Below are 45,183 nucleotides of genomic sequence, written 5' to 3'. Positions count from 1 at the left end.
CCGCGGCGCTGCTCCCGGCGCTCCGCGCCGGGAGACGGGGCGAGTCGCTCCGCTCCCCGCCAGGGAGCCGCTGCGCGGCTCGCAGTGGGTCCATTCCCGTTGCCGTCGATCGAGTCGCTTCGCTCCTCCGAGTTTCCGAGATTAGGTTCTCACCTGCGCTTTTACTCGTCCCGTTCGATCCGGTCCCCCACACCCCAACGAAGCTGGGGAGGCGGGAGGGTGCACCCGACCCGCCGCCCACTCGCCTTCCCGCACTGCTCCATGTCATACCCACAGCATACCACCCCACCCCCACACACCCCAAAAAATCGAAAATCCCGAAACACTCAAACATGTTGATCAGTAACAGATTCCGAACCTTACAACCTGACATCTGTGCACAACACACGTAAATACTGATTCATCAATCTATTACCGAAACATGTTGTCAATCAACATCTTTCAAAAACGGCTCAAAACCGGACGAAACAGACACCCGCGCGCCCCGCCGACACCCCGGCGCCGGCACCCCCCTAACAGGCCGCCGGCGCCCCCACATCACAAACCGGGGACATGTCATCACACCAGGTCACAACAACATTACGGCCGCGAGTGCCGAGGTCGCGTCGATCCCACCCATAACCACCTGCACACGCCCAGAATGGGCAGCAGGGAATTCAGCAGCGGATCGCGTCGCTCGCGGCGACGCCCAGGGAGGGAGCGCGTCATGGTGTTCGAAAGATTCTCCGATCAAGCCCGACAAGTGGTCGTCCTCGCCGCCGCCGCCGCCCGCACCCACCACCAGAACTCCGTCGGCACCGAACACCTGCTCATTGGGATCTTCGACGCCGGCGGCCCCGGAGCGGCAGCGCTGACCGCATGGGGCGTCACCGCCCCGGCACTCGAGAGCAAGCTCGCGGGTGACACCGCACCGGCGGGATCCGCCCCGGCCGCGGGGCACATCCCATTCACCCCGAAGACGAAGAAGGCCCTCGAAGCCAGCCTGCGCCAGACGGCCCTGCTCGGGCATGAGGAGATCGGCACCGACCATCTGCTCCTGGCTCTGCTCGACGACCCCGCCTCCACCGGCGCTCACATCCTCACCGACCGCGCACCCCTGCCCATCAGCGAAATGCGTGAGCACCACCAACCGCGAACTGGCCCAGCAACCCACCCCAGGCCCCGCCCACCGCATCCCCATCCGGCTCAGCGACGACGAATACACCCGCGCCCACGCCACCGCCCGCACCGCCGGCCAGAACCTCGAAACCTCCGGTCCACGACCGCATCACCGACGCCCTCGACACCGAACAACCCGAATAGCAGGTTCAGTCGGGGGTGAAGAACAGCTCCATCGACATGAAGAACCACACCACCAACGGCACGAACGCGCACACCAACGGGCGGGGCGAAGTCCACGCTCGGATCGGCCGCGGCGATGGGGCCCGTGACGATGGGGCCCGTGACGGCGACGACCTACGGGGTCATCTGTTCCCCGGTGACGAGGAAAATCACCCTGCGTCCGACCGTGACGGCGACGACCTACGGGGTCATCTGTTCCCCGGTGACGAGGAAAATCACCCTGCGTCCGACCGTGACGGCGACGACCTACGGGGTCATCTGTTCCCCGGTGACGAGGAAAATCACCCTGCGTCCGACCGTGACGGCATGGTCACCGAAGCGTTCGTAGAAGCGGCCGAGCAAGGTCACATCGACCGCGACCGGGACGCTGCCGGCCCAGGCCGGATCCTCGATCAGAGTGAGCAGCCGGCGGTGCAGGTCGTCGAGCTCGTCGTCGCGTCTACCGATCTCGGCGGCCAGTTCGGGATCGTGCGTGCGCAGGACCCGTTCGGCGAGGCCGGCCAACTCGGCCGCCACCCGCCCCATCTGGGAGAGCCCCCGGCTGCAGACCCGGGTAAGGGCAAAGCCTAGGTCGGCGCCTCCGGGGACACCCGTCGACGCGGTTATGGACACCTTCGACGAACTGTTCCTCCTCAACCTACCGGCTAGGGCAGGGCTCGGGCTTGCGGCTGTGATAGCAGGCGCGCATGGAGAACTCCGTGCGCCTGTAGCCGAACTGGCGTGCAGGACTCCGAATCGCGAAGTCACGCCCGCCGGTCGACCAGGTACATTCCCCCATTCAGCCAGGTGCGTCGCCGGGGACGCACGGCAACACTGAGAGCCGCACCCATCGGCGGACGGTCGGGTGGCGGTTCGAAATTCCAGCTCAAAACGAGGACAACACACGTGAGCATGCCTCAAGTAACTGATCCGGTCACGATCAATCCAGTCGGCGGGCAAACCGTTATACCGGATGCGGTCAGTCCTGCCGCTGGATTCGTGCCGTCGTCGTCGATGGTGATCTTCGGTATCACTGGCGACCTGTCCCGTAAGAAGCTGCTCCCGGCAATCTATGACCTGGCCAACCGGGGGCTCCTTCCGCCTAGCTTTTCGCTGGTCGGCTTCGGCCGGCACGAACCTGACCGCGTCATCGAGACCATCCAGGCGGCGATGATTGCAGGCGCGCGCACTTCCTTCCGGATCGACACGTGGAACCAGTTGGCACGAAACTTCCGCTATGTCCGAGGTAGTTTTGACGACCGATCGGCTTTTGAGATCCTGAAACAGGAACTGGCACAATTGGATATGCTTCACTCCGCCGTCGGCCACTCGTTTTATATGTCGATCTCCCCGGCCCATTTTTCCCTGGTGTGCGCGCAGCTGAACGCCGTGGGCCTCAGCCAGCACCACCGCGGATGGCGGCGCATTGTGCTGGAGAAGCCGTTCGGAAACGATCTGGCCAGCTCACGGGCATTGGGCGCCACCGTCGACGAGGTTTTCGGTGCGGGGTCGGTGTTCCGGGTCGACCACTATCTCGGCAAGGAGACGGTCCAGAACATCCTGGCGCTGCGGTTCGCGAACGGATTGTTTGAGCCGCTGTGGAACCACCGCCACATCGACAACGTACAGATCACCATGGCCGAGGACATCGGTGTCGAAGGCCGGGCCGGCTACTACGACGGGGTCGGTGCGGCTCGGGACGTCATCCAGAATCATCTGCTGCAGTTGTTGGCCTTGATTGCCATGGAGGAGCCCGTTGGTGTCGATGCGGCGAGTCTGTCGGCGGAGAAGGTGAAGGTGCTCTCTGCCACGTCAGCTGTGGGTCCGTGGACCGAGACCACCGCGCGTGGGCAGTACGCGGCCACCATCCGAGGTGAGACATACCTACCGGGGTTACTCGAGGAGGACGGATTCAATCCTTGCTCGACTACCGAGACGTATGCGGCCATCACCGCACAGATCGCGAATCGGCGCTGGGCCGGGGTTCCGTTCTATCTCCGGGCGGGTAAGCGCCTGACCAAGAGGACCACGGAAGTTGCGGTGACCTTCGCTGCGCCGCACCATTTGACCGGTTCCGCCGAGGCCGGCCCGCCACCCCAGAATGTGCTGGTGGTGCGGGTGCAGCCCGACGACGGAATCTCGTTGCGGATCGGTGCGAAGACACCCGGGGATGGGATGCGAATCCAGGATGTGGATCTGAGCATGTCTTTTGCCGACTCGTTCGGCGGATCCTCCCCCGAGGCCTATGAGCGATTGATCCTCGATGTCCTTCGCGGTGACGCCTCGTTGTTCCCGTCGCAGGCCGAGGTGGATGCGTCGTGGGCGATTATCGATCCGGTCATCACGTTCTGGGCCGAGCACGGGCGCCCCGACGAATACCGATCCGGCAGTGCCGGGCCGAGTTCGGCCGAGTCCATTGTCGGCCGTACGGGAAGGGTGTGGCGGCCGTTGTGAATTCGAGGGTGCGTTGTTTCCGGAATGCCCGGATCCTCACTGCCGCGGGTTGAGCGCAGGCACTTGCGCATGCGCGTTGCGCACCAGGGACTGATTGCCTGACGCCGTCGCCAGGGCGAGCGAACCCCTACTTGGCGGGCCGCCCCTCAGGCCGGTCGGGGTGTCTCGTGTGCCATGATCCCGGCTTGGATGCCGATCGCTCCCGCCTCGCCTCGGTTGGCGACGTCGAGTTTCTTCAGCACGCTCGCGACGTGGAATTTGATGGTGCTTTCGCTAATGCCTAGTTCGGTGGCGATGGCCTTGTTCCGTTTGCCGACCGCGAGGTGGGCGAGGACTTCGAGTTCGCGCGGATTCAATGTCGACAGGAGTTGCTCGCCGGGCCGCGCTGCGGGGGGATCGAGTGGAATCGTCAGGGACACCCGGCTGCCCCAGCCGTCGATTGACTCGACATCGATGTGGCCGCGCAGGGTGTGTAAGCGTCCGGACAGTTGCCGAGTCAACGCGTTGCGGTCGATGGTGCCGGGCCCCTGGTCACGGACCTCGATCAGCACGTTGTCACCGTCGCAGTCCCACGCGATCCGCAAACGACTCAGCACCGGTTGGGCGCCGAAGGCCAGCACGATGGCGCGAACCATCGCGCGCGCCGCGTGCGCCACCTCACCCGGAAGCGGACGGCCGTCGGCCGGCGGGTCGACATAGTCGACGTCGACCTCCCGATGCCGCAGCATGGGGCGTAGTTCGCCCTGCAACCTGGCGAATGCCGTGGTGACCGCCTCCTCTGACAGGGCCCGATCGGCGGCACCCGCCGATCGCAGCGCGATCAGTGCGGCCGATGCCGTCTCGCTCGCGGTGATGCGCGACCGCCGATCGTCGAGGTCGTTCGATCGGAGGGTTCCGAGGATCGACGACAGGGTCGCCTCGTGCACCTCCGTCAGTTCGGCGATGGTGCGGGCGCGTTCACTCGACGCCGCCCGTGACTCGGCGAGATAGTCAGGGCTGGCCTGTGCCACCTGTTGCTGGATGGAGGTCGCGACGATCCCGAACATCGCCGCGACCCCATCGGGCTCGGGTGGGCCGGCCTGAGATGGCCGCGGGACCAGGACGAGCAGCGTGTCGCCGGAGTCGCGGACCGCCCAGACCCGGCGGCGTCCACCTCCCAGTGAACGGATTCCGGCGACGACACCGCCGGGTTCGATGGATTGTTTGATCTCGTCGAGTTCGTCGATGGTCACTCGGTCGACTATCTCGCGGTTTCCGGCGACTTTGCGGGGGCGTCCGGTGCACTCCCGGGTGAAGATCACCAGCGCGTCGTGCGGCCACCATCGGCCCAGGAACCGGGAGAAGCGGGTCGCGATGTCCGGGAGCGGTCCCGTGATCACCTTCCGCATCTCCACCCAGGGGTCGACCTGCAACCGAGCCGAGTCCTCCACGCTTACCACCCATTCACAGTATGGCCGGGTACGAGGCAACGGCACTGGCCAAGCGGCCGGCCCGAACCGGCCGACCGGCCGGGTGCCGCGGCGCACCGGAGTCGGCAGCCTTGGATCAGACCGGAACGGCTATCACCGAGGAGGACCATGACCGTCACCGTCGAGCAGACACGCACACGGTTCAGTGACGGGCGCCGCATCGTGCTCGACGAGAACGAGCGCCTACTCAATTCCGTTGCCGCCGAACAGTGGGACCGCGCCGGATCCTTGATCACGTCCGCACGCGCGGTGTTCGTCATCGGCAACGGGCGCAGCGGCCTGGCCGTCCAGATGGCCGCGATGCGACTGATGCACCTCGGCCTGCGCGTCCATGTGGCCGGGGAGGTCACCGCCCCTGCCATCGGCGACGGCGATCTGCTGATTGCCGTCTCCGGGTCGGGCACCACCGCCTCGGTCGTCGGCGCAGCCGATACCGCGAACAAGGTGGGTGCCTCGGTGCTCGCTGTGACCACCGCGCCGGACTCGCCGCTCGCCCGGCGCGCCGACGAGGTCCTGATCCTGCCCGCGGCCGACAAGCAGGACCACAGCGCAGCCATCACCGCCCAGTACGCGGGCAGCCTGTTCGAACAGTCCGTGCTCCTCGCCTTCGACGCACTGTTCCAGGCGCTGTGGCACAACGTCGATCAGACCGCCGAGCGGCTGTGGGAACGCCACGCCAACATCGGTTGAGCGTCCCCCAATCCCAAACCCCCAAAAAGAAGATAACCAGGAGAAACACATGACGAAGCTGCAGGTTGCCGTCGATCTACTCACCACCGCCGACGCGCTGGCCCTGACCAACAAGGTGGCCCCGTACGTCGACATCATCGAACTCGGCACCCCGCTGATCAAGAGCGCCGGCCTCAGCGCCATCAGCGCGATCAAGGCGGCGCACCCGGACAAGGAGGTCTTCGCCGACCTCAAGACCGCCGACGCCGGCTTCCTCGAGGCCGACCTGGCCTTCTCCGCCGGCGCGGACCTGGTCACCGTCCTCGGCGCCGCCGGTGACGCCACCATCAAGGGTGCCGTCGAGGCAGGCAAGAAGCACGGCAAGAAGGTCGTCGCCGACCTGATCGGCGTGCAGAACCGTGTCGAGCGGGCCCGCGAGATCGCCAAGCTCGGTGTCGCGTTCGTCGAGATCCACGCCGGCCTCGACGAGCAGGCCCAGCCCGGCTACTCCATTCAGACCCTCCTCGACGACGGCAAGATCGCCGGTGTCCCGTTCTCCGTCGCCGGTGGCGTCAAGGTCGACACCATCGCCGCCGTCCGTGACGCGGGTGCGGACGTCGCCGTCGCCGGTGGCGCCATCTACAGCGCCGAGGACCCCGCCGTGGCCGCGAAGGCACTCAAGGACGCACTCACCAAGTAGCACGCGATCGCCGACGGTGAAGGCCCTGAACAAAACCAGTTCAGGGCCTTCGCCCATTCGCATGCCCGCAGTTTGTTACGTGATGTGTTGCTGGGCGGTCTATACCCTTTCGCACGCGGAAAGGGCCCGCGTTCACGTTGACGCATCCACCCAACACTTCTTCTATCGAGATGGAGCAGCAAGACAATGCAATTGGGATTTGTTGGCCTCGGCCGAATGGGATCGAACATGCAGGCACGGCTGCGTCAGCGCGGCCATGACGCGATCGGCTTCGACCCGAACTCCAACACAAGCGACGTTCCGTCCTTGGAGACGTTGGTGTCGTCGTTGTCGGCACCACGGGTGGTGTGGGTGATGGTGCCCGCGGGCGACGCAACCCGCAACGTCATCGGGCAACTCTCCCGCATTCTCGAACCGGGCGACCTTGTTGTTGACGGCGGCAACTCACGCTTCTCGGACGACCGGGTCAATGCCGATGTACTCGCGGAACGAGGAATCGGCTATATCGATTGCGGAGTCTCGGGTGGAGTGTGGGGGCGCGAGCGGGGCTACGCGCTCATGGCGGGCGGGGACGCTCGCGACATCGAGCGCCTGATGCCGGTCTTCGATGCACTGCGTCCCCTCGGCGATCGCCGGGACTCGTTCGTTCACGCAGGCCCCACCGGAGCTGGTCACTACGCGAAGATGGTGCACAACGGAATCGAGTACGGGTTGATGCAGGCCTACGCCGAGGGGTACGAACTCCTCGCCGCCGAAGATTCAATCGTCGACGTGCCTGCGGTCATGCGTGCCTGGTCCGAGGGCACCGTTGTCCGTTCCTGGCTCCTTGACCTGCTCGTCGAGGCCTTGACCGACGATCCCGCACTCGCGACCATCTCCGGATATACCGAGGATTCCGGCGAGGGACGCTGGACGGTCGAGGAAGCGATTGCCCACGCCGTTCCGGTCCCGGTCATCTCGGCGGCATTGTTCGCCCGCTTCGCCTCCCGGCAGGACGACTCCCCCGCGATGAAGGCCGTCTCTGCGCTGCGCAAACAGTTCGGCGGCCACGCGGTGCGTCTGGCCGAACCCGCTGCGATCGGCTAGAACATGACCGCACAGCACTCAGACATAACAGCCACCTCGGCCTGGCAGAAACTGCACGCCCATCGCGATGAAACCTCGGCCCTGACGATCCGTGAGCTATTCGCCGCAGACACCGAACGCGGTCGCGAACTCACCCTCACAGCAGGTGAGCTGTACATCGACTACAGCAAACAACGCGTCTCACGCCACACCCTGGCACTGCTGGTCGAACTCGCTCGCGCCGCGGGTGTGGAGGAGCGACGCGACGCAATGTTCCGCGGAGAACGGATCAATACCTCCGAGGACCGCGCCGTCCTGCATACCGCCCTCCGTCTACCCGCCCATGCCAGCCTGCGCGTTGATGGCCATGACGTGGTCGCCGATGTTCACCGCGTTCTCGCTCGCATGGGCGTTTTCTCCGACCGGCTCCGCAGCGGTGAGTGGCGGGGAGCCACCGGCCGCCCGATCATGACAGTGGTCAACATCGGGATCGGCGGCTCGGACCTCGGACCGCACATGGTGTATCGCGCGTTGCGGCACTACGCGGACTCGGGTATCTCGGTCCGGTTCATCTCGAACGTCGATCCGTCCGACCTGGTGGCTACCCTTGCCGACCTCGATCCATCCACCACCTTGTTCATCGTCGCGTCGAAAACCTTCTCCACCCTCGAAACCCTCACCAACGCCGCCAACGCCAGGCGGTGGGTGACGTCCGCGTTGGGTGAGCAGGCGGTCGCTCGCCACTTCGTCGCCGTCTCCACCAATGCTGAACGGGTCGCGGCGTTCGGGATCGACACCGAGAACATGTTCGGGTTCTGGGACTGGGTCGGTGGCAGGTACTCGGTGGGTTCCGCGGTCGGTCTCGCCGTCATGGTCGCGATAGGCAAGGACTCCTTCGAGGAGTTCTTGGACGGTTTCCACACCATCGATAGGCATTTCGCTGATACACCGCTCGAGGACAATGCGCCGGCCATTCTCGCGCTGCTGGGTGTGTGGTATTCGAACTTCTTCGGCGCCGAGACACGAGCGATTCTGCCGTACTCGAACGATCTCGGTCGGTTCCCCGCTTACCTGCAGCAACTCGCCATGGAATCGAATGGCAAGTCGGTGCGGGCCGACGGTAGCCCCATCGGAACCACGACCGGCGCAGTGTTCTGGGGCGAGCCGGGAAGCAACGGTCAGCACGCCTTCTACCAACTGCTGCATCAGGGAACACGGCTAGTGCCGGCGGATTTCATCGGCTTCGCCGAACCCACCCACGACCTTCCGGCGGCGGACGGCGCAGGCAGCATGCACAACATCTTGATGAGCAACCTGTTCGCGCAATCGCGCGTTCTCGCCTTCGGGAAGACCCCCGAGGAGCTCACACGGGAAGACACCGCCCCCGATCTGATCGCCCACAAGACGATGCCCGGTAACCAGCCCTCAACCACAATATTGGCCCCACGCCTGACCCCATCGGTGCTCGGGCAGCTGATCGCCCTGTATGAACATCAAGTGTTCGTTGAAGGAATCATCTACGGGATCGGCTCGTTCGATCAGTGGGGAGTTGAACTCGGAAAGACTCAGGCCCTCGAGTTGGAGCCGGCCCTCTCATCCGGAAATGGTTCACTGCCTTCGGATCTCGACTCCTCGACTGCCTCGATGATCCGTTGGTACCACGGGGTGCGGGCGCACGGCACCGCCACCGTGGGGCGCCCCTGAGTGGACCTCGCCGCTACATGCTGGAGGTGGGCCGACGGTCTACCTCCCGTCGCCGGGTGCCGCTGATCACGGCAGAGCAGTGATCAGCTTCTCCACATCCACCCACGGGCCGGTGAAGAAGGGCACCTCCTCGCGGACGTGCAGGCGGGCCTCGGTGGCACGCAGGTCGCGCATGAGGTCGACGATGCGGTACAGCTCGGGCGCCTCGAACGCGAGAATCCACTCGTAGTCGCCGAGCGCGAACGAGGGCACGGTGTTGGCGCGGACGTCCTTGTACGTGCGGGCCGCCATACCGTGGTCGGCGAGCATCTTGCGACGCTCCTCGTCGGGCAGCAGGTACCACTCGTAGGAGCGGACGAACGGGTACACGCAGATGTAGTTGCCCGGGTCCTCACCGGCCAGGAACGCCGGAATGTGGCTCTTGTTGAATTCGGCGGGCCGGTGGCACGCCACGTTGCTCCACACGGGCTTGCTCGCGCGGCCCAGTGCGGTGGTGCGGCGGAAGTCGGCGTAGGTCGCCTGGAGGGCTTCGATGCTCGCCGAGTGCGTCCAGATCATGAAGTCGGCGTCGGCTCGCAGGCCGGCCACGTCGTAGAGCCCGCGCACCACGACACCGTTGTCGGCCTGACCTTCGAAGAAGATCCGCGCTTCCTTGATCACAGCTTCCCGGTCGTCCCCGAGTACACCGGGTTCCACCTGGAACACCGAGAACATGAGGTAGCGGATTTCAGAGTTCAATGCGTCGAAGTCGAGGCGTGCCATGGGTTTATCGTGCCCTTCCGTAGATCTGCCGGATGGGTAGCGCACTCCGGTTGTCGGGTACTTCGGTGATGTCGAGGCGGGTGAGTTTTGCGACCGCCCGGTCGCGGTTGTCCGCGACGAAAATGTGGAGGAATTATGCTGTCGGCATGGATATTTGAAGAATCGACAATTTCGCGAGGCAGTGATCCTGGAGATGCTGTTTCGTGGGCAGGTCGAGACCGGAGGCGAACCGCTTCTCCACCATCCCCAGCACGCGTTCGTAGAAGGTCACTGGCGGTATGCCGAACTCGGTGAAGATGCAGTAGTCACCACCACCGTAGGCGCTCCACTGGAGGGCGAAGTCGAGCAATGCTTGATCATAGGAATCCATGTGTTCTCCGTGGTGTCGGGAGTTATGCAGTCTCACTGAACGTCCTCGGCAACCGGCTGAGGTGGTCCTACTCAGTCACCTGGCGAGACCATCAGATGACTGGCCGGTGATGTCGTTCGGTTCCGCGGTGAGGTCGTCCCGGTTGCGGGGTCGCAAATCGTCTGGCCACCCGACGGGTGCCGCATCAAAGGACTGCTGACCGACGGATTCGGACGGAACCCGGCTCCGGGGCCGGATCGCCGCTGCATGTGGCGCGAGGCTCCTGCGACGAAGGTCAACTGGCCACAGAGAGCATGGCGATCATCCGCAGCGCGGTCGCCGGGTGGGTCAGTAGACCTTTCACTACGAGGCGTCCCGTCACGATGTTGCTGAGCACCGTTAGTCCGCGTCGGGTGAAAAATCCGACGGGAAGTAAGCCGCCGGCATTCATCTTCAGTTGGGAGACATCAAGGATCTGGCCCACCGTGGCCCACACCACGACGGCAGGTTTGTTCACGATGTCGTTGCAGATCACCGCGTGGTCGGAACGGAAGATGATAGTGGCCGACGCGTCGGTGTCCGTGCTGAACACGGCGACGGGACGGGTGATGTGGCGGGCGATGTCGATGCGGTCGGGGTGGATCTGAATGTTCTGCTCGAGCAAAGTGGCGAGAATGTTCGCGACGCCGTTGGCGTCGTCGTCGTACAAGGTGATCTCGTACGAGCCGGATTCGACGGTTGTCATGGATTCACTTTCGTGTGCGGGGACGTAGAAGACCGGGCGGGACTTGCGGACAGTAAGTCCCGCGCGAGTTGACCGGTATCTGGTCAGACGGCCCATTCGGTGGGCACTTGCCCCCAGGTCAGCAGGAAGTTGTTGAGCGCGCCGGCGTTCTCGATGGCTGAGGACATCGGCCCCTTGGTGAACTTGATCTGCCCCGCCATGAGCAGCGTGCCGCCTTCGGCTTGCCCGGCCGCCGCCTGCTGCCAGGTCTCGAGGCTGCCAGTGACCTTGATCCACAGGTCGTGGTCGTCGTACTTGCGGGGAGTCCAGGACACGACAGTGCCCCTATCCCATGCGAGGTGGCAGACCAGGTCATCGCGGCCGGTGACACCGAACTCCATCCGGTTGGTGAAGGTGGCCGGGTCCTTGAAGCCTTGGTAAACGGCGGGATTCGCGTTGACGGCCACGTGGGCAGCGTCGCACCACTCTTGTGAGAAGAACTTCAGTGCGTCGGTCATGGATTCGATCTCCGTTGTTTCGTTGTGGCCGGCACGGATCTGCGCCAACCATCCGTTGGTGGGTGCGCAGTCCGTATCCCCCGACGCGGACAGGGTCGCTCTGGTTCATCGCGGGCTGCGCCCGCGAGTTGTCGATCATGCACTCTGCGGACGGGGATAGTTCTGCGCGGCAATAGTGCTGTGTCTTTCGACCAGCGTGCGGTGCTGGTGTTCGGGTGCTCGACCGTCAGACCCGTTCCAGGGTTCGTTCCCTTGGTGCGGGACGGGGACGTGATCCTGCACCCGCGGTCACCCCGAGGGCGCCGAGAGCAATGAGTGCCACTCCGGGAACGAGGAACCACCAGATCAGCATGGTGGTGTCCTGGCCGCCGGTCGGAATACTGGCCGCTTGCTGGAAGTTGTCGACGTTGCCCTCGATACCGGCAACGAGTGCCTGAAAGCGTGGAAGGATCTCGCTCAACTGCGCCATGCCCGTGGCAACATCCGGGAAGTTCTCGGTCATGAAGGCTTGGAATTGTGCGGGATCCATCTTCAGCGCCCCGGCCAGGGCCGGCACGGTGTCGGCTTCCAGCTGTGTGGACATCTTCTCGATGACGGTGAAGTCTGACCGAACCTCAGCGGCGCCCTGGTCGGTGAAGACGGGACCGAAAGCAGCGGTGAGGTCGTCGACTGCTTTCGCCTTCGCCGGCACAGACAACGCGAGCGGCGCAATGATGAACACCAGACCTACCACGATACTGACCAGGAGGGCGGCCCTGGAGACGCCGCGCTCCGGCTTCTCGCGCCCGAGTACCAACGCGCCGGCGGCAAGCACTAACAGCACTGCACCGGGGATCAAGAACAGGTAAGGCACCACGGTACTGGGCAGGAAATTCGTGGGAACTTGATCGGCGCTGCGGAAGTTGGAGGCCTGGGCTTCCAGTCCACCTACGAGCCCCTCAAACTTCGGCAAAATAGTGTTGAGCTGGCCGATACCGCTGGCAACATCGGGAAAGTTTTGACCCATGAAGTCCTGGAACTGTTCTGGGCTCATCCCCAACGCGCTCGGCAACGCCCGCAACGTCTGCCCTTGGAGCTGATCCGACATCGCTTGCACGGTGTCCATGTCAGCCCGCGTTTGGGTCAACGCCGCCGGCTCGAAGCTCGAACGCAGGTTGCCCGTGAGATTCTCCACGCCCTGAGTCTTGCTCAACATTCCGGTGACGAGGGGAAAGATAACTAGCACTGCACCGATCGTTGCCACGACGGCGAGTATGGCGGTTCTTCTAGCCGGCATTGCTTATACTCCTTGGTCGATTCTGCGAGCACGTAACAGCGTTCACGTGCTCGGGGGCCGTGTGCGGGTGTAAGGACCGACCGTGTCGGTTGGCGTGTTACCGGATTGCTGCACCCGTCCGCCGCTGACCGGGTAGTTGACGACCACGAACTCGCGGAAGCCTCCGCTGAGAGTGGCGGTACCTGCCGGTCGAGCGGCGCAACGGACTGCCTCTGCGTTTCCCGACGGTCACGTTCGAAACGCGAATCTAAGCGAAAGAGGTTCTCCGCCAACAATATATGGCGGAGAAACCCCCGTGTTGTGAATGCGGCCGAGCGGCTACGTCACGTTCGGTTCGAAGTGAAGGATCTGCACTCCCCCGGTGGCGAAGTTGGGTACATCGGCCTGGGCAGCTGCACCCTCGGGGGACGCGAGGGCCGCGCCCATGTCCTCTGCTGAGTCGAAATCCGCCTCGAAGATCGCGACGAACGGTGAGGCGCCGTCGGCTGCGGCGATGTCTACCGTGTGGCGGATCGCGCGAACGCCCGGCAATTTCCGGGCAAGAGGAAGGTGATTGTCCTCGTAGTACGTCCGAAAGGCTTCCGGGTCTGTCGGTTGGCCGTAGAGAACCATCAGTGTGTACATGGCTTCTTCCTCATGGTCGGTGATGAAAGTACGAAGGGACATGGAGGATTGTGTTGTGCTGGGATATATCGAGGCAGGCACGCATCGAGGAACAAGTCGTCGCTGCGTTCCCCCATGGCGGCTAGGTCGGCGAACCACTGCTTCTGCGGCTAGCCCGAGTTCTCGTCGCTGGGGACATATTTGGTTGTGACGCCCAAATAGTTGTGACGCCCGAATCGAGGCACGATCGCTGCGTTTCCCGACCGCTCGCGGATGCAGATCCGAGATTGGCGCGGATTCACTGTGTCGTCCTCTAGTTGCCAACTTGCAAAGGCGTTGTAAGACGTGAGCCACGAACACAAGTGATTGTTGCCGCCGACTCGCGGGAAGTATCGCAGTGGCTCTTTTCGTGCCGGAGGATGCCACTCGCACGAGTGCCTTTGAGAGGAAGCGGCACAACCTCGTTCATTAGAGGGTCACCTGGCATTTCGTCACGTAATACTGCCCGCTCTCACTGCCCTTGACGATCCTGACGATGCTGGCGAAGGTGAGGAGTTCGCTCCGACAGCGGCGTCGCTGAATCCTCGGACGGCGCACGCTTCGGGGGAACCCGCGTTCGGCTAGGGCCGGTCCTCAGGCACTGGATTTTGGCTCGGATCCCACCCTACGAAGAGGTGGTCCGGACCCCGGAAGGAAGTGTTGGGCGAGTACGTGAATGTCTGACCTTCGGCCAGCTGCATGTGGGGCAGCCGCCGAGTAAGCTCCTCCAGGAAGATCCCCATCTCAATACGCGCTAGTGGCGCACCCAGACACAGGTGACGGCCGAAACCGAAGGCCAAGTGTTCGTCGGCGTTTGTACGAGTGATGTCGAAACGCTCCGGCTCGGGGAACACCTCCTCGTCGTGGTTCGCGGAGCCGGTGAGGACCAACACCTTGGCCTGCGCCGGGATCGGCACGTCGCCGATGTGGGTGTCCTCGGTGGCTTCTCGCCGCCAGGCGACGACTGAGGAACTGAACCGCAGAATCTCCTCGACCGCACCCGGCACGAGCGAAGGGTCGGCGCACAGCGCTGCCCATTGGTCACGATGCTCGAGCAGCGCCCGCAGACCGTTGGCCGTCGCATTCGTCGTTGTCTCGTGCCCGGCGAACAAGAAGTTCATCATCGTGGTCACGAGGTAGTTCTCGTCGAACAAGTCCTCGTTGCCCGGTTTGCGCCAGGCCGCGATGAGATTGCTGATGTAGTCGTCGGTGGGGTCCTCGAGCCTCCGCTTCACATGCTCCTTCGCGTAGATCCAATACTGTCCCATGCCGGCTGCGAGTTTCCGTTGCTCCTCTTCCGAGGGGTAGCCCCAGGTGAACAGCGCGAGTCGACCGGCGAATTCCTTGGCGCGCTCCACGTCTTCATCGGGGACACCCATCAATGCGAATGCGACCAGAGCCGGGATCTCCCACGCGAAGTCCGCGACAAGGTCCGCGTGGCCCCGACGGACAAAGCCGTCGATGTAGGAGGTCGTCAGCGCGCGGATGCGGGGTGTGACCGCTTCGATTCGAGCGGGGCTGATCATTGCCTTCTGGATCAGCCGTCGCCGCTTCGTATGGAGTGGGGGATCTTCGTTGACGAGGCTGGGACCCATCACCATCTCGGCCTTGACCAACTCGTCCACGGCCGCGGGACACAGTTCTTTCAGGGGTGTGATGGATATCGATGCAGAGAAGGCGGGGTCCTGGAAGACCTGCCGAACATCCTCATGACGGGAGACGACCCAATAGCCGAGTGACGGACTGAAGAAGACTGGTTCTTCTGCGCGTGCTCGGGTGAACACGGCGTACGGATCCTGCAAATAATCGTCGGCGAAGGGATTGAACTCGGCAGCGATGTGACTCACCGGGCACTTACCCGCCCCCTGTGAACGGTGAGGCTCCGCGCTGGTTTCGGTCATGTCTATTCTCCTGTGTGTTGATGGGGCCGGGGAACGCCGGGCTGAGGCGAACCGTGGATTCTGGGACGGCGATACCCGCTACAAATCGAGGATCAGCCGGGGCGTCCGAGATCGCGAGCAGCAGATCATCATGACGTCGTTCTCTGCTTGTTCATCCTCGTCGAGGATCTGATCTCGATGGTCCACTTCTCCTTCGAGAACCGTTGTCTCACAAGACCCGCAGACTCCTTCTGCGCAGCTGTTCGCTACCTTGATGCCACATGCGAGGACAGCATCGAGGATGGTCTGGTCTGGGGCGACCGTCAGTATGCGGCCTGACCTGGAGAGTTCAACGTCGAAGGACTTCTCGACGTCGGGATCGAGATCGACGGCTGTTCCGGAGAAGCGCTCGACGTGCAACTGCTTCGACAACCCGACCTCGGCGGCCCGGGCAGTGACGGCCTCGAGGAGCCGCTCCGGGCCGCAGCTGTAGATGTGAACGTCCGGCCCAAGGTGCGGGCCGAGAAGGTCGGCGACATGTGCACGTGTGCCTTCATCAGACACACACAACTGAACATTCTCCTGCTCGGCGAGTTGCTCGACGAACGCCATCGTGGTGCGGGAACGACCAGCGTAGATCAGCCGCGCCGGGCGGTTCATCTCTGCGGCGGCCTGCATCATGGGAAGCATCGGGGTGATGCCGATTCCACCGGCCACGAACAGATACTCGTCGGCCGGTTGCAGCGGAAAGTTGTTACGAGGAGTCGATGTCGGAAGCATTGCTCCCTTCCTGACCTCCTCGTGAATGTACTGGGAGCCTCCGCGGCTGTTTGGATCGCGCAGGATCGCCACCTCGTATCGGGCTCGATCGCCCGGATCGCTGTGCAGCGAGTACTGTCGCGCTAAATTGCCTGGCAGGTGAAGGTCGATGTGTGCGCCGGCTTCCCAGGTAGGAAGATCCTGTCCAGCGCTGTCGATCAGGCTCAAGGTGAGCACGTCGTCGCATTCTCTGCGGACTTCATCCACGATCAGATTCAAGACTGTTGCCGAATCGGATACGTCGGTGGACATAGCACCCTCCATAGGGCTTGAAAGCGGGCGAATCGTCTCGTGACGACGATCGTGAGTGGGCCGGCGAGGCGGATCGCCTGCCCCGGGGAGGTCGGCACTGTGTTCGGCCTCACATCTAAGCTACGAAGTTGCGTCTCGCATCGCTATCCACCGGGCGCCACGAACTGTCCGTGTAGCGACACGGTTTCGACCATTCCGCTCTCCGACGAGTTCAGGCATGCGCGGAGCAGGCTCCACAGGCGATGGTGTTGCACCATTCCGGTCGGCCACACGACAGATGTGAGCGAGCGTGGGAGGTCCGGCCGGAGGGCGAACTGCACGACCAACCATCCTCAACCGACTCTTCTGGGCACACAGGACGGTGGACGCCACCGACTTGGGACAACGCTCGACGACCGACCCGAGATGCAGACCGGATGCCTGACCCGGCGGCAGGGTGGTGCCGCCGATCACCTGTGGGTTTCCCGGTCTGCAGCGGCAAACTGGTTCTCCTCGTCGGCGGCGAGGGCGCGGTGCGCGAAAAGTCTGCCCGGTTTCTGCCCCACCGTCATTCGGGGGTGGTGGTGGGGTTCACCAGGCTCGCCGGCTGGCGTCAGTGCCTGTCAGCGTTCGACGTGTCCTGCGGTCCAGGTGAAGAAGGCGTGCCTGTGCTCTTCATGTCGATCGTCTTGTGCACCTGTGGTGCGGTACGGCCGGGGGTGGAGTGATCGGCCGGTGGGCTTTCTGTGTGCGATCTTCGGGTCGGTTCACTTTCGTCACTCGGTGATGATCGCGGGGGTTCGCGGGAGCCGTACTGGAGAGCCGCAGCAGTGGACATTGATGTCGAGATCGAGCGGCGGTAGGTTCTGTCCTTCTCCGGGCCACGGTTGTCCACTCCGGTGGCCCGGCTGCCTTCCGTGGGCTGGGCCAGGAAACGGACTGGTAGCAGTCTGAGCGAGGAACCGACGTCAGCTCGAGCGCAAGGTCTCGGATGGGCTGACTCCAAACATCCGTCGGTAGTCCTGCGAAAACCGTCCATAGTGGTAGAAACCCCACCGACCAGCGATCACTGAGACGGTGTCGGTGTCGGGTTGCGCACGCACCAGGTCGTCATGCGCCTTGTGCATCCGGACGTTGCGGATGTATTCCATTGGAGACGCGTGCACGAATTCCCGGAAGCCGCGCTGCAGCGCGCGAATGCTCACACCTACTTCTCGGGCAATGTCAGGCGGTGTGAGGGGCAACATCGCGTGCGAGTTGATGAATTCGATCGCGTGCTGGATGGTGGCGGGCGCGGTCACGGCCGCCGGCCTCGCCAAATCCTCCGAAAACTGATGCTCGGTCAGGGACAGCAGTCCCGCCACGATCGCGTATGTCAATGGCTCTGCCAGCAACGGTCTGGCCATCATCGATCCCGCGAGCTGACTGTGATAGGTATTCAGCACCAGGGTGCGCCACGCCTGCCCGTCGGCACCCGTGAGGTCCAGTTTGCCGTGCATCCGAATGGGTTCGGAGATGGGTCGATCAAGGAGATCCTCGATCGCAGTGTGCACGGCCGCGCGGGCGAGCTTCATCCCGAACATGTTCAGCTGACTGTTCGGCGGAGTCAGTATTCGGGCGTCAGAACCCGTCTGATACACCACCGCATTGCTTTCCTCGACGAGGCTGCGCTCACCGCGGGAGACCGACACCAATCCGCCCGACAACGGGATGTTGACGTGGTAGCCATCGATCGACGGGCAGAAGAGGTCGCTGTTGCTGTTGTATCGCACTTGGCCGGTCACCATCGAGGCGGTCGTGACGGCTTGCAGATCTGCTTCGAACCGGGCTACCGCTCCGACACGGGTGAGCTCGTGTGGGTGGAACACGTCGCTCACCGCCGCGGTTGCCTCGTCGACATCCCCGCTGTGCATATGCAGGAGTACCGGCTTGGAGTCTGAATGGTTGCGCCGAGAAATGTACGACGCAGTCATTCTGATCGCCTTTCACTGGTCGGCGAGGGTCTCCTGACGACCGCCTGAAGCAAGACCACCTCCGTGGTGTTCGCCATACGCACGCACCGGCACACGCAGTTGGTGCGAAGACTAACTTCTCTGTCACTATTCTAGATCAAAGGGCCTTTCGGGCCGTTGTGCAGCGGGTTCCCCGACCCTGGAGAGGTAGGCACGGGCAGCTCGCTGCCGGATCAGCCGCCGGAATCCGGCGAAAGCGGCCCGGACACGTCACGTCGGTGCCTGCACGGTGGCCGGCGTGGAGATCGGCCAGCGGTGGTCAGGTCCACCAGGGCGAGGGCGTCGTGGCCGTGCCGCGTGGCAGCGGGCCCGTGGCGGAAAGCTCGTCAACGATCGGATCGGACGGTGCGTTCAACTGTCATCCCTTTCAGGTTCGGTCGCTCATTTCGGGGGCTGAGGGTGCACGAAGGGTCCGAACGTATCTCGGCGGCCCCGTGGCCGCCGCTCGCCGGGAGGGAGGCCGCCGGTCATACCCACCCGTCGCCCGTTCGTGCCGCCGGTCCTCATCGATGGTCCGATTCGAAGACCTACCGCGACGGAGTAAGCGGCGCTGCCGCCACACCCTCGGCAATCGCTGCCTCAGCGACGGCCGCGGCCACGGCTGGCGCCACTGTGGGGTCCAGCGGACTGGGCACGATGTGGTCGACACCGATATCGGGAAGGACCACCGAGGCAATCGCATTCGCTGCCGCGAGCTTCATACCTTCGGTGATCGTGGTGGCTCCCACGTCCAGAGCTCCTTGAAACACGCCGGGGAAGGCCAGCACGTTGTTGATCTGATTGGGAAAATCACTTCGCCCGGTGGCGACGATTGCGGCATGGTTGATCGCCACGTCGGGATGGATTTCCGGTTCCGGATTCGACAGTGCGAACACGATCGATTCCGGTGCCATGGTGGCTATCAGCTCCTCGGCTACCGCCCCGGAGGACACCCCGATGAAGACATCGGCGCCGACGAGCGCCTCGGCGAGACCACCGGTTCGCCCCTCCGGGTTCGTACACGCCGCGAGGCCGGCTTTGTACGCGTTCAGATCATCCCGCAGGGAATGGACGATGCCCACGGAGTCGGTCACTGTCACGTTCGAGATTCCGCGCGCGAGAAGCATTTTCGCGCACGCCACACCTGCCGCACCCGCACCGGAGATGACCGTTCGGAGGGACTGAATATCACGATTCTGTAGGCGCGCCGCACTGATCAGCGCGGCGAGTACGACAATGGCGGTTCCATGCTGATCGTCATGCATGACCGGGCAGTCGAGGGCGGCGATGACGCGTTCTTCTATCTCGAAGCAGCGCGGCGCCGCGATGTCCTCGAGGTTCACGGCACCGAAACTGTGTCGCAGTCGGACCAGGGTCTCGACGATCTCGTCGGGGTCGGTGGTATCGAGGACCAGGGGGATGGAGTTCAGGTCGGCGAATTGCTTGAACAAAGCGCTCTTGCCCTCCATCACGGGCAGCGACGCGCGGGCTCCGATGTTCCCCAAGCCGAGCACGGCGCTGCCGTCGCTGACCACCACCACAAGCCGGTTGGTCCACGTGTACTGCTGTGCCAGTTGCGGATCGGCGGCGATGGCACGGCTCACCTGGGCGACACCTGGGGTGTAGGCGATCGACAGATCGCGCCGGGAGGCCAGGGGGACGACCGCCTGGACAGCGAGTTTGCCGCCCAGATGCGCGGAGAAGATTTCCTCGTCGGTCAACGGTTCCTGAAGCGTTTCTATCTGAGCGGTGTCTGGCGCCATTTGCGGTTTCTCCTCGGTGTGGACTCTTCGGGCGATCGAGCAGTGGGAACATGGGCACTTGTTCCGTCGTGGACAGTGGTGCTCGTCCGCCTGCAATGGGGCAAGATCTCAGTGTTTCCGCAAAACGGGCGCCGGCCGTGTTCGTCGCCGATCGGTGTCCGACGTACCGCCCCACACTCCGTACTCTCCTGTCGCGAGCGCGTGCTCGCGACAGTTCTCTTGCACAGGACACATACTGCAGATGGTCTTGGCTGCCCGTTCTCGGCGCACGCGTGCTCCGTGTGGTTCTCCCACCCGAGGGAAGAAGAACTCGGTGTCCATCGATCGGCATCGAGCACGCAGCTGCCAAGACCATGTGTCCAGGGTGGGTGCCAGCGTCACGGCACTTCGTGGTGTCTGTTCCATCGGCATCTCCCGGGCGCCGGCCATTTACTTTCCGACACAGGTGGAATCGGCGGCCGGACGGAAGGTGGAGCGCCCCTGCAGGTCGGTCCGGCCGGTCCGACTGATTCTCAGTCCGGCCGTGGTGTGTTCGTCATCGAATGTGACGATAGGCTACAGACTGGTCCGTGGAAATCCACTTCGCGAGGCGGTTCGTCCACTTTGCGAATCGGACGCCATCCCCAGCTGCATCGGCCAGCGGTCGTCGTGGCCGGTGCGTGCACACAGGCCCCGTGTTCACCTGAGAAGACGATCAAGCCGGACCCGAGCACCGCGCTCAATGTGTTTTCCTGATCGCCGCACGCAGCGTGTGAGACGGCGATTCTCCGAACTTGTCCTCGTAACTGTTGGCGAATCGGCCCAGGTGATTGAAGCCCCATTTGAAGGCGGTGTGACCGACGGTGGTGTTCTCGTCGCCGAGGAGGAGGTCGTGTCGGACACCGTCGAGGCGGAGGTGTCGTAGGTAGACCGATGGGGGCATTCCGAACTGGTCCTGGAAGAGTTTCTGCAGCTGACGGGCACCTATTCCGGCGATGGCGGCAAGATCGCCGATGGTGTATTGGGCGCCGGGGACGGACTCGAACTGGTCGAGGACCTTTTGCACGGCGTGGGGGCTGCGGACCGGCTGGGGTGCGTTCAGTTCGGCGCTCATCGAATGGGTGTGGTGGACGAGCAGACCCGCGATGAGGGCCCGCTCGAGGTAGTTCACGTGGGCGGCGAGGCCGGGGGTCGGGACGAGGCCGGGGTCGTCGAGGGTGGAGAGCAGGAGATTGAGCAGAGACAGCCATCGGGCGCCGGCGGGGGTCGTCAGATCGAGGGCGAGGTCGAAGCGGATCCGCTGGTCGATCGGGCGCCCGAGTAGTTGCGCCAACTCCCCCTGCAGGCCCGCCCGGTCGATCTTGATGCAGATTTGAGTGGCGTCGGCATCCCACCGCGGCAAGATTGTGTGCTCGTTCGGGCTGAAGACCGCGGCGTGTTGCGGTGTGGCGGTCATCTGCTGGGAACCGCACACCGAAACCACTGAACCTTCGAGCGGAACATTGACGTGGTAGGTGCCGAGATCCCCGGGATCGACTCGCGCTTCACTGCCGAACCTGGCGCGGCCGATGGTGAGGTAATTCAGCCGGACGGCGGAGAGTTCGGCGCTCGACACCCGCGTTCGACTCCCGACGAAACCGATATCGGCGGGGTAGAAGACGGTGTTCAGGCTGGCTCGGAACTCATCCAAGTCGTTGGTGACGCAGAGGATGCTGCTTTCCCCGATCTTGGGGATCGCCGCCACCTCGGCATCCGATCTCTGTTGCCGCCCAGTGTGTGCTGTCTCGTTGTGCTTCATTGTGGACCTCTTCACTAACGGTGCTGCGCCCTGCCGAAGTCCTCGATTACGGAAGAAAGTCGCGAAGTGGATACGCGATCGCGTTATGAGGATTTCGACGGCCGCGATTGCTCATTATCTTCGATAACAACGTGGCACCGGTCACATTCATCAGTGTAGAGGAGACCTTCGATGACTCAGACGCTCGAACCCACCAGCACGGAGACCGCCGACGTCGACGCCTCGCGTCCGAACCGGGAGGTCATCGGCAAGGCGACCGCGCTCATCCCGCTGATCCGCCAGTACGCCGACCAGGGGTCCGCTGACCGGCGTGCCGCGCCGGAGGTGATGGCCGCGCTGGAGGCCGAGGGCCTGTTCAAGCTGTTCGTGCCCCGCCGCTACGGCGGCTACGAGGAAAACCTTCGGACCGCGATGGAGACGGTCGCCGAGGTCGCGAAGGGCGACGGTTCCACGGCATGGGCGGTCGCACTGCTCAACGTGTGCACCTGGTTCGGCACCACGTTCTCGCAGCAGGCGCAAGACGACGTGTTCGGCGCGAATCCCGACGCCAAATGCTGCGGCATCTTCACGCCCGGTAGCAAGGCCGAGCGGGTCGAAGGCGGTTACATCGTCAGTGGCCAGTGGCCGTATTCGTCCGGATCGTTCGCCGCGGACTGGGGCACCCTGGGTATCGCCCTCGACGTCGAGGAAGGCGAGGACCCGCGTGCGCTCGCGCTCATCCCCAAGGATGCGTGGACGATTAAGCCGACCTGGTTCGTGGCGGGGATGAAGGGATCGGGCAGTGACACCATCGTCGTGGAAGACCACTTCGTCCCGGACCACCGAATTCAGCGGTTCGTCGCAATGCGCGAGGCGGACTTCGCCACCCCGTACAAGAGCACCGAACGCAACTCCAACATGGCGTTCATCCCGGTCGCCGCGCTGATTCTCGTCGGCGCGCAGCTCGGTCTGGCTCGGCATGCGATGGAGCTGACACTGGAGAAACTGCCGAACAAGCGGGTGGCCTACACCAGGTACACGGCGGCGAAGAACTCGCCGACGCATCAGCTCGGCGTGGCGGCGGCCGCAACGAAGTTCAACATGGCCGAGCTCCTGATGCAGCAGGCCACCGCCGACATCGACAACGCCGCCGCACGTGGTGAGTTGCCCGACCTGATCACCCGCGGGCGGATCCGGAACAACACCGGGATCATCGCGGAGCTCGTCAAGGACGGGATCGACATCCTGATGACCACCAACGGGGCCGGCTCGTTCGCCGACGCGAACGTCCTCAACCAGATCTGGCGCGATGCAGAGATCGCGGGGCGGCACGCCTACGTCACCCCCGAGGTCGGCAAAGAGGTCTACGGGCGCCTGTTGATCGGCGCGGACGACGCACTCACGATGGATGTATAGCGATGAACCAGAACACTTCCCGAGTCGCGCCGGCACAGATTGATCCGATGATGTTCCGCCGCTCCATGCGGCACGTGCCCACACCGGTTGCCATCGTGGCCACCACCTCCGATGGTAATCCGGTCGGCTTGACCGTCGGGTCGTTCACATCCGTGTCGCTCGAGCCGGCGCTGGTCACCTTTTTCGTGGACACGCAGTCGACCACGTGGCCGCGGATGGAAGACTCGGATACCTTCGCTATCAACATCCTCGGCCACGGCGGCGGCGAACGGTGCCGATCCTTCTCCGGCAAGGGAGTCGACCGCTTCGCCGGCGTCGAGTGGACTCCCTCGGACAACGGCGACCCGATTCTCGCCGAGGCGTCGGTTGTCTTCGAATGCGTCAAGCACTCCAGCCGCTTGCTCGGTGACCACCTCCAGGTCGTGGGCGAGGTGAGCAAGCTGCACGTTCTGCGCGAGGAACTGCCGCTGGTGTACCACCAGGGCACCTTCCTCAACCTCGACCACCTCGTCAGCGCCTGAGTGCCGCCGAGGCCACCCGCCATGATAGTTACGGAGCAGCCATGATCTACGAACACGCCTACGTCACAACCGATGCCGACAAGAGCGCCGAGTTCGAAGAGGCCTTCGCTCGGGCGAAGAAGTACCTTCTCGACGCCAACGGCGGCAAGACTGTCGAGCTCGTGCGCAGTGTAGACCATCCTGGTCTCTATTTGCTGCGCGTCGGCTGGGACTCCGTCGAAGCCCACACCGAAGTGTTCGCGTCGTCGACGAACGGGAAGTTGCTCGGTGAGGCGATCGGCCACTACTTCGTCAAGATCCCCCACGTCATCCACTTCGAGGACACCACGATATGACATCGACGCACACCGGCGACGTCGACATCGCGACCCTCACCGATGAAGTGATCCGGTCGTTCGACGGCACCCCCAATGTCCGGACCAAGGCCATCGTGACGGCCCTGGTGCGCCACCTGCACAACTTCGTCCGAGAAATCGAGCCGTCCCTCCCCGAGTGGGAAACCGCGATCGAGTTCCTGACCGCGGTCGGGAAAAAATGCGACCCGGTACGGCAGGAATTCGTCCTGCTCTCCGACGTCCTCGGCGTCTCGATGCTCGTCGAAACGATCAACGATCAGCAGGCACCCGGCGCGACGGACAGCACCGTGCTCGGCCCCTTCCACATGACCGAATCCCCGGCCCGACAACTCGGTGACACCATCGATGAGGTCGGTGCCCCGCAGCACCTACTGGTGACGGGAACAGTGCGCAGCACGCAGGGGGAACCTCTCCCGCACGCCACGGTCGATGTGTGGCAGTGCAACGAGGAGGGCTTCTACGACGTCCAGCAACCCGATCTCCAGCCGGCCGGCAACGGGCGCGGCCTGTTCACCACAGACCAGCAGGGACGGTTCTGGTTCCGCACCGTGACTCCGAGCCACTACCCCATTCCCACCGATGGGCCCGTGGGGGAACTGCTCCACGCCACCGGCCGGCATCCGTACCGGCCGGCGCACATTCACTTCATCGCCGCGGCCCCCCAGCACCGCCCGCTGACCACCCACATCTTCATGCCCGGCAGCCCATACCTGGACTCCGATGCCGTCTTCGCGGTCAAACACTCCCTCGTCGGGGACATGGGCACAGCCGATGCCGAGCACGCGGCACAGTTCGGGGTCGAGATCGGCTCCCCTTTGGCCACAGTCGATTTGGTGCTGGCCCCCGCCGCGCCTGGGGGCACCGATGCTCCCTGACCCCTTCTCCTACACCGCTCTGCCGATGCGTGTGGTGTTCGGACGCGGACTCGAGCCACTCGCCGCCGAGGTCGAGCATCTGGGGATCCGCAGGGCGGTGATCATCTCCACCCCCGGACCCAAACCGGTCGTCGCGGCCGTGACCCGGATTGTCGGCGAGGCGGTCGTCGGGGTGCTCGCCGAGGCCGTGATGCATGTTCCGGTCGAGGTCGTCGACCGGTGCGTCCAGGTCAGCGGGGACCTGGACGCCGACGGCTACATCGCGGTGGGAGGCGGCTCCGCGATCGGGTTGGCGAAAGCCCTTGCCTTGCGCACGGGCTTACCAATCATCGCTGTCCCGACCACGTATGCGGGGTCGGAGATGACCCCGGTCTGGGGAATTACCGACAACCGGATCAAACGCACCGGCCGGGACCAGGCTGTCCTTCCCCGGGCGGTGGTCTACGACCCGGCCCTGTCCACCGACCTGCCGGTGGACATTTCGGTCGCGAGTGGGATGAATGCCATCGCCCACGCCGTGGAGGGGCTGTATGCCCCCGATCGCTCCCCCATCGTGTCCCTGATGGCCCGTGAAGGGGCCCGGGCCTTGGCCGCCGCCCTGCCACGCGTCGTCGACGACCCCCACGACCTGCCGTCGAGGGGCGAAGCACTGTACGGCGCATGGCTCTGCGGGGCGGTGCTGGGCACCACCACGATGTCGCTGCACCACAAGCTGTGTCATGTTCTCGGCGGCACATTCAACCTGCCGCACGCGCACACCCACGCGATCGTGCTGCCGCACGTGCTGGCCTTCAACGCACCGTTCGCCGCCGACATGGTCGTGGCGTTGACCGATGTCTTCGGTGACGGCGAGCCGTGGACGGCACTGTGGAATCTGCAACGCTCACTGCCGATGCCGACGGCCCTGGCCGATATCGGATTCTCCGCAACCGAGATCGGCGAGGTCGCACGCCAGGTCACCGCGAGTCCGTACGCCAATCCCCGTCCCGTCACCGAAGACGACGTTCGAGTGCTGTTGCAGCGCGCCCTTGTCGGGCACGCACCGCACCCGTCGACCGATATGCCCGTCCCGAGTCAGTCCTGAGCAAGGAGCAGAATGTGAGCGATCACCCCACCATCACCCTTCCGCCGAGTGCGGTGGTACACAGCGTCACCATCAGCTGGAAGGACGGGGTCGGTCCGGACCACGGGGTCCGGGTCGCGGCCGCCTTGAACAGCTACGCGGTCACGGTGCCCGGCCTGCTGTTCTATCATGCCGGACCCGATCTCGGGTTGCGGGAAAACACTGCGGACTTCGGCATCGTCGCGTTGTTCGACAATCGCGACAACTACGTGACCTATGCCCGCGATGCGCAGCATCAGGCCATCATCGCCGAACTCGTCGCACCGAACGCCCGGGAAAGGATCTCCGCCCAAGCAGCTTTCAGCGGCTCACTCCCTCTCAGCCCAAGCACTCCGGTCAACACCTAAGCGTGGAGCATCATGACCATCGAACTCGAAGCACCCCCCGTCCGCAGGTCCGGTCGACCGGCCGGAACCGCCGCGGCCCTATCTGAGACGGTCTCTCGCCTCGCACTCGGGGAGACGATCGTATTGTGTGACGGAGACCGAACCATGCTGGCCTATTCGGCCGCCACGGCCACCGTCGAGCAGACCGCGTTCGTCATCCGCCACACGTCCGGCTTCCTGCAGATTGCCCTGCCCGCTCCGCGGTGCGACCGGCTTCTCCTTCCCGCCGCCCCGACCATGTTTGCCGGACCACCGGGGGTGGGTTACCGGCAGTGCATCGGGGTCGATGCAGCCTACGGGGTCACCACCGGAATATCGGCCGCCGACCGAACACACACGGCACGTACTCTTGCCGACCTCCGCACGCCACCCGGTGATCTGACCCGGCCCGGCCATCTCGTCGTCGTCGCCGTCGACCCCGGATACCGCGGCCGGTGTCCCGTTCCCCACCTTGCCCTACGGCTGGCGGACTTCGGTCGCAACGGTCTCCTCTTCGCCGATCTCGTCGATAGCACACGTCCCCACGACATGGCGGACAGGAATGAGGCATTCCTGTTCGCCGACGCACATCATCTGAGTATCGGCATGGGTGATGTATGGGCGACGTATCCTTGACTGAGGCCGATCCGGGGCCAGCCACTCGGGCGGTCAGCCGATGAAGCTGCACGCGGATCGAGACCTGCAATGTCGGATATCGAACCAGAAGGTACGCAACGCGACCTCGGGCGGCGCGGGATCGCCTGCGAGTTGGCGGCCGAGGGGTTCGACGACGCACAGGAGATCGGCCGCGGAGGCTTCGGTGTGGTGTATCGGTGCGCGCAGCCGGCACTGGAGCGGACCGTCGCCATCAAGGTGTTGACCACCGAGGTCGATCGTGACGATCGCGATCGGTTCGTCCGCGAACAACGGGCGATGGGCAAACTATCCGGCCACCCGAACATCGTGCCCGTGCTCCAGGTCGGGATCACCGACGCCGGTCGCCCCTTCATCGTGATGCCCTACCATTCGCGCGACTCCTTCGACGCCGAGGTTCGCCGCCACGGCCCGCTGCCCTGGCCGGATGTCCTGGCGATCGGAGTGAAGCTTGCGGGGGCGCTCGAGACCGCCCACCGTCTCGGCATCCTGCATCGCGATGTGAAACCCGCCAACATCCTGATCACCGACTACGGCGAACCACAATTGACCGACTTCGGGATCGCCCGGGTAGGGGGTGCGTTCCAGACCACGACCGGCACTATCGCGGGGTCCCCGGCCTTCACCGCACCGGAGGTCCTCGATGGCGCACCGTCGACCGCCGCATCGGATGTGTACGGTCTGGGCGCGACGTTGTTCTGCCTGCTGACCGGGCATGCCGCCTTCGAGCGGCGGGCCGGTGAGGGCGTCATCGCGCAGTTCGTGCGCATCACGACCACCCCGACACCCGACCTCCGAGAACCGCGGATCGGCCCCGGTCGGCGGAGCAAATGGGCGGCCCGACCGGAGCTTCCCTCTCCGACCAGATCGCCCACCGGGCAAATTACACCGCCTACCGACACAAATGCGCCCCACCTTCCCGATGCTGGGAGGGTGGGGCGCATTGTCGTGTCTGACGTCAGATCTTCGCGTTTGATGCCTTCCTCGGTGCCCGCTTGGAGGTGCGGCCCTCGCTGTTCTTGAGCATGTCCTCGATCGACTGGTGCTGCGCTTTGCGGGCCTTCTTGGTGGCGGCGCTGGTCTTCTTCGCCTCCTTGGCCGGCATCTTCCCCGCGGATTTAGCCGGGGTTTTCGCTGGCATCTTGCCCTTGGACGCGGCCTTCCGTACCCCTTCCTTCTTCGTGGGCGCCGTGGGCGACGTGCCGTATTTCTGGCGGGCCGCCTCACCGGAGGTGCCGAGTTCCGTGCCGATCGATGCCCACGACCATCCATCGGCCTTGGCTTCCTCGATGCTCTTGGTGAGGATGCGCTCGGCCTTGGCGCGGGCGACGACGGCGGTGCGGATGGCGGCGAGGGCGCGGGGGTCGCGCTCGTCCTCCTGCTTGGGTTCGTAGTCCTCGAATCGCTTCGCCAGCTCGTCGGCGTGCGCGAGGATCTCTTCGGTTGTGCGTGGCATGTTCATCACCTCAGGTACTTTCCTCGGGCCTTCATGGCGTGGACGATGACGTGGGCGCCGTCCGACGACGTGACGTAACCGACCTCGATGAGGGACGCGTCGCGTCCGGGACCGATCAGCATGGCGAATCCCTCGTCCACGGAGTACGCCTTGATCGCGTTGTTGAAGGCGTGGACCATGTCCTCGGAGTCGATCCCATGCTTGTAGGCGCTCTCTGCGATGACCGGCTCCGCGTGCATGACTACAAGTTACCTTGCTATGGTAGACGATGCATGTTAATTTGCTACCCGGAACGGCGAGCCGCGCGGTGGGACAATGGATCCCACCGCCGCGGAACACGACTGACGCGGCGGGTGGGGCAAAATCAACTTTACTGATAGGCAAGAAAGCCCTCCATTCGGGAGGGACGATTCGACACCTGTGGCTACCGGCAGGGGAAGCTGGCCGCTGTCTGTGGGGCCTGGTCAGCCCGCGACGAGCTTGTCGAAGCGGCCCGAGATCGCCCCCTCCTGGTTCCGCTCGGCGCGCGGGGCGCCCTTTCACGGATGCTTGTGATGAGCCCAGGTGTTCACCGCCTGAACCACCCCGAACGCGGCTCCCTGCCACATGCTGACCGGCAGACATCGTACCGGTACATCGCCACCAGCTCCTCGCGCACCCGGGCCACGATCGTGCGCGAGCGCCCTCCCTCCTCCGGCATCGGGTACCAGGCGTCCAGGAAACGCGAACCACTGCCGCAACGTCTCGGTGAACTGGTCAGCCGTCTCCTCCATCAAGGTGTGGAACTTACCCAGAGCCCTTCCAAACGCAGACACCACCGCCGGCACCTGACAGCCCCCAACGCCGCCTCGGTCTGCACCGGCGCTGTCCTCGACTGCCCAGTGGTGTCAGTATCCGACCCCGGTGAGGGTTCCTCCACGTCGAAAGAGGCGCTCAGCCACTGAACCGATAGCGGTATAGCTGTCGGGCGGTCTGGTTAACGTGGCCTACGCTTTTTGCGATAAGAACTATGTTCAACTCGGGGTCGTCTGAGGCCGGACTGAAGACCGACACCGGTTCACGTGGAAGCTTGAGGATTGCGGTGCCGAGGTACAAGTTCAAGTGGTCGAACCTACCGCCATCGCTTCTACATGACCTGTGCCGTGAACTACTGGACGCATACGACCAGGAAGTAGGCGCGGCTGTCGCGCTGCAAACGGTCTACGGTGCCCGCCCCACCGTCGAGTTCGTTCGGGAGGCGTGGCCAACTCTCCGGGAATCGTGGCTCAGGACCGCCAAGGAGTCCCGTGACTGGATCGTGGAGGCGCTTCAAGAGGCTCGTCACGAGAGGGGCCTTCTGAAAGGCAGCAGAGCTCAATTGGCGTACCTCAGAGATCTGAGAAACTCAAGAACGCTCCGCGAAATTGTGTGGGCGGAACTGGTCGCCATCGGCGAGATGGACCGGCAAGACGAGCAGGACCATGCAGGAACGATTGAGAAGCCTCCAACCCAAGCCCCTGCCAGACCGCGCGAGAAGGACACGCCTCAATGCCGACCCGAGGAACGCGACGCTAAGGACGCTGCCGGCATCATTTCCCGCAACGGGCCGCGGCTCGACGAACACACCAGAAAGTGGGTAGCCGACGTGAGCACCACGTTGAATTCCGCCGAGTTGCCCGTGCTGAGACCAGCAGCCGAACTCAACGTCGCCCCCGGCTCGATCGTTGTCGTGCGTGACGAGGAGTGGCTGGTCACCCAGGCCGAGCAGGGGTCGGATGGTTGGTTGGTCCGGGTTCGTGGTCTCTCCGAGCTGGTGGCGGATACCACTGCGGCGTTCTACTCAAGCCTGGACGACATCGAGGTCCTCGACCCGGCCCAGGCCCAAGTAGTCGCAGACGCGTCCGCCGGTTACCGCAATAGCCGGCTGTGGCTCGAGGCCCTTCTCCGCAAGACCCCGGTACCGTACGGCGACCAGTCGCTGACGGTATCGACGCACATGCTCGCCGATTCGCTCGCCTACCAGCGCACCGCGGTGGCGAAGGCACTCGATCCGCAGCACATCCGCCCGCGCATCCTCATCGCCGACGCCGTGGGCCTGGGCAAGACCCTCGAGATCGGGATGATCCTGTCGGAGCTGGTGCGGCGCGGGCGCGGCGAGCGGATTCTCGTCGTCACCCCGAAGCACGTGCTCGAGCAGATGCAGCACGAACTGTGGTGCCGGTTCGCGTTGCCGTTCGTACGGCTGGACTCGGCCGGCATCCAGAAGGTGCGGCAGAAGCTGCCCGCGACGCGGAACCCGTTCACCTACTTCAAGCGGGCGATCATCTCGATCGACACCCTCAAAAGCCCCCGCTAACAAGGCTCACCTCGAGCGCCAGCACTGGGATGCGGTGGTGATCGATGAGTCGCACAACCTCACCAACGTGGGCACCCAGAACAACGAGCTCGCGCGGGTCTTGGCCCCGAACACCGAAGCCCTGATCCTCGCCTCGGCGACCCCGCACAACGGTAGGGAAGAGTCGTTCGCCGAACTGCTGCGGCTGCTGGACCCGACCATGGTGGCGCCGGACGGCACGTTCACCAAGCAGGACGTGGAGACGCTGCTGATCCGCCGACACCGGCACCACCCGGAGGTCGCCGCCGAGGTCGGTGGCGACTGGGCCGAACGCGCCGAACCGGTGCACCGGCTGGTCCAGCCCTCCCCCGCGGAGGACGCGGTCGCCGCGGAACTGTCGCTGCCTTCCCGTCCGTACACCGAGTAGTCGCATTCATCCGAGGCGTCGCGGGCGGGTCCGATGTCGAGGTGTGGAAGTTGGGTCTTTGAGTCATGGGACGCGTCGTTGCCGGCGCGGCGTACGGTCGGTGTGCCGGTGGCCGACGCCTGGGTGATCGGGCTGTAGCCGGCCGGTAACGGCCGCAGGGCGACAAGGCAGAAGTCCAGTCCTCCCAGCCTGCACGGTCTCGGCGCACCTGCGTGCATGCCAGACTGTGCGATCGGGTCATCGTGTCGGCGGCGTCGACGGTGTCATGCGATCCGAGCACGACATCTCACTAACGTTGTCAAACAGAATCTTCAGGAGCCACATGCACACCACAGGTCAGCGGTACCCCTCGGCCTCCGAAGAGAACTTCCGCCAACTCGAGTCCATGCCCGAATACGACGCCGCCGTGGAGATCCTGCGCGAATACCTCGACACCGCCGTGCCGAACGCCGCTGCCACGCAGCAGGACACCTGGTCGGTCAGCTGCCTGCCGACCACCAACAGGACCGCCGAGGACCGCCGATTGTTCACGGTCAACGTCGGCGCCATCGAGACCTACTACCTGCGTCTGTTGACGGACGACGACGGACCGCTCCTGAGCGGCACCGTCTTCGTCACACAATCGGTCCTGGAAAAAGCTGCCGGACGTCCGGTCGCAGTGCTGAAGGATCAGTACGACGCCCTCGACTTCGTGACACCGGTGCATCGCGCCGCCGGCGGTGACGCCGTTGCAGTCAGCTGGATCAGCTACGACATCAGCTTGGACCAGTTCGCTGAGCTGCCGTTGGATACCGCAGCGAGGGACCTCGCGGATAGGCTCACCGCAGCAGGTCCGTGCACCTACGCCCGCTACCACAACCCGTGGCTGGCGCAGGCGGCCCTGTCCCTCACCCCGGACCTCGTCTCATAACCCACGATCCGGCACCGCCCCCGCGCGCCCGACCGTCACCCCGAGTCGGTTGCCACCGACGTTTCTGGATTGTAGTTCACGTGAACGACACAGGGGCACCGATGTTCTCGGCTGCACTGGCCAAGAGGGCGTGTTTCCGCACCCGACGGCGCACACGGAGTCCCAGGGAAGTAGCGTCACCCTCGATCCTCCGCTAACGGGGCGGGCGGGGGCATTCGAGGGGGACGCATGACGGCAGATCGATATGGACGATCCCAGCCGAACTGGCCCCCGGAAGCTCGCCAGGGGCCGCGAACGGCTTCTGAAGGAACAGCATCTACGGCCCCGTTTGTGTGGTCCGGTAGGCCTTCGCCGCAGCGATACCGTCGTCGTAGTCGCTGACATACTCACCGGCCGCTCGGTCATACAGTGAGCCGACCGCTGCCCGATCGTGGGCCATGAACACGACGTCTGGCCGTCCATTGTTGTAGCGACGGTAGGTGTCGTAGTCCCAGCCGTCGGGCGCGTAGTCGTCGTTCCATGCCAGCCGGGCGACGGGGACGAAGCCGGCGTCGGCATAGATGTTCGGCAGAACCGTGTCGAAGCAGTCGAGTCGCCGCCCTCCGAGGACGGTGGCCTGGCGCAGCATCGACGGTGCCGCGTTGGGATGCGCGCCGTAGGCATGGGAGAACACCGAGACGACTTCATCGTCCTTCAGAGCAACGCCGGCTTTTCCATCGTCGGTGACCAGTATCCTCATCTCGGCGTATTCGCCCTCGTCATAGACGTAGACCGAGGATGCGTACCGGTTGTTGCGGGTCAGTTCCAGCATTTGTGTGCGGTACAGATCAGCATCCGACGACGGCAGCTCGTACAGGGTCGGGCTCGATAGCCCACGCGCCGCGAAGTCGGCTCGCTCGGACTCTGGCCGGCGATGCGCGGCGAGCGGGTCGACTCGGCGTCCACCGATCAGAAGCCGAGGGCTTCGGCTTCCTCGATCTTCTCGTCCGTCCAGACCTGCTCGATCGCCTTGCGCTGCTCCGGCGGCAGTTCGGGCGTCCACCGGTACTTCCGCCAGAACGCCTCCCTGCGCTCCTGCGTCATCTGCTCGTGATTCATTGCTGTCAGCTCCTTCGGTTCGAACATCTTCCCCAATGTTTCGGGCGCGGCTCAGTGCTTCGATTTGGTTCGCACGCAGTCTGTCACCTGCCGCCAAGCGGCGCTCGAGGTCGCTTCGTGCGGGCCCGGCTTCGCTCTTGATCGCCGACCGCAGGTCTTGTTGGCCACCCGGTGTGGCGTCGTAGAGGGCTTGGATCTCGGCGTGGTTGGATTCGGCCTTGCTGAGCCGGTGCTGGAGATGGACGGCGTCCGGATGGGTTTCGAGGTCGCGGCGGGCTTCGGTCAACCGCGTCGCAGCGCGGTGGAGACGGTTGCGCATGTGCGGGGTGCAGCGTGGTCCGGGCTTGGGTTTACACATCGGCGCCGACCTCGGTTGCCGTGTCGATGAGTGCGGCAAGGCACGTGCCGAGCTGCGCGACCGATTGTTTTCCTGGGCGACCATCGTCGGGCAGGTAGGTGTCCCGGCGCAGCTCGACCATCACGGCGGATACGCGTTCGTCGTGGCCGTAGCGGTTAAGCGGCACGTAACACCCTGTGTAGGGGGTGTTCTCAGCGATCTCCCCAAGTGGCAGGAAGGCCCGGCGGGTTGCGCTCGTCAACCAGTCCGGGGTGTGGAGGGGATCCGTGCCGATGCACAGGGCTGGTCGTGCCGCGGCCGGGTTCTCGAATCCGGAGGGGCGTTCGGGGTAGGAGTGGACATCGATGATCACTGCTCGTCCGCATGCGACGATGCGGTCGGTGACGAGTTCGGCGACAGCGCGGGCGTACGGACGGAAGTACTCGTCGAGGAGCCCCTCGGTGTCGGCGAATGGTTCGTCCCTGAGCCGCCTTCCGTCGCATGCGCGGGTGTAAACGGCACCGCGGCCAAAGACTGTGGCGGGTTCGGCTGCGTCGGGGAACCGTTCGGGGTCGACGACCAGTCGGGACAAGGCGTTCTTCACGATCCACGGATGGGTGCGTGCGTGGTCGGCACCGAGCGTGGCGATCAGGTCGGTATCGGTATCGGTGGCCTCGTCCAGTTCGGCGTCGAGTGCCGCGTCGTCGAGCAGCAGCTGTGCGCGGACCTGCGGGGGAATCGTGCGGGAGGCGTGCGGTACGTGCAGGATCACCGGCGATGACGGGCATCCTGGCAGGATCGAGAAGCTGTTCACGCGCGCCTTTCGTGGAAGCGACAGTCGGTGTGCTTCGGCGGTAGTTCTGAGAGTCTGTGGTGGGTCGGCCGAACCGTGGTCGTAAACGGTCCCAGCTCGAGGGCATGTTTCACGCGTGCGACGGTTGCCTGCCGTCGTCACGTTGGGCCTTGGCCTGTCTGTCTGCGTAATTGGCGTCTGGTGATGATGCCTCGACTGAGTGCGGTGGGGCGTTAGCCGACGTGATACAGGTCGTTGTTGTGCGGGCAGGGAAAGACTGCCAGGCCTCTGGTGGTGTGGAGACGTTTGCGGACTGTCTTGGCGTCGGATCTGAGGAAGTAACCGCGTTGTTTGCAGCGCCTGCACCAGGTCCAGCGTGCGGACGGGTTGTGTGATCGGTGGGTTGTCATCGCGTGTGCCTCTTCTCGTGCGCTCGTGGACTGACGCCGCCGGGTCGTCAGACGGCGCGGGTGATTTGCAGGTTCAGCCAATCGGAGACCCACTGGATGGCATTGCGGCCGGCGTTGTCGACGACCAGGGTTTGGTAGCTCTGGTGGGCACCGGAGGCGAAGAAGCTGGCTGCGTTCAGGCCCTCGCCGACGACCGCGGCGAGATCCTCGGCCCCCTGCGAGCGCGCCATCGTGGACACTGATCCGGCCAGGCCTGCGAGGTCGAGAGTTTGGGCCTGCGTGGTGATCGCGTTGCCCACCGGGTTGGCCTGCTTGCCCAGTAGCGCGGGGTCGGTCTTGCTGGCTTTGCCGGTGAGCATGTTCGCGGCCACCGAGGCGAGTTCGAGGCCGAGGGGGATCAACGCCGCGGTCTGCGCCGCGGCACCGAGCGGGTCGGGTAGCACTCCGGGCGGTGGGAAGAGTTTGTCCGCGGCGGCCCAGGCGATTTCCTGGGCCTGGCCGGCGATATTGGCCAGCTTGATCACGTCGACGTTGCCGAGAATGCTGGTGACCAGCGCTGCGATCTGGGTGTAGCCGGTCGGGTCTGGGATGATCGAGAGTATTTGGGAGACCCACTTCAAATCGGCAGCAGCGGCCATCTTCACCAACGGCGCGAACTGCACGTTCAGCTCCCGGGCGGCGTCCCGGGCGCCGCGGACATCGCCGGCGGCGATCTTCTGTGGGAGCACGATCAGGCTGTGCAAGATCTTCGGGATGTCGAGGGCGGTGATGCCGGTGACCACGTTAAGGGCCTGCTCGACGACGACTGTCGGTTTGAGGACCGATAACACGCTCGACGCGGTCGATAGGGCATCTGCGGGTGTGGTTGCCACAGGGGCGATCTGGCTACCGAGTGACGCGGCGGTCGTGGAGAGCTGCGAGATCTGAGGGTCGGTGGAGGAAAGCGTGGTGGTGCCACTAGTCGAAAGCTTGGCCGCGGTGTTCGCGATTGTGGCCACCGAGTCCAGCGCACCAGTCAGGTCCGCGTGGCTGGCTGTGGTGAGGACCTGCGCGGCGGCGTTTTCCGGCGTGCCTGCCAGGGCTGCGGCGAGGTTGCCGGTGGCGGCACTGTTTGCGGCCCCGGACTGGAGCAGCTCGGCCAGGGGACTGAGGGTCTTCGACAGCGCGGTCGCAGTGTCGGCGATCTGGTTCACGTCGACGGAGCCGCCGGTGTCGCGCAGTTGCTTTCCGAGAGCGTCCAGATTCGAGCCGAGACCGGGCAGGTCGGCGCCAGTGAAATCCGACGTCAGCGCGGTGGCGACCGCCGCGTTGCCATCTCCGCCATCGGCGGCGCCTGTGGTCTTCGACAGAATCGACCCGAGCGATCCGAGGAACGGGTTGGCACCCTTTTGGATCGAGCAGTACAGGTCTTTCGGGTCACAGATCGAGGCGACCCGCCCCGACAACTTGCCCATGCCCTGTTCCCGGGGACCGGCGATCCCCTGCCCGGAGGTCTTCGGCCCAACCGTCGCGGCGCCCTTCGTACCGGCACCGGGATCGGCGAGCAGGGCCACACCGAGGACCCGGTCGGCATCGACGGGTCCTTGATCGTTTCCGATTGCTGACGCGAGATCACCTGCGGCGTCGGAACCTTGGGAGTATCCGGTGATGGTGATCTTCGCGTCCGGGCATTTGTCGGTGTAATTCTTCAGCACGGCGGTGGCCTTGCTGACCGCGTTGGCTTTGCTGTCGGCGTAGGTGTGGCCGTTGTCGAACGCGCGCGCCATGTACGGCAGCGTGTATACCTGCGCGCGGGCACCGTTCTTCGCCTTGATCGCCTCCGCGATGGGAGCCAGCATGCCCACCGGCCGGTTTGGGTCGGCGTGCTCGTTGGTCTCCCATGTGCCGGGGATGAACAGGTTGAACGCCGTCGCGCAGTTCATCGGGGCGGCGTTGACGATCGCGGGTGCGGTAAGCGCGACGCCGCCGCCGGCGACGGTCGCAGTGGCGATCAGCGCGACGGTGCGACGCGTTCTCGAACGTCTGGCGGGCATTGGCACCTCGATTACCGGAACGGACACTGACGCCTACCTTCACCCATTTCGGCGTTTCACCTCAACGGGGTGTCGGCGTGACCCAGGCTCCTTTTTCGGTCTCTGCTGCGATGGTGGCCGCACATCGCGGCCGTGTGCAGGACACGGGCATCTTTCGCTGAAGTCCTTGCGGGGGGGTGCTCAGTTGAAGACGTCGACGTACCATTTGCCGTCGACCTCCTGGGTGGTGACGGTCTGGGTGCCGCGTTTGGCTGGCTGAGCCGGCTGCATTACCGACAGATCGACCAGGTAGACCCCGTCGGCCAGCTCGGCGGTGCGGAGGCAATAGTTGGTGCCGATCGGGACCGCGTCAATGACCTTCTGCAGTTCGGGACCTGGCAGCACCGATGAGGTGGAGGTGGCGAGGCCCCGGGCAGCTTCGCCGTTGCGCAGGCTGTAGTACGCGTGGTTGAAGGCTGCGATCACGCCTGCGCCGCTCGTCTGATCACCGCGGTCTGCCCGGCAATCCCCGTCCGACGCGGATGCGTTTTCGGTCTGCTCGGGTTCGGGCAAGTTGAGGATCGGCAGCCCATTCTCGTCAACTGCAACGGTGGCGGTGGGGGTGGTTGTGGCCGCCGGAGAGGCGGTTTCACTATCTCCGCTACGCAGGTGGCTGATGGCCACACCGCCGGCCACCACGACGGCGACCGCTGCAATGTCGGCCACCGCGTTCTTTCCAAGGCGGCGGCCGCGTGGGGACGGTAGAGGAGACCGGGGTGGGGGCAGTGGTGTGGCCGGGCCGCCGGGCGCCATGGTGCGGGCGCCCGGCGGATGGTCGATGGTGGATGGGCTACCGAGAAGGTCGAGTACCGCGGGGTGTCGCGGCGTCGATCGGCCGAGGGTCGTCTTCTTCATGGTGTTCACCCGCCTTCGTGGTGTCAGTTCGCGGCCGGAATGCCGCCGCCGACGGCGCCCGACAACAGGTTTGCGGCCAGGCCGGGCGTGGCGTCGTTGAAGAACGAGGTCAGGGTGTTGTCGACCTGCTCGATGATCTGCTGCCCGCCGGGCTGTGCAGCGACGAAGTCGCGGGCTTGGTGGTCGATCGCGGGCGCGGACTCGACGGTGTCCTGCACTGCGGAGGCGGCTGCCTGTCCGATCTGGCCGGAGTTCTCCCAGTCCGTGAGGACCGTCGCGGTCTGTGCGGTCACGGCTTCGGAGTCGATGTCCGGGACTTCGATCTCCTTCGGTTCGCCCTTGTCGCCTGCAGCGATCGGTGTGACTGCGGCCACCGCGATTCCGCCGCCGACCAAGGCGCCGGCAGCGGCGGCGGGGATGCCCGCTGCGGCGGCACCGATTCCCGCCCCGGCGGCGGTGCCGACGATCCCGGCGGGCACCCACCCGAGTCCGGGAAGGAAGACGTTGCCCGCGGTCATTCCGGCGAGGCCGCCGATGGTGCCACCGACCAGTGCGCCTGCGGTGGCCGCCGCCCCGCCTGCGGTGACTGCGCCGAGTGCTGCTCCGGCTGCTCCGGCACCGACCTGCGCGGCGGCGATCCGGTCGGCCCGCGAGGTTTCCACACCAATCGACCGCCAACCCGTCGAGACCCCTGCCTGCACAACGGCCATCGTGTTGTTCGTGCGGTCCCGGTCCATGTCGGACACCCAGTTTGGTTGCTTGATGTGCAGCTCACCCAGACGAAGGGTGTCCCGGGGTGCGATGAAGGGCTTCGTCGGCTCCACCGGAGTCGGAAGATGCAACTGCTCCCACTGCACCGGTGCGACGTAGTAGTCCTCCGGCGCCACATACGCGTTGGTCTCGTAGTCATAGTTCGGGAGGGGCTGGTACTCGATGTTTTGGTATGCGGCGGGCGGGTCGACCCAGTACACCGGCTCCGCCGGGGTCGCGGGCGCGTTCGCGGGCTCGGGTGCAGGCGTCGGGGTGGTGGTTCCAGTCTGGGTGTCACCGCCGGTGACCCCTTCCTGGTTGCTGTCGCCGGTGACGCCGCCCTGGATCGGTTCCGCGACCGCGGACGGGGTGAGTGTGAGACCGGAGGCGAGGGCTGCGGTGATAACCGCGAGCACGGTCGCGGCCTGGGTGGCGCTCTGGCGGCGGTGCCGGCCATGGCGGCGGGTAGCGCGGTTGGTGACGGGCATGGTGTAGCTCCTGTTCTGTGGTGCTCGAGAGACCGACGTGAGCGAAGGATTACGAGCGGATACGGGTGATGGGCTGTGGGCGGGCGATCGAGTGCAATTTGGTGGTGTCGATCAGTCCCCCGGCGGTGGGGTCGATGGTGCTCAGCAGCTCGACGACCTTCGCGGCGGCGGCGATCAGCGCTGTTCGGGTCTTCGGCTGGAGTTGCGGGTAATTGATGCGGCCGCTGTGCAGCAGCCGGTCGTAGGGAATGCGCACGAACCTGTCCGGCGCGATGCCGCCCCTGATGAAGTTCTCCACGTCGTCGAATTCGGTTTCCGGGTCATCGTCGGGACCTTCGGTGATCAGCATCAGCACTCGGTCGAGGACCTCTGGTGCCACACCCGCCAAGTCATCGATCATCTCGGCGACCGTGCCGGGAATCGTGCCGCGCAGGGGGACAGGAATGACGACGACATCGGCTTCGGTGGCCCACTGCCATGCCGAGGAGTTTGTGTTGTTGCCGGTGTCGACGAGCAGCAACTGTCGGTGCCGGCGCAGGACCGAGGCGAGGATCTCACAGGCGTGGCGGTCGATAGCCGCGGCAGCGATCCGCCGGTAGCCGGGCACGATCTCGACGCCGGTGGGCTGTCGGATCGTGAACCTTCCCAGCGCGCTGGCCCGCACTCCGGGGGCTGTCAGCTCTTCGGCGTGTTCGAGGACATCCCATACGTCGGGTCCGTGGTCGGCGCCGACTGCGGCCCTGTCAGCGAGGCCGCCGCCGGAGTCGCTGACGTCGAAGGCGACAATCGAGGTCGCCGGCCGGTACATCGCGAGGGTGTCGGCGATGCCGAGCAACAGCGGTGTCTTTCCAACGCCTCCTTTGGGGTTGAGTACCACAATCGTCGCGTCGGCGTCCACCTGCCGGCCGATGGTAGCGATATACCGACCTGTCACAGCGGCGGTGCGGCGTGCGCGTTCCTCGGAGGATCCCGATTTTGGGGGGAGCTTGAAACCGAGCGTGTTGAGGGTGCCGCGCAGTCCTTTGCGGGCGGGCGAAACCACGTCGGGTGAGTCGTCGGGGGTTACGTGCGGCGCGGAGAGCTGCGGGCGCACATCCAGTGGACCCTTGATCGGGCCTGTGACCGGCCCGGTCGGCCGCTGCCCCACCCGGGATGGTGTAGAGGCATCGACGGGTTGCGGGGCAGCCTCGTAGGCCATCTGTTCGGCCGCCACCACCACCGGCCCACCCCTAGGCGTGGAGACAGGCTCCACAACCGGTCCAGGTGGGGCCTCGGTGATGATCGGCAGGGGCATGCTCGGAGCACGTTCCTCTGCCTTCCCGTCCGGGCCGACGGTCAGGAACCGAGTGTCCTTGGCTGTCCGGTAGACCACCTCGACATCAACGCCCTGGGCCTGCGCCATGTTGTGCAAAAACTCGTGCACAACAGTGGAGAGCGTCTTGCTTTCGTGCGCCTCCAGATTCATTGGAGGCACGTTGGCGTCCGCCAGGGTGGCGCGGGCAGTAGTCTTGGAGGTGATCTCGACATCGACAGTCGGCGTCATCTCTAGCTGACCCCGAAGGCGCTGGCTCCGGACAGCGCGTTGTCCATGTCGTCGACGACGGCCTCGGCCGTCTCCAGCTCGGTAAGGGCCTTGTCACGGGCGCTTCCCTCAGGCAGCGCTTCGATAACGACGCGGCGCTTCGACGAGGCGGCTCGGATCTCTGCGAGCCGGTCGCGGGTCAGCTCCTGCTCCTCGCTGAGCTTGGCCAGCCACGTGGGGACCGAACTCTTGAAGTATTCCCGAAGCGACTTGATGACAGGGTCGTTCGCACCCTTGGCGACGAACGGACCGCGCAGCGCGGCCACGTCCTCGGTCGTCGGGGTGATCGACTGGGAGATACGGCGGCTCATGGGTGTTCCCTTTCGGTGATGGTGTTGGTGTAGCTGGGGGTCAGTCTCGGGAGGTGTCCTCGAGGAAATTTGGAGTTACCGCGAGTGGTCATACAGGCGCTCCGACGAGGTCGGGTTCTGGGAGGACGACGACGCCAGTGGCGTCGTAGGTGATGCGGGTCTTCACGCGGCCGGTGCCCACGGTGAGTACGGTCTCGACGACATCGCCCTCGGCGCCGCAGCGGACGTCGACCGAGTCGACGGTGACCGGGACGAGCTCGCCGTGGTCGTCATCGACGAGGACGGTCTGGCCGGCCTCGACCGCGGAGGCCGGAATGACGTCCGAGAAGTCGTCATCGCCGGTGGGCGCGGCGTCCACAGTCGGCGACTCGGCGGACGTGTCGCCGTCGGTGGCGGCGGTCGCGCCGATAACGATCGGCTCGGGAGCACGGCCGTGCCTGCGTGCCCGCGTGGCCAGGGCGCGCTCGGACTCGATGAACGAGGCCAGCTCCTGCGAGTAGCAGGTGAACCGCGGGGCCTCGGTGGGCATGAGGCCGTCGATGATCGCCTTCTCGCGCTCGGCGAGCTGGTTCCACTTGTTGGGGTGGCGGTCGACGTTCGGGGTCCACCACATCTGCGCATCGACCGGGTTGCCGTCGTCGCCGAGCGCGATGCCGCGGCCCTTGACGGAGGTGTCGACCTCGCGGCCCACGGTCGAATCGCCCCACATCATCAGCGCACCGTCCTGCGAGAGGTTGCCGAGGCTGATGCGGGTACCGAAGTTGTCGCGTGCGTTACCGGAGGCACCACCGAACAGAGAGGCGTCGGGGCGCTGCACACCGAGCAACAGACGGATACCGGCCGACCGGGCCAGAACAGCGAGGTCGGCCCACGCACCGAGAGGGTCGAGTTCTTTGAGCAGTGCGCGGGTCTCGTCGTCACCGGTCTTGGCCAAACGCTGCCACTTGCCAGAGAGAATGAAGAACTCATCGAGCACCGCGATCATCAGCGGTAGCTGCGAGCCCTCGATCTTCATCTGATGGATGTAGGCGTTGCGGGCCATCATCTCGGCATGCAGTACGCGCACGAACATCGCCGCGCGCAGTGCGTCGTAGATGATCGCGCCGCAGCCGGGGTAACCCTCGAGACCGTCGAGTTCGATCATCTTCGGATCGACTCCGACGAACGGAACCCCGCGGCGGGCGGCCTCGGTCAACAGGGTGCGGATCACCGATGTCTTGCCACCACCGGTCGGGCCGACGATCAGGCAGTGCGGCTTGTTGGAACTGGTGGAGACGTCCCAGTACATGATTCGGTCCGCGGCACCGGTCGCATACGGCAGGTGCCGCAGGTTCTCGTCGACCAACTCGAGCGGGTGGTCGACGCGCGCGGGCATCGCGGTGACCAGACGCATCACCAGATAGCCCCCTTCGGGGTACCAGTCGGTGGTCCAGTTGCGACCGGACTCGTGCGGGCCCGCCAGCGAGGCGAGGGCTTCTTCGACCTTGAACTGGAAGCCCTTCACACCGGTATTCATCGACTTCTCGAACGCGATCCGGTAGCCGGTCTCGATGCCGTCCTCGTCAACGCTCTCGACCGACACCTTCGGGTCAGTGAACATCGACGCTGCATCGAGCGCGGACTGTAGTGTCCGCTGACGGACGGAACGCGTGTCCGGGGCGATCGACTCGCGGGTGATGACGATGCGGTCGCGGTGCGCCACGTGCCGCACTTTGGTCTCGCTCTGTACGGTGGCGGGGAACGCGGCCTCGATTGCGCGGGAGACCTCTTCGAGCTGCTTGGGCCGAATGATGGTGCCGCGGTGCAGTGTGATCCTCGCGCGGCGGATCACACGCCACCCCGACGGGAACGAGACGGCGACCTTCTTCGGCAGGTGTCCGGTGCCCTGCCGGACCATCGATTCGAGCATCTGCGACCACCTGTGCCTGCGGTGGCGCAGGACGTCGACGACGACGAGCAGGGCCGCGGCGGCGACAAGCAGCACCCGGTAGTCGTGCAACCTCGTCAATACCTCGACGACCGTCTCGTTGTCGGCGGCCATCGACATCAGACGCGGGGAGGACCCAGCAACGCCCGCGGCGACGACGACGATCGGCGAGAGCGGGGTGAAACGGCGGATGCGCGTCGGCGGGCCGTTCTCGCCGACCTGGCCGGCGCGACCGCCGGAATCGCCGAAAGTATCGCGCCACGCCGAGACCACCCAGTCCTTGAGTGGGTCGTGATTTCCGCTCACCGCCTGTGCCTTTCGATCGTGTCGAGCCTGAACGCCGTCCGCTGAGGCGTCTTTGAGCACAGTGACAGAAACCCGCGATTTTCCTCAACGGGGTGTCCCCCTCGAGCGGAGCACTCCCGCCGGTGTGGCGAACACCGCTCTCGCACTCGATCTCCAGGCCGTATTGCCGAACCCTCCAAGTGCTCGACTCGCACCTGACGGGCGCTCTGCAGGCCATTGTTCGGCACGCTCGTTCGAGCGCTCTGCGGGGCGTTCACCGAGTGCTCTACGGGCTGTGTTTCAGCGCGGCTTTCAATGCTCGTTCGAGTGCTCTCTCGAGCGCTTCGCCGCGCGCCTCGGTGAGTGGGTTCGCGTGGTCGATCGAGCGGTGTTGTGAGCGCTGTGGAACACAGCTTGCACGCGTGGGCGATGAGTGCTCGGCATGAAGGTGGTTCGAGCACTGCGGATTGCGTTCGACGTGGGCGTTCCGAATAGCGTTGGCGCTGAGCGTAATTCTGGATTACACTCCCCCCCAAGGAACGCCGGGGGGGAGTGGCCCCCGGAGGGGGTGGGCGTGGGAGGCGCTTTTTCGAGCGCTCGAATCCACCGCCGAAATCCATCGCCGAATCCGGTCCCGTTTTCACCGCGCATCTGAGCGTTTCTTCGACGCACGCCTTCCTGTTCGCTCGATCCGCTCGCTGTGAACCGCCCTCGACTGACCCGTTTGGGTGTGGCCGTCTGCACCGCGTGCGCGCACCCCAGTCTCGCGCTTGTCCAGCCAGGGTGTGCACCCATATCCGCTACACCCCTGGACCCCTTGGCGTCGCGACCGTCCATGGGCCGTCACCGTTGTGCGGTTCACCGCTGCGAATCCCCGCGTTGCGCGGTCGTCGCTGGAAGCGACATTCCCGATGCCGCACTGTTTCGTTCACCTGCGCCGATGACCCGATCCCGCCGCGGACACCCCGTTGAGATGAAAAGCGAGATCGACTTACGGTCGTGCGCATCCACATTCAGGTTGCACCGAATCTCAGCGATGGAGTGTGCTCATGTCCCTTTCGTCCGCAGTCGTCGAACTGGCGACCACCCCGCATGGAACCGTCGACGTACTCGCCCAGGACACCGAAGTCTCCACCGGCGGCCTGCGTGCCTGGATCGGCGACAACATCATCTTCACGATCCTCGCGCTGATCGCGTGCGTGGTCCTCGTCGGTGGTCTGCGCGGCAACCTGTCGAAGGTCTTCACCGTCGGTGGCCTCTCGCTCGTCGGTATCGCGTTCTTTTCCCTCGCGAGCAGTGAGAGTGCCGCGACCGGCATCGGCAACTGGATTCTCGGCCTGTTCGGTATCCGGGTGGTCTGACCTGCCGTGCCCGATCACCAATCGACGTTCGAAGGGAGCCGACCGTGATCGACAACGACGACCTGCTGCACCGGGTGGATCAGCACTATCTCGGTCCGACCGGGTTCACGCTGCCGGTCCGGATTCGGTATGCGGCGCTCGGGCTCGGGTCCGCATTCCTGGTCACCGTCTTCGTCATCGCCCGCGCCGTCGTGCACGTGCCGCTGGGGTTCAAGTCCCTCGTCGTGATGATCGTCATCACCGTCGCGCTCACCGCGCGGGTGACGAAGTTCGTCAACGCCGACCGCCCGGTCCGGTCGGTGATCCGGGCCGCGTGGAATGACCTGATCGCACCGCGCCCGCCGAAGCCCGGCCAGACCGTCGTGCTCCGCATTCCCGCCCTGTCCCGCGCTGCCGGCAGCGCGG

Annotated in this window: 41 protein-coding genes and 2 pseudogenes (1 of these 43 only partly in view); 18 read left to right on the top strand and 25 right to left on the bottom strand. The window is 64.9% G+C overall.

Annotation, left to right across the window (positions count from 1 at the left end):
- Positions 1 to 706 precede the first annotated feature (706 nt).
- Positions 707 to 1,321, top strand: coding sequence for a Clp protease N-terminal domain-containing protein (locus RHA1_RS48870; protein WP_011600606.1), 615 nt, complete (start codon positions 707 to 709; stop codon positions 1,319 to 1,321).
- A 266-nt stretch (positions 1,322 to 1,587) separates the two neighbouring features.
- Here RHA1_RS48870 and RHA1_RS53935 read toward each other — a convergent pair whose 3' ends face one another.
- The gene (locus tag RHA1_RS53935; protein ID WP_011600605.1) at positions 1,588 to 2,088 is read right to left on the bottom strand and encodes a phosphate signaling complex PhoU family protein; all 501 of its coding nucleotides are present in this window, start codon (positions 2,086 to 2,088) and stop codon (positions 1,588 to 1,590) included.
- Positions 2,089 to 2,226: 138 nt separating this feature from the next.
- On the opposite strand from RHA1_RS53935, the gene zwf reads away from it, so the two are divergent.
- A complete protein-coding gene (gene zwf, locus RHA1_RS44335) occupies positions 2,227 to 3,774 on the top strand; it encodes a glucose-6-phosphate dehydrogenase (protein WP_011600604.1) in 1,548 nt (515 codons plus the stop codon).
- Positions 3,775 to 3,920: 146 nt separating this feature from the next.
- Here zwf and RHA1_RS44330 read toward each other — a convergent pair whose 3' ends face one another.
- Positions 3,921 to 5,204, bottom strand: coding sequence for a helix-turn-helix transcriptional regulator (locus RHA1_RS44330; RefSeq protein ID WP_011600603.1), 1,284 nt, complete (start codon positions 5,202 to 5,204; stop codon positions 3,921 to 3,923).
- Positions 5,205 to 5,351: 147 nt separating this feature from the next.
- Here RHA1_RS44330 and hxlB point away from each other — a divergent pair, with 147 nt between their 5' ends.
- From hxlB to pgi, 4 genes are all read left to right on the top strand, one after another.
- Positions 5,352 to 5,933 (top strand): 6-phospho-3-hexuloisomerase, encoded by a 582-nt coding sequence (gene hxlB, locus RHA1_RS44325; protein WP_011600602.1) that lies wholly within the window; start codon positions 5,352 to 5,354, stop codon positions 5,931 to 5,933.
- Positions 5,934 to 5,982: 49 nt separating this feature from the next.
- The gene (gene hxlA, locus RHA1_RS44320; protein ID WP_011600601.1) at positions 5,983 to 6,612 is read left to right on the top strand and encodes a 3-hexulose-6-phosphate synthase; all 630 of its coding nucleotides are present in this window, start codon (positions 5,983 to 5,985) and stop codon (positions 6,610 to 6,612) included.
- Positions 6,613 to 6,798: 186 nt separating this feature from the next.
- Complete coding sequence (gene gnd, locus RHA1_RS44315) at positions 6,799 to 7,698, top strand: phosphogluconate dehydrogenase (NAD(+)-dependent, decarboxylating) (protein ID WP_011600600.1); 900 nt, start codon at positions 6,799 to 6,801, stop codon at positions 7,696 to 7,698.
- A gap of 3 nt (positions 7,699 to 7,701) precedes the next feature.
- A complete protein-coding gene (pgi, locus tag RHA1_RS44310) occupies positions 7,702 to 9,381 on the top strand; it encodes a glucose-6-phosphate isomerase (RefSeq protein WP_011600599.1) in 1,680 nt (559 codons plus the stop codon).
- 66 nt (positions 9,382 to 9,447) lie between these two features.
- Here the strand turns inward: pgi and hemQ are convergent, their stop codons facing one another.
- From hemQ to RHA1_RS44250, 12 genes are all read right to left on the bottom strand, one after another.
- Positions 9,448 to 10,143 (bottom strand): hydrogen peroxide-dependent heme synthase, encoded by a 696-nt coding sequence (gene hemQ, locus RHA1_RS44305; protein WP_011600598.1) that lies wholly within the window; start codon positions 10,141 to 10,143, stop codon positions 9,448 to 9,450.
- A gap of 133 nt (positions 10,144 to 10,276) precedes the next feature.
- Positions 10,277 to 10,513: a hypothetical protein gene (locus tag RHA1_RS44300; RefSeq protein ID WP_011600597.1), complete on the bottom strand. Its 237-nt coding sequence runs from the start codon at positions 10,511 to 10,513 to the stop codon at positions 10,277 to 10,279.
- Between the two features lie 274 nt (positions 10,514 to 10,787).
- Positions 10,788 to 11,237: a hypothetical protein gene (locus RHA1_RS44295; protein WP_011600596.1), complete on the bottom strand. Its 450-nt coding sequence runs from the start codon at positions 11,235 to 11,237 to the stop codon at positions 10,788 to 10,790.
- Between the two features lie 83 nt (positions 11,238 to 11,320).
- Positions 11,321 to 11,734 (bottom strand): SCP2 sterol-binding domain-containing protein, encoded by a 414-nt coding sequence (locus RHA1_RS44290; RefSeq protein ID WP_011600595.1) that lies wholly within the window; start codon positions 11,732 to 11,734, stop codon positions 11,321 to 11,323.
- 226 nt (positions 11,735 to 11,960) lie between these two features.
- On the bottom strand, positions 11,961 to 12,977 hold the full coding sequence (locus tag RHA1_RS44285) for a hypothetical protein (RefSeq protein WP_237727136.1): 1,017 nt from the start codon (positions 12,975 to 12,977) through the stop codon (positions 11,961 to 11,963).
- Between the two features lie 351 nt (positions 12,978 to 13,328).
- On the bottom strand, positions 13,329 to 13,634 hold the full coding sequence (locus RHA1_RS44280; protein WP_011600593.1) for an EthD family reductase: 306 nt from the start codon (positions 13,632 to 13,634) through the stop codon (positions 13,329 to 13,331).
- A 599-nt stretch (positions 13,635 to 14,233) separates the two neighbouring features.
- On the bottom strand, positions 14,234 to 15,553 hold the full coding sequence (locus tag RHA1_RS44275) for a cytochrome P450 (protein WP_011600592.1): 1,320 nt from the start codon (positions 15,551 to 15,553) through the stop codon (positions 14,234 to 14,236).
- A 78-nt stretch (positions 15,554 to 15,631) separates the two neighbouring features.
- Entirely contained in the window at positions 15,632 to 16,603 is a 972-nt protein-coding gene (locus tag RHA1_RS44270; protein ID WP_011600591.1) for a PDR/VanB family oxidoreductase, read from the bottom strand.
- Between the two features lie 947 nt (positions 16,604 to 17,550).
- Entirely contained in the window at positions 17,551 to 18,495 is a 945-nt protein-coding gene (locus RHA1_RS44260; protein ID WP_237727150.1) for a helix-turn-helix domain-containing protein, read from the bottom strand.
- A 626-nt stretch (positions 18,496 to 19,121) separates the two neighbouring features.
- Complete coding sequence (locus RHA1_RS44255) at positions 19,122 to 20,336, bottom strand: NAD(P)-dependent malic enzyme (protein WP_011600588.1); 1,215 nt, start codon at positions 20,334 to 20,336, stop codon at positions 19,122 to 19,124.
- Between the two features lie 108 nt (positions 20,337 to 20,444).
- Complete coding sequence (locus tag RHA1_RS48855) at positions 20,445 to 20,741, bottom strand: WhiB family transcriptional regulator (protein ID WP_237727135.1); 297 nt, start codon at positions 20,739 to 20,741, stop codon at positions 20,445 to 20,447.
- A 313-nt stretch (positions 20,742 to 21,054) separates the two neighbouring features.
- Positions 21,055 to 22,113: an AraC family transcriptional regulator gene (locus tag RHA1_RS44250; RefSeq protein WP_011600586.1), complete on the bottom strand. Its 1,059-nt coding sequence runs from the start codon at positions 22,111 to 22,113 to the stop codon at positions 21,055 to 21,057.
- A 171-nt stretch (positions 22,114 to 22,284) separates the two neighbouring features.
- Between RHA1_RS44250 and RHA1_RS44245 the strand changes: the two genes are divergently transcribed.
- From RHA1_RS44245 to RHA1_RS48850, 8 genes and pseudogenes are all read left to right on the top strand, one after another.
- Positions 22,285 to 23,508, top strand: coding sequence for an acyl-CoA dehydrogenase family protein (locus RHA1_RS44245; protein ID WP_011600585.1), 1,224 nt, complete (start codon positions 22,285 to 22,287; stop codon positions 23,506 to 23,508).
- 2 nt (positions 23,509 to 23,510) lie between these two features.
- Entirely contained in the window at positions 23,511 to 24,029 is a 519-nt protein-coding gene (locus RHA1_RS44240) for a flavin reductase family protein (protein WP_011600584.1), read from the top strand.
- Between the two features lie 41 nt (positions 24,030 to 24,070).
- Positions 24,071 to 24,364: an antibiotic biosynthesis monooxygenase family protein gene (locus RHA1_RS44235; RefSeq protein ID WP_011600583.1), complete on the top strand. Its 294-nt coding sequence runs from the start codon at positions 24,071 to 24,073 to the stop codon at positions 24,362 to 24,364.
- Positions 24,361 to 25,260 carry a dioxygenase family protein gene (locus RHA1_RS44230; protein WP_011600582.1) on the top strand — a complete coding sequence of 300 codons (900 nt, stop codon included), beginning with the start codon at positions 24,361 to 24,363 and terminating at the stop codon, positions 25,258 to 25,260. The genes RHA1_RS44235 and RHA1_RS44230 overlap by 4 nt, the downstream gene beginning before the upstream one ends.
- The gene (locus RHA1_RS44225; protein ID WP_011600581.1) at positions 25,250 to 26,344 is read left to right on the top strand and encodes a maleylacetate reductase; all 1,095 of its coding nucleotides are present in this window, start codon (positions 25,250 to 25,252) and stop codon (positions 26,342 to 26,344) included. Before RHA1_RS44230 ends, RHA1_RS44225 begins: the two co-directional genes overlap by 11 nt.
- 14 nt (positions 26,345 to 26,358) lie before the next feature.
- Positions 26,359 to 26,730, top strand: a complete 372-nt coding sequence (locus tag RHA1_RS44220; protein ID WP_011600580.1) for a Dabb family protein — start codon at positions 26,359 to 26,361, stop codon at positions 26,728 to 26,730.
- A gap of 12 nt (positions 26,731 to 26,742) precedes the next feature.
- Entirely contained in the window at positions 26,743 to 27,384 is a 642-nt protein-coding gene (locus RHA1_RS44215) for a 3,4-dihydroxy-2-butanone-4-phosphate synthase (RefSeq protein ID WP_011600579.1), read from the top strand.
- A gap of 69 nt (positions 27,385 to 27,453) precedes the next feature.
- A pseudogene (locus RHA1_RS48850) lies at positions 27,454 to 28,203 on the top strand (serine/threonine-protein kinase); the annotation flags it as partial.
- 157 nt (positions 28,204 to 28,360) lie between these two features.
- On the opposite strand, the gene RHA1_RS53450 reads toward RHA1_RS48850, so the two are convergent.
- Together RHA1_RS53450 and RHA1_RS44195 are read right to left on the bottom strand one after the other, a co-directional pair.
- Complete coding sequence (locus tag RHA1_RS53450) at positions 28,361 to 28,858, bottom strand: hypothetical protein (protein WP_011600577.1); 498 nt, start codon at positions 28,856 to 28,858, stop codon at positions 28,361 to 28,363.
- 5 nt (positions 28,859 to 28,863) lie between these two features.
- Entirely contained in the window at positions 28,864 to 29,097 is a 234-nt protein-coding gene (locus RHA1_RS44195) for a hypothetical protein (RefSeq protein WP_011600576.1), read from the bottom strand.
- 1,196 nt (positions 29,098 to 30,293) lie between these two features.
- Here RHA1_RS44195 and RHA1_RS44185 point away from each other — a divergent pair.
- Both RHA1_RS44185 and RHA1_RS44180 read left to right on the top strand, forming a co-directional pair.
- Positions 30,294 to 31,572: pseudogene (locus tag RHA1_RS44185) on the top strand (SNF2-related protein); the annotation flags it as partial.
- A 349-nt stretch (positions 31,573 to 31,921) separates the two neighbouring features.
- Positions 31,922 to 32,509 (top strand): hypothetical protein, encoded by a 588-nt coding sequence (locus RHA1_RS44180; protein ID WP_011600572.1) that lies wholly within the window; start codon positions 31,922 to 31,924, stop codon positions 32,507 to 32,509.
- Between the two features lie 316 nt (positions 32,510 to 32,825).
- Here RHA1_RS44180 and RHA1_RS44175 read toward each other — a convergent pair whose 3' ends face one another.
- The 9 genes from RHA1_RS44175 to RHA1_RS44140 all read right to left on the bottom strand — a co-directional run bounded on the left by RHA1_RS44175 (position 32,826) and on the right by RHA1_RS44140 (position 43,438).
- A complete protein-coding gene (locus RHA1_RS44175; protein WP_041813772.1) occupies positions 32,826 to 33,320 on the bottom strand; it encodes a hypothetical protein in 495 nt (164 codons plus the stop codon).
- Between the two features lie 137 nt (positions 33,321 to 33,457).
- The gene (locus RHA1_RS51145; protein ID WP_167541028.1) at positions 33,458 to 33,607 is read right to left on the bottom strand and encodes a hypothetical protein; all 150 of its coding nucleotides are present in this window, start codon (positions 33,605 to 33,607) and stop codon (positions 33,458 to 33,460) included.
- Between the two features lie 350 nt (positions 33,608 to 33,957).
- Positions 33,958 to 34,758 carry an N-formylglutamate amidohydrolase gene (locus RHA1_RS44170; protein ID WP_050787730.1) on the bottom strand — a complete coding sequence of 267 codons (801 nt, stop codon included), beginning with the start codon at positions 34,756 to 34,758 and terminating at the stop codon, positions 33,958 to 33,960.
- A gap of 436 nt (positions 34,759 to 35,194) precedes the next feature.
- A complete protein-coding gene (locus RHA1_RS44165; protein WP_041813771.1) occupies positions 35,195 to 37,180 on the bottom strand; it encodes a cutinase family protein in 1,986 nt (661 codons plus the stop codon).
- 180 nt (positions 37,181 to 37,360) lie between these two features.
- Positions 37,361 to 37,885 carry a DUF8176 domain-containing protein gene (locus tag RHA1_RS44160; RefSeq protein ID WP_237727133.1) on the bottom strand — a complete coding sequence of 175 codons (525 nt, stop codon included), beginning with the start codon at positions 37,883 to 37,885 and terminating at the stop codon, positions 37,361 to 37,363.
- 212 nt (positions 37,886 to 38,097) lie between these two features.
- Complete coding sequence (locus tag RHA1_RS44155) at positions 38,098 to 39,312, bottom strand: hypothetical protein (protein ID WP_011600567.1); 1,215 nt, start codon at positions 39,310 to 39,312, stop codon at positions 38,098 to 38,100.
- Positions 39,313 to 39,361: 49 nt separating this feature from the next.
- A complete protein-coding gene (locus tag RHA1_RS44150; protein WP_011600566.1) occupies positions 39,362 to 40,855 on the bottom strand; it encodes a MinD/ParA family ATP-binding protein in 1,494 nt (497 codons plus the stop codon).
- A 2-nt stretch (positions 40,856 to 40,857) separates the two neighbouring features.
- Positions 40,858 to 41,205, bottom strand: coding sequence for a hypothetical protein (locus tag RHA1_RS44145; RefSeq protein ID WP_011600565.1), 348 nt, complete (start codon positions 41,203 to 41,205; stop codon positions 40,858 to 40,860).
- An 88-nt stretch (positions 41,206 to 41,293) separates the two neighbouring features.
- Complete coding sequence (locus RHA1_RS44140; RefSeq protein WP_050787729.1) at positions 41,294 to 43,438, bottom strand: type IV secretory system conjugative DNA transfer family protein; 2,145 nt, start codon at positions 43,436 to 43,438, stop codon at positions 41,294 to 41,296.
- A gap of 1,028 nt (positions 43,439 to 44,466) precedes the next feature.
- On the opposite strand from RHA1_RS44140, the gene RHA1_RS44135 reads away from it, so the two are divergent.
- On the top strand, positions 44,467 to 44,778 hold the full coding sequence (locus tag RHA1_RS44135; RefSeq protein ID WP_011600562.1) for a hypothetical protein: 312 nt from the start codon (positions 44,467 to 44,469) through the stop codon (positions 44,776 to 44,778).
- A 44-nt stretch (positions 44,779 to 44,822) separates the two neighbouring features.
- Positions 44,823 to 45,183 carry the 5' portion of a hypothetical protein gene (locus RHA1_RS44130; RefSeq protein WP_011600561.1) on the top strand. Its footprint extends 38 nt past the window's final position, so 361 of the gene's 399 nt are visible here — the first part of the coding sequence; its start codon is at positions 44,823 to 44,825; its stop codon lies beyond the right edge, outside the window.

Source organism: Rhodococcus jostii RHA1 (assembly GCF_000014565.1).
GTDB lineage: Bacteria > Actinomycetota > Actinomycetes > Mycobacteriales > Mycobacteriaceae > Rhodococcus_F > Rhodococcus_F jostii_A.
The sequence above is the reverse complement of the archived record's forward strand: the minus strand, read 5'-3'. Positions and strand labels throughout refer to the sequence as shown.

Excerpts from the sequence above, each read along its gene's own strand:
- RHA1_RS48870 (WP_011600606.1), top strand. The coding sequence starts at position 707 with ATGGTGTTCGAAAGATTCTCCGATCAAGCCCGACAAGTGGTCGTCCTC.
- hxlB (WP_011600602.1), top strand. The coding sequence starts at position 5,352 with ATGACCGTCACCGTCGAGCAGACACGCACACGGTTCAGTGACGGGCGC.
- hxlA (WP_011600601.1), top strand. The coding sequence starts at position 5,983 with ATGACGAAGCTGCAGGTTGCCGTCGATCTACTCACCACCGCCGACGCG.
- gnd (WP_011600600.1), top strand. The coding sequence starts at position 6,799 with ATGCAATTGGGATTTGTTGGCCTCGGCCGAATGGGATCGAACATGCAG.
- pgi (WP_011600599.1), top strand. The coding sequence starts at position 7,702 with ATGACCGCACAGCACTCAGACATAACAGCCACCTCGGCCTGGCAGAAA.
- hemQ (WP_011600598.1), bottom strand. The coding sequence starts at position 10,143 with ATGGCACGCCTCGACTTCGACGCATTGAACTCTGAAATCCGCTACCTC.
- RHA1_RS44300 (WP_011600597.1), bottom strand. The coding sequence starts at position 10,513 with ATGGATTCCTATGATCAAGCATTGCTCGACTTCGCCCTCCAGTGGAGC.
- RHA1_RS44295 (WP_011600596.1), bottom strand. The coding sequence starts at position 11,237 with ATGACAACCGTCGAATCCGGCTCGTACGAGATCACCTTGTACGACGAC.
- RHA1_RS44290 (WP_011600595.1), bottom strand. The coding sequence starts at position 11,734 with ATGACCGACGCACTGAAGTTCTTCTCACAAGAGTGGTGCGACGCTGCC.
- RHA1_RS44280 (WP_011600593.1), bottom strand. The coding sequence starts at position 13,634 with ATGTACACACTGATGGTTCTCTACGGCCAACCGACAGACCCGGAAGCC.
- RHA1_RS44275 (WP_011600592.1), bottom strand. The coding sequence starts at position 15,553 with ATGACCGAAACCAGCGCGGAGCCTCACCGTTCACAGGGGGCGGGTAAG.
- RHA1_RS44270 (WP_011600591.1), bottom strand. The coding sequence starts at position 16,603 with ATGTCCACCGACGTATCCGATTCGGCAACAGTCTTGAATCTGATCGTG.
- RHA1_RS44260 (WP_237727150.1), bottom strand. The coding sequence starts at position 18,495 with ATGCACAGCGGGGATGTCGACGAGGCAACCGCGGCGGTGAGCGACGTG.
- RHA1_RS44255 (WP_011600588.1), bottom strand. The coding sequence starts at position 20,336 with ATGGCGCCAGACACCGCTCAGATAGAAACGCTTCAGGAACCGTTGACC.
- RHA1_RS48855 (WP_237727135.1), bottom strand. The coding sequence starts at position 20,741 with ATGGAACAGACACCACGAAGTGCCGTGACGCTGGCACCCACCCTGGAC.
- RHA1_RS44250 (WP_011600586.1), bottom strand. The coding sequence starts at position 22,113 with ATGAAGCACAACGAGACAGCACACACTGGGCGGCAACAGAGATCGGAT.
- RHA1_RS44245 (WP_011600585.1), top strand. The coding sequence starts at position 22,285 with ATGACTCAGACGCTCGAACCCACCAGCACGGAGACCGCCGACGTCGAC.
- RHA1_RS44240 (WP_011600584.1), top strand. The coding sequence starts at position 23,511 with ATGAACCAGAACACTTCCCGAGTCGCGCCGGCACAGATTGATCCGATG.
- RHA1_RS44235 (WP_011600583.1), top strand. The coding sequence starts at position 24,071 with ATGATCTACGAACACGCCTACGTCACAACCGATGCCGACAAGAGCGCC.
- RHA1_RS44230 (WP_011600582.1), top strand. The coding sequence starts at position 24,361 with ATGACATCGACGCACACCGGCGACGTCGACATCGCGACCCTCACCGAT.
- RHA1_RS44225 (WP_011600581.1), top strand. The coding sequence starts at position 25,250 with ATGCTCCCTGACCCCTTCTCCTACACCGCTCTGCCGATGCGTGTGGTG.
- RHA1_RS44215 (WP_011600579.1), top strand. The coding sequence starts at position 26,743 with ATGACCATCGAACTCGAAGCACCCCCCGTCCGCAGGTCCGGTCGACCG.
- RHA1_RS53450 (WP_011600577.1), bottom strand. The coding sequence starts at position 28,858 with ATGCCACGCACAACCGAAGAGATCCTCGCGCACGCCGACGAGCTGGCG.
- RHA1_RS44195 (WP_011600576.1), bottom strand. The coding sequence starts at position 29,097 with ATGCACGCGGAGCCGGTCATCGCAGAGAGCGCCTACAAGCATGGGATC.
- RHA1_RS44180 (WP_011600572.1), top strand. The coding sequence starts at position 31,922 with ATGCACACCACAGGTCAGCGGTACCCCTCGGCCTCCGAAGAGAACTTC.
- RHA1_RS44175 (WP_041813772.1), bottom strand. The coding sequence starts at position 33,320 with ATGCTGGAACTGACCCGCAACAACCGGTACGCATCCTCGGTCTACGTC.
- RHA1_RS51145 (WP_167541028.1), bottom strand. The coding sequence starts at position 33,607 with ATGAATCACGAGCAGATGACGCAGGAGCGCAGGGAGGCGTTCTGGCGG.
- RHA1_RS44165 (WP_041813771.1), bottom strand. The coding sequence starts at position 37,180 with ATGCCCGCCAGACGTTCGAGAACGCGTCGCACCGTCGCGCTGATCGCC.
- RHA1_RS44155 (WP_011600567.1), bottom strand. The coding sequence starts at position 39,312 with ATGCCCGTCACCAACCGCGCTACCCGCCGCCATGGCCGGCACCGCCGC.
- RHA1_RS44150 (WP_011600566.1), bottom strand. The coding sequence starts at position 40,855 with ATGACGCCGACTGTCGATGTCGAGATCACCTCCAAGACTACTGCCCGC.
- RHA1_RS44145 (WP_011600565.1), bottom strand. The coding sequence starts at position 41,205 with ATGAGCCGCCGTATCTCCCAGTCGATCACCCCGACGACCGAGGACGTG.
- RHA1_RS44135 (WP_011600562.1), top strand. The coding sequence starts at position 44,467 with ATGTCCCTTTCGTCCGCAGTCGTCGAACTGGCGACCACCCCGCATGGA.